Origin of the sequence: Kribbella sp. NBC_00889 (assembly GCF_045207705.1) — a bacterium.
GTDB lineage: Bacteria > Actinomycetota > Actinomycetes > Propionibacteriales > Kribbellaceae > Kribbella.
The window spans coordinates 736,423-790,851 of the sequence record NZ_CP108783.1 but is presented as its reverse complement, the minus strand read 5'-3'; the positions used below and the strand labels follow the sequence as shown (position 1 = coordinate 790,851).

Sequence of the window (54,429 nt, the reverse complement as noted above, 5' to 3'; positions counted from 1 at the left end):
AGACGACGGCGGCCATGCCGATGATCGACAGCACCGCACCGGCCGGGTCGACGTCCCGGGCCGGTCCGCGCGACTCGGGGATCAGAGCGACGGTGCCGATGATCGCCAGGATCGCGATCGGCACGTTCAGCAGGAAGATCGAGCCCCACCAGAAGTGGTTCAGCAGCACGCCGCCGACAGTCGGACCGGCGACCACACCGACCATCGCGACCATCGACCAGCCGGCCATCGCCTTGCGCTGCTCCTCCGGCGGGAACACCGTGAACAGCAGCGACAGCGTGCTCGGCATCAACAGTGCCCCGCCGACACCCATCAGCCCGCGGCAGGCGATCAGCTGCCACGGCGTCTCGGCCAGCGTGGCCAGGACCGACGCCGCGCCGAACAGTGCGAGGCCGAGCAGCAGCATCTTCCGCCGGCCGAACCGGTCGGACAGGCTGCCCGCGGTCAGCAGCAGGCCGGCGAACGCCAGGATGTAGGCGTCGATCACCCATTGGATGTCCGCCGGTGTCGCCTCGAGATCCCGCATCAGCGAGGGGATCGCCAGGTTGAGCACGGTGTTGTCGACGACGAGCACCAGCAGGCACAAGCAGAGGATCATCAGGATCCACCAACGTCGCGGATGACCGGTCGCGGTGGACTCGAACGGTGTACTAGTCACTCGCACACTGTACGACAAGCTCGTACGGTGTGCGAGTCCTGCGTAGGATGGCCACATGAAGGAGCCGATCTGGACCCGGGAACGCAAGGCACCGCCGCGCGAGACGCTCAGCCGGGAGCAGATCGTGAAGACCGCCATGGCGATCCTGGACTCCGAAGGCGTGACCGGGCTGAGCATGCGCAAGCTGGCCGCCAGGCTCGATGCCGGCGCGACCAGCCTGTACTGGCACGTGCCGACCAAGGACGACCTGGTCGACCTGCTCATCGACGAGGTGTGGGGCGAGATCGACGTCCCCGAGCCGGAGCTGGCCGGGTGGCGGAGCGGGGCGCTGCTGTTCGGGCACAGCCTGCGGTCCGCGGTGCTGCGGCACCCGTGGCTGCCCGAGGTGATGTACACCCGGCCGAGCCTCGGACCGAACGCGATGTCGCTCGGGTCCCGCGGCCTGGTGCTGTTCGAGGCGGGCGGCTTCGCCGACCACGAGATCGACCTGGCGATGAGCAGCGTGATGTCGTACGTCCTCGGCACGGTCAACGCCGAGGTCGCCACCCGCGAGATGGTCCGCAAGTCCGGCAGGTCCGAGGAGACCTGGGTCAGCGAGATGCTGGAACAGGCCCAGACGGTGGCCAGTGAGTATCCGGAGATGCAGAAGTCGGTCCGCCGCCGGACCTCGCTCGGTCTCGACTCCAGCCTCACCGAGAACTTCGTCTTCGGCCTCGACGCTCTCCTCGACGGCCTCGCGACCCGCGTCACGAAGTAGCGGTACGCCGCTGGGCGCGGGCCGACGCGTAGAGGCAGACGGCCGCGGCGGTCGCGAGGTTGAGCGACTCGGCCCGGCCGTAGATCGGGACCTTCACCGAGCGGTCGACGATCGCGTCGAACCCGTCGGGCAGTCCGTGCGCCTCGTTGCCGAACAGCCAGACGGTGGGCTTGGCGAGCGTGCCGTCGTCGATACAGGTGTCCAGGTCGCTGGCGCCGTACCCGTCGGCTGCCAGCACCTGCAGGCCGTGATCGCGCCAGGCTTTGACGGCTTCGTGGATGTCGACGTCGGTGGTGATCGGCACGTGGAAGATGCTGCCGACGCTGGCCCGGACCGCCTTCGGGTTGTGCGGGTCGACGGACTCCGACGACAGTACGACGGCATCCGCTCCGGCTGCGTCCGCCGTACGGATCAAGGTGCCGACGTTGCCGGGGTCACGGACCTGGACGCCGGCCGCGACCAGCTTCGTGGTGGGTCCCAGCTCCAACTGGACGTTCACCAGCGAGCAGACGGCGACCACGCCTTGCGAGGTGACCGTCTCGCTGAGGGCTTCGATGGCGGCCCGGTTGACCTCGAACCACGCGACGCCCGCGGCGCCGGCCAGGTCGCGCAGATCGCGATGCCGGGTGGCGACGTCCGGTTCGGCGTACACCTCGAGGACGAGTTCGCGGTGCTCGAGCGCCTCGCGGACTGCCTGCGGGCCCTCCACCAGGAACCGGCCGGACTTGCGCCGGAACGCACGTGTGGCGAGCCGCCGGGCCTGCTTGATCCGCACGGACTGTGCGGTCAGCAGACCAGGGCTCGCCACTCGAGTGCTACTTGAGAAGGGTGGTGGATCAGGCCGCGGCGTCGCTCTTCGGCGCGTTCACGTCGGCCGGCAGGGCGGCCTTGGCCACCTGCACCAGCGCGGAGAACGCGGCCGGGTCGTTGACGGCCAGGTCGGCGAGGATCTTGCGGTCCACCTCGACCTCGGCCAGCCGCAGGCCCTGGATGAACCGGTTGTAGGTGAGGTCCTCGGCCCGGACCGCAGCGTTGATCCGCTGGATCCACAGCTTGCGGAAGTCGCCCTTGCGCGCCTTGCGGTCACGGTAGGCGTAGACGAGCGAGTGGGTGACCTGCTCCTTGGCCTTGCGGTACAGCCGCGAGCGCTGGCCGCGGTAACCGCTGGCCTGCTCGAGTACGACCCGGCGCTTCTTGTGGGCGTTGACTGCCCGCTTCACGCGTGCCATGAGGTGTTACTCCTTGTATTTCTGCGCCGGAGACGGACTGGGCCCACTCGGCGGGGATGTTCGGGGGGAAGGGCGGTGCTCAGATGCCGAGGAGCTTCTTGGCCTTCTTCGCGTACGACGGTGCGACCTCGACGGTGCCGCTCAGACGGCGCTTGCGCTTGGACGACTTCGCCTCGGCGAGGTGGCGGATACCGGTCTGCTCGCGGCGGATCTTGCCTGAGCCCGTGACCCGGACACGCTTCTTCATCCCCGAGTGGGTCTTCATCTTCGGCATGGCTGTTCTGCTCCTGATTTTCTTTCGTTGACTCGATCTTCGGTGGACGGTGCTCCGGCAGTCCCGACGGGCGGCCGGAGCGTCTCGTCACTCCGGGTCGAGGTTGTCTGCCGGACCCTTCGGCTTCTTCGTGGAACCGGCGGCGCGCTCGGCCTCGTGGGCCTGAACCTGCTCGGCACGCTCGGCGCGCTCCGCTTCGTGCTCGGCGTCACGCTCGGCCTGCTTCTTCGCCTTGTCGGCTTCCACGTCCACGCGCGCCTCGGACTTCTTCTTGTGCGGTCCGAGCACCATGATCATGTTCCGGCCGTCCTGGCGCGGCGAGGACTCGACGAAGCCGAGCTCGCTCACGTCCTCGGCCAGCCGCTGCAGCAGCCGGAAGCCGAGCTCGGGACGGGACTGCTCACGTCCGCGGAACATGATGGTGATCTTGACCTTGTCCCCGGCACGCAGGAACCGGACGACGTGACCCTTCTTGGTCTCGTAGTCGTGCGGGTCGATCTTCGGCCGCAGCTTCATCTCTTTGATGACCGTGTTGGTCTGGTTCCGGCGGGACTCGCGCGCCTTCTGCGCGGTCTCGTACTTGTACTTGCCGAAATCCATCAGCTTGCAGACCGGAGGCCGGGCGGTCGCAGCGACCTCGACCAGGTCGAGGTCTGCCTCCTGTGCCAGCCGAAGTGCGTCCTCGATCCGGACGATGCCTACCTGCTCACCGTTCGGTCCGACCAGTCGCACCTCGGGAACGCGGATGCGCTCGTTGACGCGCAGTTCAATGGTGATGGGTCCTCCTGGGTTGTGCTCGTTTGTGTGCCACCTCGTGATCGCGCCGGGAGCCCGGGAACGACAAAGGGCCCTCGTGCGATCACACGAAGGCCCAATTCCCAGATCGACGACGCCCCAACCCCTCCGGGTGGTACGCCGTACGATTGCTTCGATTCTCCGGATGTCCTCCAGAATCTCTCAGCGTGACCGGGACCCGCCGACTGTTCATCGACTGGGTGGGAGGTGGCCCTCCGCTTAGACTTGAACCTCTGGATCGCCCCGAGTATTCCGCTCAGGGGTCACCATCGGACCAGGTCGGTCGCCGTGTAAGAGTAGCAGCATGACCGACTCAGGTGCCACTTCGCAGTCCGGCCCCACGCCCGACCCGCTGTCGACGGTATCGCGCGACATCGCCGACGTACCCAGCGTGGAGATCATCTCGACCGCTGCCCTCCACCTGATGAGCGCCGCCGCCGTCAACCTCGGCCTCGCCGAAGACCTCCCCGACCACAAGGACCTCGACGAGGCCCGTTCCCTCATCGACGCCCTGGCCGGCCTCCTCGACGCCTCGGCCCCCAGCCTCGGCCACCACCACGCCGCCCCCCTCCGCGACGGCCTCCGCTCCCTGCAACTCGCCTTCAAAGAAGCCAGCTCGATCCCCGACGCCCCCGGCCAAGGCCCCGGCGAGAAGTACACCGGCGAGGTCCGCCCCACCGCCGCCCGGCGCTGACCGCCGGGGCCCCGAACCCCAGGGCCATCACAATCCCCGCCGCCGCGACCACCCCCGCGGCACACCGCTCTGAACCGCGCATTGTGATGGCCCCCAGATCCGCGCGGCGGCATCCGCTCAGACACGCGTGCCGATGCTCAATGTCAGGCGTTCTGCTCGTCGCGCCAGGCGATCCAGCGGCGGATGGTGTCGAGGTCGTAGTCGGGCCCGCTGGTGGAGACCGTGAACAGGCTGACGCCGAGCTCACGGAGGGGCGGACCGACCTGCCACGGGTCGCCGCCGACATGGACGGACCGCTCGATCGTCGACGGGTCGCGGCCGATCTCGGCGCAGTACCGGTCGAGCAGACCGAGCTTTCGCACCAGGTCCTCGCCCTCGGCGAAGGTGTTCCAGATGTCGGCGTGCCGGGCCACGACGCGAAGCATCTTCTGCTCGCCACCACCGGCGATCAGGATCGGCATCCGGCCGATCGGCGGCGGGTTCAGCGTGGCGAGGCGCTTCTCGATCCGCGGCAGGGCCTCGGCGAGTCCGGCCACCCGGCGCCCGGGGGACGGGAACTCGTACCCGTACTCGAGGAACTCGCGTTCCTTGAAGCCGGCACCGATCCCGACCACGACCCGCCCACCGCTGATGTGGTCGACGGTCCTGGCCATGTCCGCCAGCAAGTCGGGATTGCGGTAGGCGTTGCAGCTGACCAGAACCCCGAGGTCGATCCGGGAGGTCTGCTCGGCCCACGCGGCGAGAATCGTCCAGCCTTCGAAGTGCTTGCCCTCGGCCACCTTGCCCAGCGGGAAGAAGTGGTCCCAGGTGAACAGGATGTCCGCGCCCAGGTCCTCGACCTCGGCGGCGGCCCGGCGGATCGCGGCGTACTCGGCGCGCTGCGGTGCCACCTGGGCACCGATACGGACTGGTCTCATGGAAGTACTCCCTCAGATGCGCTACGCCCTACCCAATCGTGCTGAACAAGTTCAGCAGTCCGGTGGGGGCATCGGCGGCGTCGCCTCCGGCCAGGAACCGACATTCTGCACCGGATCCGTACGCCGGAGCCGCCGCCGTACGGATCTCGTGCACAACGTGACCAATCCCGCAGAGCCGGGCGGGCCGGGCGAGCCGGGTCAGCCCTTGACGGCGCCTTCTTCTACGCCCTTGAAGAAGAAGCGTTGGAGGGTTGCGAAGACGATCACGATCGGGATGAAGGCGATCATCGTGCCCGCGGCGATGAGGCGGGGGTTGTTGCTGAAGGTGCCGGACAGGTACTGCAGTCCGACGGTCAGGGTGTACTTGTCCGGGTCGGTGAGCACGATCAGCGGCCAGAGGAAGTCGTCCCACGCGCCGATGAACGCGAAGATCGCCACCACGCTGATGGTTCCGCGCACCGACGGCAGCCCGATGTAGACGAACCGCTGCCACGCGTTCGCGCCGTCCACGATCGCGGCGTGATCGACCTCGATCGGCAGCGACCGGAACGCGTTGTACATCAGCAGCACGTTCAGCGCGCCGATCATGCCGGGCAGCGCGACGCCGAACAGCGTGTTCGCCAGCCCGAACTCCCGCACCGTCACGTACTGCGAGATGATCGTGACCTCACCCGGCAGTACGAGCGTGGCCAGGAACAGCCCGAGCACCAGCTTGCGGCCGCGGAACTGCAGCCGGGACAACGCGAAGCCGGCCAGCGACGCACCGAGGACGTTGCCGCCGACCACGAGTACGGCGACGACCAGCGAGTTCCGGGCGTAGTCCCAGACCGGGATCGTGTCGGTCACGGCCTTGTAGTGGTCGAACGTCGGCTGGGCCGGCAGCAGCTTCGGGATCCGGGTGTAGATGTCTTCCCCGGATCCCTTCAGCGACGTGGACAGCTGCCACAGGAACGGCCCGATCGTGATCAGCAGCACGAACACGAGCAGCAGGTACCGGACCACTTTCTCCCGCGGCGAGACGGTGTTGAACCCGAAGGATCCGCGACGGCGGCCGGCCGGAGGACCCGAAGACTCCTTGACCACAGGTCGCACCGGATCAGTCACTGTGGTCATGCTTCCGCTCCTCGACGGTTCAGGCGGGCCAGCACCAGCATCGGTACGACGGTGACGAAGAACAGCACGATCGACAGCGCCGACGCGTACCCGAGGTTGCCCTCGAATCCCTGGCTGTACTGCTGGATCAGCATCACGACCGAGTTGTCCCGGCCACCCGGACCGCCCTTGCCACCACTGAGGATGAACAACTCCGAGAACACCCGCAGCGCCGACACCGAGATGAGGATCGAGATCAGGATCATCGTCCCGCGCACCCCCGGGACCGTCACATAGAAGAACCGGCGGACCGGCCCCGCTCCGTCGACCGCGGCCGCCTCGTGCAGCTCGCGCCCGACGTTCCCTAGGGCTGCCAGGTAGATGATCATGTAGTACCCGAGCCCCTTCCAGATCGTCAGACTGATTGCGCTGAGCAACAACAGCCACTGGTCGGACAGGAACGGCAACGGACCGGAGATGACCCCGAGCTTCTCGGCCAGTCCGTTGACCAGACCACGATCGTCCAGGATCCACTGCCAGATCAGCGCCACCACCACGGCCGAGGCCACCACCGGCGTGTAGAAAGCAGTCCGGAAGAACGTGATCCCGGGCAGCTTCTTCTCCACCAGTACGGCGAGCAGCAGCGGGAAGACGGTCAGGAACGGCAGGCACACCACCATGTAGATGACGCTGTTCAGCAACGCCCACCGCAACTGCTCGTCGTGCAGCAGGGTCTCGAAGTTCTTCAGCCCGACGAAGGTGCCGCCGCCGATCGGCCTGGCGTTGGTGAACGACAGGATGACGGTGTTGATCGACGGCCACAGGTTGAACACCAGCAACCACGCGAGTGCTGGAATCACCAGCACCCACGGGGTGAACCAACGGTTGTACCGCATTACTGCGTCAGAAGCTGGTTGGCCTTCGCCACCGCCGCGTCGAGGGCCGCCTGCGACGACATCTTGCCGGCGATCGCGAGCGAGATCTGCTGACCGATGAAGTCGTTGGTCGCGCCGCTGATCACCGGCGGCTGCAGCACCTTCGCCTTGGCCAGCGACTCGAACGCGAGCACCTTGGCGTCGCTCTCCGGCGTACCGTCACTCTTCGAGAAGTACGGGTCGGACGCGGATGCCTTGGTCGACGGGAAGATGTTCACGATCTTGGCGAACGCGGCCTGGTTCTCGGCGTTGGTGACGAAGCGGGCCAGCGCGATCGCGGCCGCCTGGTTCTTGGTCTTGGCCGACACCGAGAGGCCCTGCACGTACAGCGGCGGGGTGTCCAGCGCGGGCGATGGGACGACCTTGCCCTTCAGGGACGGGTTGTCCTTCTGGAAGTCCTGGATCGCGTTGCCGCCGCCGGTGGTCCAGGCGACCTTGCCCTGGGTGAAGAGCTTGGAGTTGCCGAGGTACTCCTGGGTCAGGATGTCGCGGGGCAGGTAGCCGGCCTTGTAGGCGTCGCGGTACTTGTCCAGCAGCGCGGCGGCCTCCGGGGTGTTGAAGACGAACTTCGTGCCGTCGTCGGACAGGATCTTCACGCCGGCGTTGGTGAAGTCACCGATGCCGGGCAGCCGGCTCATCAGGTACTCCTTGCCGCCGGTCTTGTCGTGCATCACCTTGGCGGCCGCGAGCAGTTCGTCGAAGGTCTTCGGCGGGTTCTTCACATCGAGCCCGGCCGCGGCGAACTTGGTCGCGTTCCAGTAGTCGATGTCGGTGTTCAGGTACCACGGGTAGCCGAACGTGCCGTCCATGCCCTGGTACTGGTACGCTTGGACGCCGCCCTCGACGTACTCGTCCTTGATCTTCGGGTCGGCGGCCGCGACGTCGAGCAGCATGTTCTGCTTGGCCAGCGAGAGCGCGAAGTCCGGCGGGAGGTTGGTGACGTCCGGCAACTGCCCGGCCGACGCCTGGCTCAGCACCTTCTTGTCGTAGCCGTCGCCCGGCTGGTCCAGCCAGGTCACCTTGGTGCCCGGGTACTTCGCCTCGAACGCCTTGATCACACCTTCGACGTACGACGTGAACTTCGGCTTCAGGGCCCAGGTCTGGAAACTCACATCGCCGGTCACCTGGGCATTGGCGTCGACGGTCGGCTTGGCGCCGCTACTGCCGGAGTCGCCGGACGAGCCGAGGCCACAACCGGCCAGAGTGAGAGCCGCGGCGGCAAGAGCTGCCACCGGAGCCAGACGACCTCTACGCATGGATTCTCCTGGGTTTGATAAACCGGTATAGCTCCTGCACTATCCGGGATCGTAGAATCCGCTGTCAAGGGAAGAGGGTGACTCGGGACTCTGCGCCGTAGCGAGCAGGTGCTCGGCGGAGTGCAGCGCAAGGCGGAGGATGAGGCGCGGAGTGGGTTTCTCCGTGCCTCATCCTCCAACGCAGCGATGTGCCCGCCGAGCGCCGCGCAGGGCGCAGAGTCCCGAGTCACCCTCGAAAGGGAGGTACCACGTGGCCAGACCGACGATCGCCGACATCGCGATCCGCGCGGGTGTGTCCAAGGGGGCGGTGTCGTTCGCGCTGAACGGGCGGCCGGGGGTCAGCGACGCGACCCGGGAGCGGATCCTGAAGATCGCCGAACAGATGAGCTGGCGGCCGCACAGCGCGGCGCGGGCGCTCGGCGCGTCCCGGGTCGACTCGGTCGGGATGGTGATCGCCCGGCCGGCCCGCACGCTCGGCGTGGAGCCGTTCTTCGCGCACCTGCTGTCCGGCGTGCAGTCCGGCCTGTCCGCGGAGTCGATCTCGCTGCAGTTGCTGATCGTCGAGGACACCGCGACCGAGATCGAGGTGTACCGCCGGTGGTCCTCGGAGCACCGGGTCGACGGCGTGATCCTGGTCGACCTGAAGGTCAAGGACCCGCGGATCGACGAGCTGAAGGCGCTCGAGCTGCCGGCCGTGGTGATCGGCGGACGCGGCGGCAAGGGCGCGCTCGCCTCGGTCTGGGCCGACGACCGGGACGCGATGCTGTCGATCGTGGAGTACCTGGCCGCCCTCGGCCATCGCCGGATCGCCCACGTCGCCGGTACGCCGCTCTTCCAGCACACCGTGCGCCGGATCAAGGCCGTCCGGGACGCGGCGCCCCGGCTCGGCCTGGTCGATGCGCCGTCGCTGACCACGGACTTCAGTGACGCCGAAGGCGCGGCGACGACCCGCAAGCTGCTGTCCCAGGCGAGCCGGCCGACCGCGATCGTCTACGACAGCGACGTGATGGCGGTGGCCGGCCTCGGGGTGGCGATGGAGATGGGCGTCTCGGTGCCCGGCGACCTGTCCATCGTGGCCTTCGACGATTCGATCCTGACCCAGTTGATGCATCCGGCCCTGACCGCGCTGTCCCGCGACACCTTCGAGTTCGGCCGGCAGGCGGCCGAGGTACTGCTCGAGGTCATCGCCGACCCCACCCGGATCATCAACCGCCGCACCGCCGACCCGGTCCTCACCGTCCGCGAGTCCACCGCTCCCCCGGCCCGTCTGGTGGGTTGACCCACCAAACGGCGGGTTCACCCACCGCACCACATGGGCGAACCCACACTCCGATGGGTCAACCCACCAGACGGGCGCGGCATGGGCGGTTGCCGCAACACCCTAAACCGATTTAGCATCCTCGGCATGCTCTCGGATCCCGTCACGCCCCGGTTCGGTGCGAACCACGTTCCGTCGGCCGGGTGGTTCTACAGCTGGCTCGACTACGACGGCGACGCGGTACGGCGGGACTTCGCGGATCTGGCCGGGATCGGGCTGGACCATGTCCGGGTGTTCCCGGTCTGGCCGTGGATCCAGCCGAACCGGGCGATCATCCGTGAGCAGGCGATCGAGGATCTCCTGGACACGATCGACGCCGCCGCCGAGCACGGGCTGACCGTGGCGGTCGACCTGATCCAGGGCCACCTGTCCAGCTTCGACTTCCTCCCGTCATGGGTCCTCACCTGGCACAGGACCAGCCTGTTCTCCGATCCCGCGGTCCGCGACGGCCTGACGACGTACGTCGACACCGTCGCCCGCGCGATCGCGACCCGGCCGAACGTCTTCGCGATCACGCTCGGGAACGAGGTCAACAATCTCTGGCCGGACAGCGCGACCACAGCGGAGACCTCGACCGGCTGGGCGCAGGACCTGCTGACCACGCTGAAGAAGGCGGCACCCGACGTACTCGCGCTGCACTCGGTCTTCGACGACGCCTGGTACAAGGCCGACCACCCGTTCCACCCCGTTGATGTCGTGGAGCTGGGTGACCTGAGCACTGTCCACTCGTGGGTTTTCAACGGGGTCTCACGAGTGGACGGTCCCCTCGGGCCGGCCACACTCAGCCACGCGGACTACCTGGTCGAGTTGGCCGCGGCGACCTCGCTCGATCCGCGACGACCCGTGTGGCTGCAGGAGATCGGCGTACCCGGGCCGGACATCCCGGTGGACCTTCAGGCCGAGTTCACCCGGCGGACGGTCGAACTGGTCATCCAGAACCCGGCGCTGTGGGGCGTGACCTGGTGGTCCTCACACGACATCGACCGCAGGCTGCTCGACTTCCCGGAACGCGAGTACGACCTGGGTCTGTTCAGCGTCGACCACCAGCGGAAGCCGGCCGCACAGGCCCTGGCGGACCTGATCGCCGAGGTACGGGCGAACGGCGTACAGGCGCAACCGGCGACCAGCACGCTCACCGCACCGGCCAACCTGCGCACGGAGCCGCACCGTCGTCCGGAAGTTGCCCCCGGCAGCGAATTCCACCGGCAGTGGGTCGCCGCGCGCGCCAACGGTCCGGTCCGGATCGTCCTGCCTTAGGACTCGCGGTTGATCAGGACCTCGATCCCGTCCAGGATCCGGGTCAGCCCGAACTCCAGGTCGTCGTCGAGGCCGTCCTCGTACTCCTGATTGGTGTAGAGCGCGGTCAGCATCGGGTAGCCACCCTCCATCAGCCGCGGGACCAGGAACTCGCCGACCTGCTCGGCCTGGACGGGCGTGTCCACGGCGGCCCCGAGCTGCCGGGCGAGAACGCCGTAGTTGCGGGCGAATCCGTCCAGGAGCATCAAGCAGCCGAGCATGTCGTGCTGACTGAGTCCAGTGCCGTCGAGGGCTTGGAGCATCGCCTCCATCCAGCGCATGACGTTCGGCGTCACGGGCGCGCCGCGGATCGGGATGTCGAGCAGCCAGGGGCGCTCGGCGTACAGATCGACCTGCGCGGTGACCCACGCGGTCGCGGCCTCCCGCCAGCCGGACGGCAGCTCAGGCGGCGGGCCGACAGCCTTGTCCTGGACCAGCACGATCAGCTCGTCCTTCGACCGCACGTAGCGGTACATCGCGTTCGTACTGACGCCGAGCCGGGCCGCGATTCGCTGTAGCGACACCGCCTCGAACCCGTGACTGTCGCCGAACTCGATCCCGGTCGCCACGATCTGCTCGACCGACAACGCCGGCTTCGGCCCGCGCCGCTGCACCGGCTGCACACCCCAGGACAGGGCGAGCCCCGGCGGCAACTCCCCGCGGTCCTCGGTCATGCCCTCCATCTTCGCGCATCACGGCCCCGGCCCAGAGGGGTGCTAGCACCACCCCTGAAACGGGTCCTGAGCACCGGGCGGACAAAACTGTTCAACCCATACGCTGTTTGACGTCCAGACAACCCCGTCAGGACAACCCTCGAAAGGAATCCTCCGATGAACACCATGCTCGAACCGCTGCTGCTGCCGGACCAGGTCGACCTGAGCGAGGACGACCGACGTACGGCCGTCGCCAAGCTCGACCGGGCCGTCCGGAAGACCCCGCCGCAGGCCGGCGACCGGCAGGACCTGTTGCTCGAGGCCCGCACTCGCGGCGACCTCCACCAGGTCTTCGACGGCATCGCCGACGCGCTCCCGCCCCGCGGTCTCACCGTCGCGCTGCGAGCGGTCAGCGCCGTCTGGCTGCTCACCTGCGTCGTACAGTTCGTGATCTGGGTCGTACTGGCGGCCTTCGGTCACTTCGACTGGCCGTGGTGGCTGTGGTCGGACATCGGCCTCGGCCTGGTCGTCGCCGTCGTGTGGTGGACCAACGAGTCCTACTACCGCCAGACCGATGTGCTGGTCACCCGATGAGCGCCCCGGTCCAGCTCACCGACGTCCGCAAGGTGTACGGCACCGGTCCCGGCGCGGTCACCGCGCTGGGCGGTGTCACCTACGGCTTCGAGGCCGGCACCTTCACCGCGGTGATGGGCCCGTCCGGCTCCGGCAAGAGCACGCTGCTGCACTGCGCCGCCGGCCTCGACGCTCCGACGTCCGGCGACGTACATCTGACCGGACGATCTTTGCGCGGCCTGGACGAGACCGCCCTGACCGAGCTGCGGCGCGAGCACGTGGCCTTCGTCTTCCAGTCCTTCAACCTGATGCCGGCCCTCACCGTCCGGCAGAACGTCGTACTGCCGCTCATGCTGGCCGGGAAGTCGCCGGACGAGGCATGGGTGTCCGAGGTGATCCGGCGGGTCGGACTCGGTGACCGCACCCGGCACCGGCCGAGCGAGCTGTCCGGTGGTCAGCAGCAACGGGTCGCGATCGCCCGGGCACTGGCCGGACGCGCCGCGATCACGTTCGCGGACGAGCCGACCGGCGCGCTGGACACGGTCACCGCACTCGACGTCCTCGCACTCCTCCGCGACCAGGCCCGCGCACTCGGGCAGACCGTCGTGATGGTCACCCACGACCCGGTCGCGGCGTCGTACGCCGACCGCGTCGTCTTCCTGGTCGACGGCCGGATCGCCTCGGAGACCGTCCACCCCACCCCAGAGGCCGTCGCCGCGGAGCTCGCCCACCTCAGCGCCGGCCGCTACTCACCGTCGGAGACCTGAATCATGATCCGCCTCGCCATCACCACCCTGCGGTACCGGACCGCTGCCTTCCTCGCCATCCTCGTCGCCGTCTTGCTCGGCGGTGCCCTGCTCAGCGCAGCCGGCGGCCTGCTCGAGACCGGCCTCCGGCTCAACGCCCCGCCCCAGCGCCTCGCCGCCGCGCCCGTCGTCGTCACCGGCGACCCGGCGTACCACCCGCCCAACGGTTCCGGCTCGGCCGCGTTCCCCGAGCGCCACCGCGTCGACGCCGACCTGGCGGACAAGCTCGCCGGTACGCCGGGAGTCCCGCAGGCGATCGCGGATCGCTCGTTCCCGGCCGTGATCACTCCCGGCACGGATGCACTCACCGGACATGGTTGGGCGTCCGCGGCCCTGACGCCGTACCAACTGACCGCGGGTCAGGCGCCGCACACGGGTCAGGTCGTGCTCGATCAACGCCTGGCCGGCACGTCCAAGCCCGGCGACCGGATCAGCGTGACCGTCAACGGCCGGCCACAGACCTTCACCCTGGCCGGAATCGCGGCCGCTCAACGTCAGGTCGACGTACCGTCGGTGTTCTTCGCCGATGCGGACGCGGCCCAACTGGCTCCTGGAGTCGACGCGATCGGCGTGTTCCCTGCAGGTGGGACCTCGGCGCCTGACCTGGCGAAGCGCCTCGAGCTTCCGGACGGCGTACGAGCGTATGCCGGAGACGACCGGGGCGTCGCGGAGTACAGCGGGATCGCGACCAGTCTTCCGCTGATCATCATGTCCGGCGTCTTCGGTGGGATGGTGGCCGTGGTGATGGCACTCGTGATCTCGGCCACGATCGGGCTGTCGGTCCGGCAACGCCGGCGCGAACTCGCACTGCTGCGGGCCAGCGGCGCGACGCCGCGGCAGGTCGGCAAGATGGTGATCGCCGAGACGATGGTGGTCGGGGTGATCGGCCTGGTCCTCGGACTGCTCTGCGGCCGGTTCGCCGGTGACTGGATCTTCGGGATGCTGGCCGATGGCGGGATCGTGCCGTCGCAACTGCGGTTCGACCAGGGCCCGCTGCCGTTCGCGGGTGCGGCTCTGCTGACCTTCGCCGTACTGCGGATCACGGTCGGCTTCGCCGCCGGACGCGCGGCTCGGATCCGGCCGATCCAGGCGCTGGCAGAGGCCGCCGTACCGGAGGTCGCACTGGGACGCGTCCGGTTGATCATCGGCGCGGTGTTCGCGGGAGTGACGGTGTCGATCGCGATGTCCACGCTCTTCATGAGTCCCACCAACGCTGCGGCGATCGGCGGGCCGGCGGGTCTGACCGGATCCATCGCGGTCGCGATCCTTGCACCACTGGTGATCCAGCGGGCACTCGTGCCACGGCTCACCGCGCTGATCGAGAAGCGCGGGACCAGCGGAGTTCTCGCGGTGATCAACCTGCGGGTCCGGGCCGTCCAGTTCGCCGCGATCCTGATCCCGATCACGATCGCCACGACCATTGCTCTCGGCAACATCTACGCGCAGACCACCCAGCAGAAGGCGGCCGTCGAGGCGTACACGGACAACCTGGCCGCGGATGTGGTCGTGACCAGCACGTCCGGTGGGATCCCCGCCTCGCTGACCGACAGTGCGCGGTCTCTGCCCGGTGTCACCGCGGTGTCCGAACTGGTCCGCAGCAAGGGCTGGATCGAGGAGCCGTACGACAGCTCGCACACCAGTGATGCCTGGCCACTGCTCGGTCTGAGCGGACCGGTCTACAAGGGAGAGGTCACGAAGGGTTCGCTCGACGACCTGACCGGCGACACCGTGGCGCTGCCGCCCGGTACGGCGAAGAAGCTGAAGGTCGACGTGGGATCGGAGATCGGGGTGCGGCTGGGCGACGACGCTCTGGTGAAGCTCAAGGTGGTCGCCCTCGCGAAGGGCCCGTCCGGCTACGAGTCGATCCTGCTGCCCGCCGCACTGCTGGCCTCGCACACCACGACCGGACTCCCCAGCCAGCTGCTCCTCAAGACTCACGACAAGGAGGCCACGACGAAGTCGATGGTCCTGTCGGAGTGGCCGGGATCGAGCGTCGGCGGCCGGGATCTGCTGGCCTCCGGGTACGACGCCGGCCTCGGGGTCGACGCCTGGATCGGGTACCTGCTGGCCGGGATCGCCGTCGCCTACACGGCGATCGCGTCGATCAACACGATCGCGGTCGCGGTCCTGGACCGGCGGCGGGAGTTCGGGCTGCAACGGCTGACCGGCTCGACCCGGCGGCAGGTCAGCCGGATGCTGACCCTCGAAGGTCTCGTGATCGCGGCACTCGGTCTCGTCCTCGGGCTCATCGCGGCGGCGTTCACCGTGCTACCGATCGCGGTCGCGACCCGCGGCTGGCCGATCCCGTCCGGTCCGGCCTGGATCCTGCTCGCCTGGGTTGCCGTGATCCTCCTACTGGTGCTGCCGACCACCGCGATCACCGGCCGGATCGCGCTCCGCTCGAAGCCGATGGACGCGCTCAGCTCAGCTGTCGGCTGATTCGATCCATGCGAAGCCGCCGTCTTCCAGGCGTACCACCTGGAGGCCGGCGGCCAAGCGCCGTACGTCGTCGGTCTCGATCACTCCGGTCGCGGGACCGGCGATGTCGAGGACGATCGCGGCGGCCCCTTCCTGGATCGCCGCAGTCGCGACCAGTTGGGCCTGCGCGGGCATCGGCCGGGCGTCCGGGCTCCACCGGGTCAGGCTCTCGGTGCCTGTGAAGGCGAGCAGTGCGTTGCGACCGTCCTGTCCCTGCAGCAGCGCAACCGCCATGTCCGAGGTCTTGTCATGTGCCAGCCCGTTCTCGTCGTACTCGACCTCGCCGAGCATCGCCACCACGGGCACCAGCAGCCGTGCCCTCGTCAGCGCCGCCAGGGTCGCCCCCTGGTCACGCTCCGCGAGCGCGCGAGCCAGCGCGGGGTCGGCCGACCCGTCGTCGTTGTCGAACCCGGTGAAGGCCAGTCGGCGTTTCGGAGGCTGCACCCCGTCATTGTCCCCGCCGGACCTCCACCACTCATCAACCGGGCCCGGACCAGGGTCCGCGACGCCGATTTGAGCGTGCCGAGGGCGGTGGCACCGCAGTTGGTGAGTGCTGGGGGTCCGGAGCGGGGTTTCAGGGTGGTGTCAGGGCTCTTCCCCTCTTGGTTCCGCGCCGGACTGTGCGAGCCTGGGTATGTGCCTGACTTCAACGATCTGACGCTGCTGCCGTTCTGTGTGGGCCTGACCCTGCTCGGCCTGATCGGCTCGTGGACCGCCTGGCGGCGCCGCGGGGCGGCGGCCGGGACGCGTGGAGTGGCCTGGTCCCTGTTGCCGGTGTCGCTCTACCTGACCGGCCTGCTGGAGCTCGTCTGGGACGTGGTCCGGTCGACCGTCAGCTGGGTCACGCACCTGATCTTCTCCCCCACGGTGTGGTCCGGGGTCGCGCTGTTCGGTGTCTCGGTCGTGCTGTACGTCGTCTCCGGCGTGGCCAAGGGCCGGCGTGGCGACACAGTCAAGGCACCCAAGGCCGAGAAGAAGCCCGCCTCGCCCGCGGGTGAGCTGACCGCCACGGGTCCCGCACCCGCGTCGGCCGCTCCCGCCAAAGCTGCCAAGCCGGCCAAGGGGTCGAAGGCGAAGCAGCAGGAATCGTCGGAGTTCGACGAGATCGAGGACATCCTGAAGCGCCATGGAATCAACTGACCACCCCGCTGACCACGGGACCCCCCTGACCATCGACGCTCTGCTGGACAACGTCCAGGCCGCACCACCCCGGCTCGGCCGGACCCGGCTGATCGGCATCGACGGACCGGCCGGCTCCGGCAAGACCGGCCTCGCCGCGAAGATCCAGGCCCGGGCCGAGGCCCGCGGGCTGCGCACCGGCATCATCCACATGGACGACCTGTACGACGGCTGGACCGGAGCCGTCCGCGGGTTCGGCCTGCTCCGCGACCACGTCCTGCAGCGGATCGCCGACGGCCGCGAGGGCCGGTACCGCCGCTACGACTGGGACCTCGGTGCGTACGCCGAACTCCACGTCGTACCGGTCACGGTCGAACTGCTCGTGGTCGAGGGCGTCACCTCGTGCGACCGCGACGCCGACCGCTGGCAGTCGCTGCGGTTGTGGGTCGAGACCTCGAACGAGGTCCGGCTGGACCGTGGCATCGCCCGCGACGGCGAGGCCCTGCGCGACCACTGGCTGGACTGGATGCGCTGGGAGCGCGATCACTTCGCCGACCAGGAGACCCGTTCCCGCGCGCACGTCATCGTCGACGGCGACCCGGCTGTCCCGCACGACCCGGCGCTGGAGATCATCCCGAAGTCGGTGGCACTCCCGCCGCACGACTCGGCGGCCTCCTGACCACGATCAGCCGGGCGCTGGGATGGTGGGTCCACTCACCCACGGGTGCTCGCTCGAGGTACTGCATCCGTAGCTCCGCCATGTAGTCGTCGCCGTGCGCCAGCGCGAGTGCGCGCAGCGGCCCGGCGCGGTGAACCGCATCGAAGTACGTCGCCGCGTCCGGGTGGGTCATCGGGTGGGAGACCATCTCGTCGCGCTCGATCTCCGCGCCGGCGAGCGCCGGGACGAGTTCGTCTTCCCAGGGACGTCCGGCGTTGTCTCCGACGACCGAGTCCAGGAGGGCGAACGGCCCGGTTTCCTCAGCGACATCGGGCCAGTAGACGACGCACAAGCGGCCGCCCGGGCGAAGTGCGTCGTACCACGAGGCGATAGCGGATCGCGGATCCGGCAGTTGCTGCAGGCCGAAGACCGAAACGACGGCTGCACAGAAGCCCAACCAGCGTGGATCGAGAGTCGCGGCGTCACCCTGGACGAGCTCGACGTCGGCGTCCGGCAGCCGGGCTGCGCGTTCGCGCGCCAGCCGCACCATCCCCGCCGACAGGTCGATGCCGACGATCCTCCGCCCGGGAAAGCGTGGGGCGAGCAGGTCGAGCTCGGGGAACGTGCCGCAGCACGGCACGAGGATCGGGCCGTCGGGTACGTCGCCCACCGCGTCGACCGCCGTCCTCACCCAAGGCGCGAAGCGCGGAACGAAGTACACCTCGTAGCCGGCGGCCGCCTCGTCCCAGCCCCGGGCGATCCTCGCGAGGCGGTCGGTCACGGCCCCTCCAGACCGTCCCAGGACCAGCGCGGAATGCTCATGCCTTCGGCCACTTCGTTGGTGGAGTGGTGATACATCGTGTTCCAGGTCGCCCACGCGAAGTAGTCGTGCAGCACCCCGCGCAGACGATCGTCCGCGGCGAGGCCCGCATCGCGCAGCGCCTCGTCGAAGCAGTCGACCGCCCGGCGGTTCATCTCGTCGTGCTCGCCGTTCCCGCTGTGGATCCGGACGACTGACGTCTCGTCGCCGTAGATCCCGGAGTACGACGCCGGCCCGCCCAGCGCCTCGCTCCAGTACGCCGCCAGCCGCTCGGTGTGATCCGGGCGGAACCCGTGACTGAACGCGTGGCTCACGACCTCGTCCGCCATCACTCGCTCATGCCAAGCGTGCGCCAGCCGGAGAATTCCCTCTGTCCCACCCGCAGCCTCGAAGACCGTCGTCATGCCGATGAGTCTTGCACTGCCCGCCGACAGTCGTCGAGACGATCACGGATATGAGTCCGTTCGGGTTCCGACCCGGCCAGCTCGAGCGCCTGCCTGTACGCAATCATTGCCTCCGGCAACCGGTTGAGCCGGTGCAGGAGGTCGGCGCGGGCCAGCGCGTAGGGGTGGTACTTCTGCAAGCGTGGCGCGTCGGACAGCTCGTCGAGGAGGGCCAGACCTGCCTCGGCGCCGTCGCGCATCGCGACCGCGGCGGCGCGGTTGAGCGCGACCACCGGAGACGGGTCGATCGCGATCAGGACGTCGTACAGGGCGACGATCTGCGGCCAGTCCGTGCCGGCGAAGTCACCCGCCTCGTCGTGCAGGGCGGCGATCGCGGCCTGGACGGCGTACGGTCCAGCCGGGCCGCCGGTGAGCGCGGCAACCACCAACTCCCTGCCCTCGGCGATCATCTCGCGATCCCACCGGCTGCGGTCCTGGTCTTCGAGCAGGACGAGTTCGCCGGCGGGGTCGCTGCGCGCGTCCCGGCGGGCGTGAACCAGCAGCATGAGGGCCAGCAGGCCGGTGACCTCGCGCTCGGCCGGAAGCAGACGGTGCAGGATCCGGGCCAGCCGGATCGCCTCCTCGGCCAGGTCAAGCCGTTGCAGGAACGGGCCGGAGCTGGCGGCGTACCCCTCGGTGAACACCGAGTAGATCACCTGCAGCACTCCAGGCAGCCGCTCCGGCAGTTCGTCCGGGCCTGGCACCCGGAACGGGATGCGGGCCTCGCGGATCTTCGTCTTCGCCCGGACGATCCGCTTCGCCATCGTCGCGGTCGGCACGAGGAACGCTCGCGCGACCTCCGGCGTACTCAGCCCGGCGAGGCAGCGCAGCGTCAGCGCACCGCGGTCCTCGGCGGCCAGGGCCGGATGCGCACAGGTGAAGAACAGCTCGAGCCGCTCATCCGGTAGCCCGCCATCCGCTGACGGGACCGGGTCGGCGCGGTCGGCCTCGACCTGCAGTACGGCGAGCTTGGCGGCGTACACCTGGTCGCGCCGCAACCGGTCGACCGCCTTGCGCCGCGCGGTGGTCATCAGCCAGCCGCCGGGGTTCGGCGGGACTCCGTCGACCGGCCACCGCACCAGCGCCGCTTCGATCGCCTCGGAGGTGACCTCCTCGGCCAGGTCGAGGTCGCCGAAGCGCCGGGCGAGCGCCGCCAGCAACCGGCCGCGCTCCTCCCGGAACACCTCCTCGACCTGGTCCATCCTCAGAACTCCGCGACCGGCCGCACCACGACAGATCCGCCGCCCCGCGACCCCGGACACTTCGCGGCCCAGTCCAGCGCCACGTCCAGATCCGGTACGTCGATCACGTAGAACCCACCGAGCACCTCACGGGTCTCGGCGTACGGCCCGTCGGTGACGGTGCGCTGGCCGTCGTTGGCGACCTGGACCCGGGTCGCGGTGACCAGATCGGCCAGCGACTCGGCGGCGACGACGACTCCGGCGTCCTGGATCTGTTTGTCGAACCGCATCCAGTCCTCGGGCTCGCAGCCGACCACTCCGCCGCTCACGTCGAGCTCACCGGCGTTGATCAAGAGCAGATACTTCACAGTGGAACCTCCTGTCAGCCTATGTACAGCATCTCTACGAACGGGCGCGTGACCTATGGACAGGACGCCCCGAGAATTTGTCAGGATGGGTCCCATGAGCGAGCGAAGCGAGTTCAGCAGCAAGCACAGTGTGCCTCGTGTCTCGTCCGCGCCCGGAGCGAAGCGAGGACGTGGATGAGCACACAGGTAGGTCCGTCCGGTGAGCAGTGGACGCTTCGATCCGGCGGGTACGCCGGCACCGTGGTGAGCGTGGGCGGTGGTCTCCGCGGGCTCACGTACGACGGCCGCCAGGTGGTGCTCGGGTACGGCGAGGACGAACCGGCGCACGCCGGGATCGGCCAGCACCTGTTCCCGTGGCCGAACCGGATCACGGACGGGAAGTACACCTTCCAGGGTGCCGATGAGCAGCTCTACCTGACCGAGCCGGCCCGGCAGAACGCGATCCACGGGCTCACCCGCTGGGCCAACTGGGAGCGCGTCGACGACGGCACTGATGAGGCGGTCGTGGAGGCCGGTCACCGGCTGCACGGCCAGCCTGGGTACCCGCACCAGCTCGATCTCCGCCTCGCCTACCGCCTGGCCGATGGACTCACCGTGACCGCCACCGCGACCAACATCGGCGCGAGCGACGCGCCGTACGGGTATGGAACGCATCCGTATCTGAGCGTCGGCCGGGCGATCGACGAGTGCGTGCTCGAGTTCAGTGCCAACGACTGGCTCGAGGTGTCGCCGGAGCAGATGACACCGATCGGGCTGTCACCGGTGCAGGGATCGCCGTACGACTTCCACACCGGGCGGGTGATCGGCGCGCTCGACATCGACAACGCCTTCACCGGGCTCGGCGGCGGCTCGTGGTCGGTGACGCTGACCGATCCGGGCACCGGCAACAAGTCCGTCCTGACCAGCGACACCCCGTGGCTGCAGCTCTACACCGGCGGTGCGATCGGGCGTACGGCGCTCGCCGTCGAACCGATGACCTGCCCGCCGAACGCCTTCATCACCGGGCACGACCTGGTCGTGCTGAAGCCCGGTGAGTCGCACACGACTACGCTCCGGATATCGGTCTAGGCCCGGCGCCGTGCTGCCGGGCCACCGCGGCCAACTCTTTGGCGGCCCGGCTCGCCCGTGGCCCCTCGGCCGCCTGCACCGCGAGGATGCCGATCCGGTTGCTGTCGGCATCGAACAGCTGGAGCCACGCGTCGCCCGGCCGGAACCGGAGCGCCGTCACCTCGGACCAGCGCAGCGTGTAGGACTTGAACACGTTGCGGATGTGCAGCCGGTCCGGGTACGCCGTCACGCGCAGCGTCGTCATCCGGTAGAGGATCCACAGCACCGCACCGAAGAACGCCAGCAACGTCAGCCGCTGGAACCAGCTGAACGACTCCCGGGCGTCACCCGGCAGCCGGACCCAGATCACACCGAACACCGCGATCAGAGACAACCCCATCACGCCGGCCATCAGCGCCACGATCCGCGGATGGAACGTGAACAGCCGATCGGCGGCGGCCATGTCAGATCCCGGGTCAGATCCGGCAGGCGTGGATGTCCGTGGTGAGGATGGCACGCGCGCCCACCTCCCACAGTTGGTCCATCAGCCGCTGGGCGTCGGCCCGCTGGACCATCACCCGGACGGCGACCCAGCCCTGCCGGTGCAGCGGCGAGACCGTCGGCGACTCCAGACCCGGTGCGACCGCGGTGGCCGCGTCGACCGCCTCGGCCGGGATGTCGTAGTCCATCATCACGTAGTTGCGGGCGATCAGGACGCCCTGCAGGCGGCGTACCAGCTGCTGTATGCCGTTCGGCGGAGTCTCCACGCCGTGCCGCTTGATCAGCACCGCCTCGGACTTGAGGATCGGGTCGCCGAAGACCTCGAGTCCGGCCTGGCGGAGCGTCGTACCCGTCTCGACGACGTCGGCGATCACGTCCGCGACGCCCAACTGGACGGCCGACTCGACCGCGCCGTCGAGGCGGACCACGGCGGCGTCGACGCCGTTCTCGGCCAGGTGGTCGTGCAGCACCCCGGCATACGACGTGGCGATCCGCTTACCGGCCAGGTCCTTCACCGAGTCGGCCGCACCGGGCGGACCGGCGAACCGGAAGGTGGAGCTGCCGAAGCCGAGCTCCATGATCACCTCGGCGTCGGCGTGCGAGTCGAGCACCAGGTCACGGCCGGAGATGCCGACGTCCAGCGTGCCCTCGCCGACGTACACGGCGATGTCGCGGGGACGCAGGTAGTAGAACTCGACCTCGTTGGCCGCGTCGGTGAGCGAGAGCTCCTTGGCGGTCCGGCGCTGCCTGTAGCCGGCCTCGGTCAGGATCTCGGTGGCGGCTTCGCTCAGCGAGCCCTTGTTCGGTACTGCGACGCGCAGCATGGCACTGCCCTTTCTGAAGTGAACCGGTGACTGTCGGAGGGGTTCCTACAGATGTCGGTACACGTCGTCGAGGTCCAGGCCGAGCGCGTGCATCATCACCTGGGTGTGGTAGAGCAGCTGGGACAGCTCCTCCGCGGCCCGCTCCTTGCCCTCGTGCTCGGCAGCCATCCAGGACTCGGCCGCCTCCTCGACCAGCTTCTTGCCGATCGAGTGCACGCCGGCATCCAGCGCCGCCACGGTCCCGGATCCCTCCGGCCGCGTCCGCGCCTTCTCACCCAGCTCGGCAAACAGCTCCTCGAAACTCTTCATCGCGCGCCCAGCCTAGAGGGCCGCTCCCACTCCCCGCCCCTCAGGTCCGCTAGCCGGACTCCGCGAGGGCGGCCGAAGGGCGGCGCGGCGGTGAGTGCGCATCGACGTACCAGTCATGCCGCTCGGACAGGAGTTGTTTGATCATCGCGTAGTCGACGCTGTCTTCTGACGTGCGCTGGTGGTACGGCGGTGGGTAGAAGGCGTCGCCGATGAGTACGACGCCGGAGTCGATGGCCACCAGGGAGTCCGGGGCGTGGTTGCCTCCGACATGGCGCAGTACGACGCCCGTCGGGAGGGTGAGGGTGGCATCGAAGGTCTGGTCGGGGACGACGATGCGGAAGTCGGTCCAGTCGGGGACGGCGAGGGCGCGGGCCCGGAAGCTGGGGCCGAGCTTCGGGTTGGCCTTGACCTGGTCATGCAAGTACCGGTGGCTCCATGGGCGTTCGGCTTCCGCGGTCAGGATCGGCACCGCGGACGAGTGGGCGACCACTGTGACGTCCGGCCAGGCGCATGCGCCCCACGTGTGGTCCCAGTGGTGGTGCGTGTAGACCAACCACCGTGGCGCGGGCAGACCGGCGGCTGCGATCGCCGCCCGGATCTCGCGGGCATGCTCCGGGCTGTTGCCTGCATCGATCAGGACGCTGCCCCGATCGTCGGCGATCACCGCGACCGACGGGCGGATCGCGTCCGGGTCGGGATCGTGCGGGTACAGCCAGACCCGGCCGTTCAGGTGTTCGAGCACCTGGCCGACGATAGCCGCATGCAAACTCCCCGGAGACTCCGCGACCTCGGCGTGGTCGTCGGCACGCTGCCGACCGGCCCGCGCAATGCGATCACCGACGTACCCGGCGTCCGCGTCGGCCAGACCACGATCGCCACCGATGACCTGAACACCGGCGTCACCGCGATCGTGCCGGACGGGTACGCCGACGGGCACCCCGCGGCTGTGGCGGTGGGCAACGGGTACGGCAAGCTCGTCGGGAGCACCCAGGTGGATGAGCTGGGCCGGATCGAGACGCCGATCCTGCTCACCGGAACGCTGAGTGTGTTCCGGGTCGCCGACGCGCTCGTCACCTGGCTGATCGAGCGCGACCCGAAGGCGACCAGCCTCAACCCGGTCGTCGGCGAGACCAACGACGCCTTCCTCTCCGACATCCGTCGCCGCCCGATCACCCCCGAGCACGTCCACGCCGCCCTGGACTCGGCCTCCACCGACCTCCCTGCCGAAGGCTGCGTGGGAGCCGGCACCGGCACCACAGCCCTCGGCTTCAAAGCGGGCATCGGTACGTCGTCCCGCACCGTGGAGCAGGGTTCGGTAGGGGCGATCGTCCAGTCGAACTTCTCCGGACTGCTGACGGTGCTGGGCAGACCGGTTCCGGCTGTGCCGGTGGATGCCGACGGCAACTCGTGCATGATCGTCGTCGCCACCGACCTCCCGCTGGACGCCCGCCAACTGGGCCGGCTGGCCCGCCGCGCGGTCTTCGCTCTCGCCCGCGTCGGCTCCGACTACGCCCCCGGCAGCGGCGACTACGCGATCGCCTTCACCACCAACCCCGCCCCCGGCTACCGGGACAAGGACCTCCGCGCCCCGTTCCAAGCCGTCACCGAGTCGGTCGAGGAAGCCCTCCTCAACTCCCTCACCATGGCCCGCACCACCAAAGGCCACCGCGGCAACACCGCCCAAGCCGTCCCCCACGACCTGATCCAGGCGGCTGTGGGGCTCGGCGCCCGCGGAGACCTCGGACACCATGTGGGGACCCCGGACAGGAAATAACCTGTTCGAGGACCCCGGTTCCTGTCCGCGGTCCCTACCTCGCACCGCGACCGGCCCCGGGGTCGTGGGTCAGGTGTGTACGACGATGGCCGGCGTCGGGTGGTTCATGGGGGCTCGGTGGCTGAGGGTGGCTCCGATCAGCGAGCCGAAGGCGAGTAGCGCGGCGACGGTGCGGATCAGGTGGGCCACTTGCCAGTGGTCGCGGACGGTTGCCCAGTCGGCCGGTGGATTCTGCACCGACCACGACGCCTGGTCCGCGTTGATCGGCAGGTTCATCGCCAGCGTCGTCGCGAACACGAGCGCCAGCAACGCGACCGCCACCAGCACTACTCGTCGATCGTTGCCCCGGGCCCGGATCGCCAGCACCACCGTGGTCACGATCGCCGGAATCAACGTCACCGACGCGAGTGTGTCCAGGGAGTCCAGTTCCACCATCCGTACCTGCGTGTAGACCGAGGCATCGAAACCACGCAACGAGTTCTCGAGCACCAGCACACCCAGCAGGAAGCCGGCGAAGAGCCCGCTGAACAGCAGACTCGCGCCACGGATCAACCGGGACATCAGTACGCCACGCCGACGGGCTGGTTGAGGGTTGTCGGGTCGTCGAGGACGGCGAGCATCAGGTGGGCGACGTCGGCTCGGGAGATGAAGTAGCCGCGAGTGACCGAGCCGCCGACGACTGTGCGGTAGGTGCCGGTCAGAGGTTTGTTGTTCAGCTTGGGCGGGCGGACGAGCGTCCAGTCCGTGCCGCTGCTCATGATGTCGGCCTCCATCACGCGGAGGTCGGCGTACACGTCGGCCGCGAAGGCGTTGATCATCGGGTGGACGACGCGCCGGTTCAGGAAGCTCTCGTCCGGTGGCATCGGCCCGAGTGGCGCCGCGCTCACCGCGACGAAACGGCGTACCGGGGCGGCTGCCATCGCGGCGAGCATCGACCGCGTGCTGCTCGACGCGACCGCTCCGGACTTGCGTCCACGGGGGCCGACTCCGGAGATGACCGCCTCGCTCCCGTCCACCGCGTCCCGCAACGGACCGGCCTCGTCCAGGCCCGGCACGCGGACCACCTCCAGCGACGAGTGTTCCAATTCGAACGGCGACGACTGCCGAACCACCGCCGTCACCTTGTGCCCCGCGTCGAGCGCCTGACGTACGACGTGACCGCCGATCCCACCCGTCGCCCCGAACACTGTGATCCTCATCCGACTCCTCCTGCGCTACCGTGATGTTCTCTGTAACTCATATAGTACGGAAATCATAATATATGGAACAGACATCATCAGGTGACGCGCGCCACGATCCACGCGACCGTCGCCGCGCCGGGAACGAGATCAAGGCCGCGCTGCGCGACCTCCGCATCCAGCTCGCCCTGCTGAACCACCAGGTCGGCGGCAAGCTGGCGCTGAAGGACGTCGACCTCGACTGCCTCGACGTACTGGCTCGCAGCGGCCCGCTGACGCCGAGCGCACTGGCACGGCAGGCGGGTCTGCACCCGGCGACGCTGACCGGGATCCTGGACCGGCTGGAACGCGGCGGCTGGATCACTCGCGACCGGGCCCGCGGCGATCGCCGCAGCATCACCATCCGGGTCCTGCCCGATCGGGGCGTCGAGGTCTTCCGGCTCTACCAGCCGATGATCAGCGCGATGGACGAGCTGCTCGACGGCTACTCCTCCGACGAGCTCGATGTGATCGCCGGTTTCCTGCGCCGCAGTACCGAGGCCGGCCGGACCTCCACCGAGAAGCTGGCCGGTCAGGACTGATAGACGCCGAGCAAGGTGTGGGCGAGAGCCGCCAGCTCGGCCCGCAGCTCCGGCGGCTCGAGCACCTCTACCGCGTCCCCGAACCGGCAGAACGCGGCGGCAGCGTTGGGGATCGACTCGATCGGCACAGTGACGGTCACGCTGCCGTCCTCGGCCGGCTCGGCGGCCGCAACCGCCTTCACCAGCAGGGGAAACGACACGTCGTGCATCTTCGCGGCGAGCCGGGCCGAGACCCGTACGACCGTCTGCCCGGTGAACCGAACCTGGTCGAACTGGTCCAGGTGCTCCTGCCAGAATCCCGCCAGGTCGAACCCCTCCGACCGTTCGAACTCCTCCTCGGTCGGCGTCAGCTCGAGGATGCTCGACACCCGATACGTCCGCATCCCGTTGGCCGTCGCGGACACGACGTACCAGCTGCCGTTCTTCAGCACGAGGCCGTACGGCTCGAGCACGCGCTCGACCTCGCGCGGCGCCTCCCAACGCCGGTAGAGCACCCTGATCCGCCGGTCGTGCAACACGGCATCGGCCACCTGCGCTAGGTACGGCGATGTCTCGGCGTCCTGGTACCACGCGGGCAGATCCAGGTGGAAGCGGTTCTTCAGCCGCCCAGCCCGGTCCCGCTGGTCGGGTGCCAGCGCGGCCAGCAGCTTCAGTTCGGCGGCGCTCGTCTGCTCGGTCAGCCCGAGGGCCGCGGCCGCGCCGGGCAGGCCGACCAGGAAGAGCGCGGCGGCCTCCTGCTCGTTCAGTCCGGTCAGCCGGGTCCGGTACCCCTGGACCAGGCGATAACCACCCGCCCGCCCTTGATCGGCGTACACGGGCACGCCGGCCGCCGCGAGCGCGTCGACGTCGCGGTAGATGGTCCGGAGCGAGACCTCCAGCTCGTCGGCGAGCTCACGCGCGGTCAGCTGCCTGCGGGTCTGCAGCAACAGCAGGATCGACAGCAGCCGGCTCGAACGCATGCCCTGAGGTTAGCCTTTTAGGCTGCCATGGTTTGTCAGGTTTCACGGCCACGCTGGCTGCATGACGACTTGGACCAAGGTGACCGGCGACTTCGACTTCCTGAACGGGTACTTCGACGTCCGGCACCGCACCCTGAAACAGGCCTTCGCCGGTTGCGACGAATGGCAGGAGTACGACGGGACGACCACGGCGCACACGTACTTCGACGGCGCCATCAGCATCGACGAGATGCGCTTCCCGGCCAAGGGGTCGTACGGGCTCTCGGTCCGGCTGTTCGACCCGGTCGCGAAGGAGTGGAGCATCTGGTGGGTCGACAGCCGGACGATGCGGCTGTATCCGCCCGTGCGCGGCGGCTGGTCGGAGGACGGGTCGAACTGCCGGCTGATCGGTGACGACGAACTGGATGGCAAGCCGATCCTGTGCAGCTACGAGTGGTCGGACATCACCGAGACCACGGCGCATTGGGAGCAGGCCTACTCCAACGACGGCGGGAAGACCTGGGAAACCAACTGGATCATGGACTTCACCCGACGCGACACGCCCCCGCCGCCGCTCGACGTACCCAAGCTGACCGGCGACTTCGACTTCCTGGTCGGCCGGTGGGACATGCACAACCGACGCCGCAAGCCGGCGCTCGGGGAGCCGGCCGAGTGGTACGAGATGCAGTCGGAGATGGAAGTCACGACGTACTTCGACGGTGCCGTGAGCTTCGACGAGGGCTGGTTCCCGACCGAGGGCTTCCGCGGCGCGACACTACGGATCTACAACCCGTCGGCGAAGACCTGGGCGATCCACTGGATCAACAGCCTCCGGGGCCAACTGGAGACACCGGTCATCGGAGCGTTCGGCCCCGACGGCACCGGCATCTTCGAAGGCCCGGACGTGTGGGACGGCCAGCCCATCGACGTCCGCTTCACCTGGACCCCCGGAGTCGACAAGGCCGCCTGGGAACAGTCCTTCTCAACCGACGCCGGCCAAACCTGGATCCCCAACTGGAAGATGAACCACACCAGAATCCGGTAGGCAGCGTGCAGATCAACAGGTAGTACACCTGCGAGACGCCGTACACAGCACGCATCTCACGCTCAGGTGTACTACTACCCGCTGAGCACCTCCTGTCCTTCTGCACTACAGCTCGCGCCGGCCGCGCGATTGCCGCCCCGGGGCGGCACCGGCGGCTGCCGACGCGACCGGGGCAACCGCCGGTGACTGATTCCGGGTCGATCAGTCCCTGATGTCGAGCCACTCGTCGCTGTAGTAGTAGTCGAGGCCGTCGTCGGTCCAGCTCACTTCGGTGTAGATCTTGTTGATGCCGCCGACGAGGTTGGGGTCGCCGCTGACCAAGCTGAAGGGTGTCGTGTGCACGCCGCTGGCAGTGCGCGTGTCGGTGTCGACATAGGTCAATCCCGCGTAGGACCTGAAGATGGCCGTCGCGCTGCCGCCGTAGGTGTTGACCACGTTGCCGGTGATGGTCGCCGTCCGGTTACCCCAGACGATGTCGCCCTCGACATAGACCTTGCAGATCGTGCCCCAGTAGATACAGACCTTGAAGTGATCCGGCGCATACTGGGCGGCTGCCTCAGCGGGGACGGCGGCCCCACCTGCAGCGACAGCTGCTGCCACGGCCGCCGTGGTCGCCGCTCGACGTAGAAGATTCCTCACAGTGCTCTCCTTGGTGGTCTCAATGAAGACATGCCCTCGTGCCGGCTGTTATGAGACAGATCGGCGGCTGCGAATAGGGACGCAGCCGCCGTCGATAGCCGGTCCGGTCGTTCAGTCCCTGATGTCGACCCACGTCTCGGAGTCGATGAAGTGCAGGCCGTCGGGGGTATACGTCAGCGTGGTGTAGATCTTGTTGATCCCGCCGACAAGGTTCGGGTCGCCGCTGACGAAGCTGTAGGGCGTCGTGTGTACGCCGCTGGCAGTGCGCGTGTCGGTGTCGACATACGTTGTTCCCGCGTAGCCCTCGAAGGTGGCGGTCGCTGAGTTTCCGACCTGGTTCACCACGTTCCCGGTGACGGTTGCGGTCCGATTCCCCCAGACGATGTCACCCTCGACATACATCTTGCAGAGCCCGTTGAAGTACAGACAGACCTTGAAGTGGTCCGGTGCGTATTGGACGGTTGCCTCAGCGGGGATGGCGGCCCCGCCTGCAGCGATAGCGGCTCCCACGGCCGCCGTGGTCGCCACTCGACGTAGAAGCTTCCTCACAGGTGCTCTCCCAGGTCTCGATGAAGAAGTGCACGCGAAGTCTTCACCGGCAGCACCCTGAGAAACCAGGAAATTGCAGCAAGTGACATTTCAGGTTTAGCGCTCAGGATCCATGACCCGCGCGGCAGGCCGAGTGGGTGCGTAGCAGGCGTGGGGAAGAACCAACTACAGCTCGCGGATGGCGAGGAGGGTGGAGAGGGCTGCTTGGGTGGCTTCGTAGCCTTTGTCTTCTCGGCTGTCGGGGAGGCCGGCCCGGTCCAGTGCCTGTGGGTCGTTGTCGCAGGTCAGTACGCCGAAGCCGACCGGGATGCCCGTGGTCACGCCGACCTGCATCAACCCCTCGGTCGCGGCCTGGCAGACATACTCGAAGTGCGGGGTGTCACCGCGGATCACCACACCCAGAGCGATCACGGCGTCGTACCCGTTCTTTGCCGCATGCAGGGACGCGACCGGCAGCTCGAACGATCCCGGCACCCGCACCACGGTGTAGTCGGTCACGCCGGCATCGTCGAGCGCGCGGACCGCGCCGGCGACCAGGGCGTCGGTGACCTTCGGGTGCCATTGGGCGGCGACGACCGCCACCCGGGCGCCCTCCACCCGGGGGATCTCGATCGAGGGTGCTCCACTGCCCGACATCAGCCGGCTCCGTTCTCTTCGGTCAGCAGTCCGCCGGGCAGGTGGTGGCCCATCCGGTCGCGTTTGGTGCGCAGATACCGCAGGTTGTGCTCGGTCGGGTCGATGGAGATGCCGCGGCGCTCGACCACGTCGATGCCGTAGCCCTGCACGCCCGCCAGCTTGTCCGGGTTGTTGGTCAGCAGCCGGACTTCCTTGACGCCGAGATCAGCCAGGATCTGCGCGCCGGTGCCGTAGTCGCGTGCGTCCGCGGGCAGCCCGAGGTCCAGGTTCGCGTCGACCGTGTCCCGGCCCGCGTCCTGCAACTCGTACGCCTGCAGCTTGTGCAGCAGCCCGATCCCACGCCCCTCATGCCCGCGCTGGTACACCACGACGCCACCCTCGGCCGCGACCTGCCGCATCGCCTCGTCCAACTGCGGACCGCAGTCACACCGCAGCGAGCCGAACACATCACCCGTCAGGCACTCCGAGTGCAGCCGCACCAGTGTCGGCCCGTCGCCGATCTCACCGCGCACCAACGCCAGCTGCTCAGACCCGTCCACCGTGTTCCGGTAGCCATGGGCAACAAAATCCCCGTACCTGGTCGGCAGCGTAGTGGTCGCCACCCGCTGGATCTGGGTCTCGTTCAGCCGCCGGTACCGGATCAGGTCGTCGATCGACACCAGCACGAGCCCGTGCTCGTCGGCGAACGTGCGCAGCTGTGGGCCGCGCTTCATCGTGCCGTCGTCGTTCACCAGCTCCGAGATCACCGCCGCCGGGGTCAGCCCGGCCAACCGGGCCAGGTCGATCGAGGCCTCTGTGTGCCCCGGCCGGACCAGTACGCCGCCATCGCGGCCACGCAGCGGGAACACGTGTCCCGGCTGGACCAGGTCGTACGGCTCGGACGCGGAGTCGGTCAGCACCCGGATCGTCCGGGCCCGGTCCGCGGCCGAGATCCCGGTGCTGATGCCGTCGCGGGCATCGACCGAGATCGTGTACGCCGTCCGCATCCGCTCACGGTTGTGCGGGGTCATCAGTGGGATGCCGAGCCGGTCGAGTTCCTCGCCCTCCATCGGCACGCAGACCACGCCGGAGCTGTACCGGATCAGGAACGCCAGCAGCTCCGGCGTCGCCTTCGACGCGGCGAAGATCAGATCGCCTTCGTTCTCACGGTCCTCGTCGTCGACGACGATCACCGGACGGCCGGCGCGGACCTCCTCGATCGCATGCTCGATCGTGTCGAGCTTCAGCACGGTGCCCATGTCAGCCCACCACCACAGGTTCTGGAGTCACAGCGCGCTCCTTGTTCTGGATCTTCCACCAGGACGCGAATCCGACGATGCAGAAAAGCCCGTAGACGACGTACATGGTGGCCGACGGATAGAACTTCGACTGCACCAGCAGCGGTACGCCGACCACGTCGACGGCGATCCAGATCAGCCAGAACTCGACGAAGCCACGCGCCATCCCGTACGTCGCCAGGATCGAACCGGTCAGGATCCACGCGTCCCACTGCGGTCCCCACGAGCCCAGCTCGCGCAGGACGACGTACGCGATCGCGTAGAGGACGACGCCGATGCCGAGCAGCTCCATCCGCTCCCGGGCGGTGGCCCAGCGCGGCTGGACTCCCGTCGCGGCGCCTTGGTGACGGGTCTGGTACCAGCGGTACCAGCCGTAGAGGCTGACCAGGGCGAAGAACACCTGGCGGCCGGCCTGGCCCCACAGGTCCTTGTCCTGCGGCGTGTCGAACACGCCGCCGACGAAGACCGTGAACAGCAGAACGTTGCCGACGATGCCGACCGGCCAGGCCGAGACCATCCGGCGCATGCCGAACAGGGCGCTGGCCAGGCCGAAGCCGTTGCCGACGATCTCCCGGATCAGTACCGGGGAGCCGGCGATCGTCACCTGCTCGTGCAGCAGCCAGTCGAGCGGGTTCACTTGGTGCCTCCAGCAAGTAGTCGTTCCACGTACTTCGCGATCACGTCGACTTCGAGGTTGACCGTGTCGCCGACCTTGTTCCGGCCCAGCACGGTCAGCTCGAGCGTGGTCGGGATCAGGCTGATGCCGAACGTGCCGGTGTCGTCGTCCACATCGGTGACGGTCAGCGAAACGCCGTCGACAGCGATCGAGCCCTTCTCGGCGACGTACTTGAGAATCTCCGGCGCGGCCGCGACCCGGACTTCCTCCCAGTGCTCGGCCGGCGTACGACTCGCGATCGTGCCGACCCCGTCGACGTGGCCTTGGACGATGTGGCCGCCGAGCCGGTCGTGCGCGGACACCGCCCGCTCCAGGTTGACCTGCGAACCCTTGGCAGCCTGGCCGAGGCTGGTGCGCTGCAGGGTCTCGCGCATCACGTCGGCGGTGAAGGTGCCCTCGCCGGTCGCGACCACTGTCAGGCAACAGCCGTTGACCGCGATCGAGTCGCCGTGGCCGGCGTCCCCGGTCACCTTGGGGCCGCGGATGGTGAGCCGGGCGGCGTCACCTTCGAGCAGGTCGAGCGCCTCGACGGTGCCGAGTTCCTCGACGATTCCGGTGAACATTCAGTGCGTCCTTTGCGGTTCGAGCGGCGTCAGGATCAACCGGACGTCGTCGCCGAGGCGAGTGACGTCCGCTAGCTTGAACCGCCGCAGGTGGTGGATCGATTCCGCGCCGAGGTCGCCGATCGCGGCGTACCCCGAGCCGAGGACAGCCGGGGCGACGTACGCGACGAGCTGGTCGACGAGTTGCGCGCGCAGGAAGGCGGCGGCCAGGGTCGGCCCGCCCTCGAGCCAGAGGTGCCGGATCTGCCGATCGTCGAGCTGGCGGAGTACCTCGGCCGGATCATGCGTCGGCAGCAGCAGGGTCTCGGCGCGGTCGTTGCGAACTCGCGCGGTCGTCGGGATCTCGCGGTCGCCGACGACGACGCGCAGCGGCTGCCGCCCGGCCGGTACGTCGTTCTCGTCGCGAACGGTCAGCTCCGGGTCGTCGTCCAGCACGGTCTGAGTGCCGACAGCAATCGCGTCGCACTCGGCCCGCTTGCGGTGTACGTCGGCCCGGGCCAGCGGACCGGTGATCCACCGGCTGGTCCCGTCCGGTGCGGCCGACCGCCCGTCCAGGGTGGTCGCGAACTTCCAGGTGACGAACGGCCGCCCGGTCCGGACGCTGTGCAGCCAGACCTGGTTGACCGCCTCAGCCTCGGCTTGCAGTACGCCTTGCTGGACGGTGATGTTCTTGCGCCGGAGCTTCTCGGCGCCTCCGGACGCCTGCCTGTTCGGGTCCGCGACGGCGTACACGACACGGGTGATCCCGGCCGCGATCAGGGCGTCCGCACACGGCCCGGTCCGGCCGGTGTGATTGCAGGGCTCCAGCGTCACGTACGCCGTACCGCCGCGAGCCGCCGGTCCGGCCATCCGGAGGGCCTCGACCTCGGCGTGCGGGCCACCGGCAACGGCATGGAAGCCCTCACCGACCGGATGGCCGTCGGGGCCGGTGATGACACAGCCGACCACCGGGTTGGGATGGGTGGTGCCGATGCCGCGTGCGGCCAGCTCGATCGCACGCCGCATCCAGGCCACATCGATCGGCGAAGCGTTGTTCACTCACGGTCCCTCGTCGTCACGGACGCACTCCGGGGCCATGACAACCGGCGCGGCAATCCCCGCCGTCCAGCCGGTCCTCAGAGGATCGAGGCCACGCGTTCACGCAGGCTCATCACCCACATGCCGCGCCGTCCGAACGCCGGAGCTCTCCCGCCGATCGCGTGCGCCTCCCATCCGGACTTTCACCGTCGGTCCCGGAATTCCACCAGGTCAACCGACCGCCAAACCGCAGCGGCCGGGTCGCGGACTGTCACCGCCGGCTCGGAATTACACCGACCCCGGAGCACGCGAGTGGGTTCACTCGTGCTTCAAGTATGCCCTCCCCACCAACCCGCACCACGACCCAGGTCACATCCCGGTCATTCCCACCCACCGACCGGTCCTTCCCACCACCGATCCTGGGCGGATTCGGGGCGTTCGTGTCCGGCGGGGCGGTCCCCCGGACCCTGTACCTTCTTGCCGGTGGAGGCGTTTGCTGGGCGGTATCGGCTGATCGACCTGATCGGGACCGGCGGGATGGGGTCGGTCTGGCGAGCGTGGGATCTGCGGCGGTCGGGGTACGTCGCCGCCAAAGTCCTCGGGCAGCACGACGCGGCCACCCTCCTGCGCTTCGTCCGGGAACAGTCCGTGCGGATCCAGCACCCCCACGTGGTCGCGCCGCACGGATGGGCGGCTGACGACGACAAGGTCGTGTTCGCGATGGATCTGGTCCGCGGCGGCTCTGTCGCCACCCTCCTCGGCGACCACGGTCCGCTCCCAGCGCCGTACGTCGCCGTACTGCTCGACCAACTCCTGCACGGCCTGTCCGCAGTCCATGCAGCAGGCGTCGTCCATCGCGACCTGAAGCCGGCGAACCTCCTGCTCGACGTGACCGGAACCGGCCGCCCCCACCTGCGCCTGTCCGACTTCGGCGTCGCCGGCCTGATCGGCGAACCACGCATGACCCGCACCAGCACAATCCTCGGCACCCCCGGATACCTCGCCCCCGAACAACTAGCCGGCGCCGACCCCGACCCCCGCCAAGACCTCTACACCGTCGGAGCCGTAGCCCTAGAACTCCTCACCGGCCAACGCCCTACCCCCCTCTCACCCACCACCACACGCACCGCCAACGCCGAATCACCCGCACCCGCCGGACCCCCTATACGCGCCGCACCACACGCAGCCGCCGGGCCACACGCAGCCGCCGGGCCACACGCAGCCGGCGCCAAGCGGCTAGCAACCGTCGCTGCGCCACTCGCTGAGTTCATCCGGCGTTGCATGGCACCCGATCCGTCCGAACGCCCCGAGTCCGCCCACGCCGCCGCTCGCCTCCTCGCCGAATCCGGCCTCCTCCCACCCGCCGGGGAGACTCCGTGGGCCAACCACCCGGACTCCCCCGAGGTCTTCGACCAACTCCCACCTCTCCCACCCGCCTGGACCCCCACCGGCCCAGCCCCGCAGTCCCCACCACCTCGCCCCGTCCTGCAACCGATCCAGGCACCGCCAACTCCTCGACCCCAGCCAGCTCCTTCACCTGAGCCGGCTCCTCCACCCCAGCCAACCCGCGCGTCCCAGCCCGCACAGGCAACTCAACCGGCACGCGTGGCGATCGCCCCCATTGCACCCACCGCCCAACCACCCGCCGCCACAGCACCCACCGGCCAAGCACCCGCCGCATCAGCCGCCGCGGCTCAGCAATCCGCTGCACCACACCCCGACCCCCAGCCGACCCACGCAACTCAACAGACCAGGGTGGCAACCGCCGACCCGCTGCCGACCGCGGAGAAGTCGAAGGCATCAGGCAAGAGCAGAGGACTGGCGTGGGTAGCAGCAGGCTGCTTCGCAGGCGCCGCAGCCCTCCTAGGCAGCGCCGCCTGGCTCCTCCTGCACTAACCGCAAACCCGCGGCCCAGTGCAGGAGCAGGCTCCGCGCATGTGCCAGCCGTACGGTGCGCCCACCTCGCCGGCCACTGCCCACCATGGTCCGATCGTCGACCCGGAGAGAAGCCGAGGGTGCTTCGGACGCGCAGAGCACCGGTGACCAGCAGTGCAGCGGCCCAACGGACCCGTCGGGCGGCGGTGGAACTCGTTGGGCTGCTGGACCGCTCGGTGCCCTCTGTTGGGCTGGTTGCTGGAGCCCGGGCCACCAGTCGCGGCCCGGGCTCTGCGCGTTTGCCTGAGTGGTTCGGCGGTCAGCGCACCTGCTCCTGCCCAGCTGGTGGTGGCCCGGGCTCTGCGTCTTTGGTGGTTAGTGGGGTGGGTGTTGGCCGCCTTGGCTGGGGTGCTGCGGCGGGGCCTGGTTTGGGTACTGCGGGGGCTGGTTGGGGTGTTGGGGCCAGGGCTGCGGGGCTGGGTGGGCGGTGGCGGGCTTCGGGCGTAGGCGTAGGACGGTGAAGGTGCCGATGATCAGGAGGAGGAGACCGCCTCCGCCGAGGCCTGCGATCAGGGCGGTGGGCGTGCCGTCGTCGGAGTTGTCGCGGGTCTGGACCGGACCGCCTGCCTCGTTCTTGTCGCCGGAGTCTGCCGGTTGGGAGGGCGTATTGGTCGGGGACGGTGTTACGGACTCCCCTGAGACCGGGGTTGCGCCGTCTACGTACTCCGGTTTGCCGGTGCCCGCCGTACCGACTACCCCGACTGTCAGGGTGAGGGGAATGGTGAAGGCCTTGTCGTTGTCTTTGCGGCTCAGCGATACGGCGATGTAGTACTCACCGGGCATCGAGGTACCGGTGTCCTGGTTGTTGGCTCCGTTGCGGTTGAGGTAGCGGATCTCTTTGGTTGTGACGGCCTTGACCAGGCCCCGCTTGGTGAGGACACCGCGGGTGTAGGAGCCGCCCGGCACGTTCTTGGCGAAGACTGCGTAGACGTCCTCGCCGATCGGCGAGATGAGCGCGGTGTCGAGGTAACGGATCCCGTCGAGCGCCTCGGCCTGGGCTCCGGCCATCTCGGGCACCGTGATCTGCGCCTGAATCCGCTGTCCCCAGTCGGCCTTCACCTTGTAGAGCTGCAGCTCCCCCGGCATCAGCGTCGTCTTGTAGCTACCCGGCTCGAGCAGCGATGCATCCGGGAAGCTCGAACCGGGAACGATCTCGCGCGGGGTCGACCCGGGCATCGGAGCCCAGACCGGGTCGGTAGCCGGCGCCGGCAGGCTGGTGGTCGAGTCCACCGGCGGCTCCTCGTCGATCCGCAGCTCGTACGGCACGCCCTTGAGCTCCCGGAAGTCCTTGCCCGGATTCACGGTGAGCACCATCTGATCGGACCCCGAGCACTCCTCGTTCTGCTTCTCGTACTTCGACCAGCTTGCGGCCGTCCCCGTCGCAAGCCCCTGGTCGCCGTCGAACCCTCTGGGGTAGCTCCATCCACACTGCTCACCGCTGGGCGTGTTGAGCCGCACCTCGGTCTGGATGACGAGGCTGCCGCCGGCCGGCCGGCGGAAGCTGACACCGGCACGGAGGGTCGAGCCGGTGATGGTCCGCTTGATCAGATAGTGCTTCGCCGTGTCGTCCACCCCGAACGTGTCCGAGTAGTGGCCCGGGGCAAGGACCGGGGCGCCCTCCTGCTGGGGCGCACCATGGACCGGTGTGCCTGAGATGCGGAACGGGCGGAAGGCGCGGGTGGACAGGCGATCCAGGCCGGTCTCGAGATCGATGGTCGAGTCGGCGTCGTAGTAGTCGCCGCGGCCCTCACGGGCGACGCACTGCAGCTGGGTGCGGGCTTTGCCGCCGACACGGAACCCGACCACGTCGATCTTCAGATCGATGCCCTGCTTGGCGATCGAGCGCGCCACCTCGCACGGCTCCGGAGCACAGGTCGCCTCACCGTCGGAAACCAGCACGATCGTGCGCTGGCCGGTCGGACCGAGATCCTTCGCGGCTTGCTGCAGCGCGTACGCGATCGGCGTCTCGCCGTACGGCTTGTACTTGGCGATCGCGGCCTGCAGCTCGGGCCGGTTGCCGGTGCCGATCGGGACGGTCAGCTGGGTATCGGTGCAGGCGCCTGGCTGGGTGCGCTTGAACACGGTCGCGCCGTAGACGCGCAGACCGACCTGCGCGTCCTCGGGGAGCTTGCTCACCACCTGGGTCAGCGCGGTGCGGGCCGCGACGATCTTCGTCTTGCCGTCGCCGGCCGGCTCCTTCATCGACCCGGACGAGTCGAGCACCATCACGAGCTTGCCGGTGTCACCCGGCTCGGGGTCGGCCGAGGCTGTCCCGGTGGTCAGTCCGGCCAGGACTGCGGTCAAGGTGATGGCGAGGAGCGCCCACACCGCGGGGCGGCGGTGTCCCTGCAGAGCCGTCATCGTTTCCTCCAGTGAGATTCGCTGCCGCAAACCTTGACAGTTTGCGATCGCAAATGTCAAGACGACGCGTCCCACGCCTGGATATCCACAACTGCAAACAGATGCGCTGGCAATTTGCCTTCGCAACTGCGAAGATGTTTGCAGTCGGTCACGGACGACGGCCGGGTAAGGGGATCACACTGATGGACCAGACAGCGCACAACCTCCAGCAGCAGATCGAGCTGTACGGCGAGACGCTCGGTGAAACCGTCCGCCGAGTCGCCCCGCCACTCGGCCTGACCCAGAGCGCGCTCGCGCAGGTGATCGGGCTGTCGGCGCCGATGTTGTCACAGCTGATGAGCGCGCAGCGGGTGAAGATCGGCAATCCTGCGGTGGTGTCGCGCCTTCGCGCCGTGTCCGAGCTCGCCGATCTGGCCATTGCCAATGAGCTCGGACCCCACGACATTCCCCACGCACTGGACCGGATCCGCGCCTCGACGGGCGCCTACACCGACGCCACCACCACACCACTGCGGCGATCACCCAGCCCCCCATCGGGGCAGACCACGAGCTCGACGCCACTCTTCGCGACACCCCCTGGGCTGGCCGCGGACGCGCCGACGGGACAGTCCTGGCCATCAGGAGTCGCCCCCACCGATGCGCCCACGAATGCGCCACCGAGCGCCCGGGCCGTTGTACGGGAGATCCAGGATCTGTTCCGTGCGGTCGCGTCCGCCGAGGAGATCCAACGAGCCGCCGATGCGGCCGCGGCGGAGTCACCGGCGATCGCCGAGTTACTGCTCGCCTACGGGACCGGCCGGACCGCCGATGCGGTCGCGCACTATGAGAAACACCACGGTTGACCAGTCGGCATCGACGCCCGCGCAAGCGAATCAGGCGTTGATATAGCACAAGCCGAGTAGACATCTCGGTCTGTCTCACTGGGTGTCGGTGTGGAATGCCGGGCACCCAGGCGATGTTCTGTTGCCGCGGCAGGGTGGTTTGCCCTGCATTCGTTGACGTTTGTGAGGAGACAGTCGTGCGCGCCATCAGCGCCCTTCACCGGATCGCCGCAGTAGCCACCGCCGTCACGCTGGCGGCCGCGATGGTTGCCTGCGGCAGCAATGACGACCCGGCCGCGAGCGGACCGGACCTCGGGCTGATCAAGTCCGGGACGTTGCGGATCGGGACGCTGACCGACGCGCCGCCGAACGTGTACGTGAAGGACGGCAAGTTCACCGGGTTCGACAACGACCTGATCACCGCGGTCGCGGCGAAGCTCAACCTGAAGCCGGAGTTCGTCGGCACCGACTTCTCCGCCCTGCTGTCGCAGGTGAACGGCGGCCAGTTCGACCTCGGCAGCTCGTCCATCACCGTGACCGAGGCGCGCAAGAAGACAGTTGCCTTCAGCAATGGGTACGACTTCGGGTATCTCGGCCTGAACACCACCAAGACCTCCGGCATCACGACGTTCGGCCAGCTCGAGGGCAAGCGGGTCGTCGTGGTCCAAGGCACCGTCCAGGACGACTACGCCACCGGGAAGAACCTGGACCCGGTCCGCGTGCCGAACTACAACGCCGCGCTCGGCCTGCTCAAGGCCGGTACGGCGGACGCGTGGGTGTCGCCTGCCGAGATCGGCGAGAAGATGGCCAAGGAGCAGGGCGGCGGCACGGTGATCCTGGCGGCCAAGGAACTCAGTGACGCGCCGATGGCGTTCGCCGTGGCCAAGAGCAACGACAAGCTACGGGACGCGGTGAACAAGGCGCTCGACGAGGTGATCGCCGACGGAACCTGGACCAAGCTCGTCGATCAGTACTACCCGGGTCGCGCCGTACCGGCGACCTTCAAGCCGGGTAGCGGCAGCGTCACGCCCGCGGCGAGCAAGACCGCCGCAGCCGGCTGATGGACGTCTGGTCCACGCTCGGCGACACCTTCCTCGACTGGGAGTCGATGAAGGCAGTCCTGCCTGAGATGCTCACAGTAGGCTTGGTCAACACGCTCATCCTGGCGGCCGCCTCGGTCGTGCTGGGCACCGTGCTCGGCATGGTCGTGGCGGTCCTGGCCCTGTCCCGGAAGCGTTGGCTGCGCTGGCCGGCGAAGATCTACACCGACATCTTCCGCGGCCTGCCGGCGATCCTGACCATCCTGCTGATCGGCCAGGGCCTGTCCCCGGTCACCCGGCACTGGTGGGGTCCGAACCCGTATCCGCTCGGCATCCTCGCGCTCTCCCTCATCGCCGCCGCGTACATCGGCGAGATCTTCCGCTCCGGCATCCAGAGCGTGGAGAAGGGCCAGCTCGAAGCGGCGCGGGCACTCGGTTTCAGCTACCGGGACGGGATGCGGCTGATCGTGATCCCGCAGGGCGTGCGCCGGGTCCTCCCCGCGCTGGTCAATCAGTTCATCGCACTGGTGAAGGAGTCGAGCCTGGTCTACTTCCTCGGTCTGCTCGCCAGCCAGCGGGAGCTGTTCCGGATCGGGCAGGACGCGGCCGCGACCAACGGCAACCAGTCGCCGTTGCTGCTGGCCGGCATCTTCTACCTGATCATCACGGTCCCGCTGACCCACTTGGTGAACTACTTCGACAAGCGTCTGCGAGAGGGCCGCCCAGCCGAGTCGGAGGACGTCGTACTGGAGGAGCTGGCCCATGCAAACCGTTGAGATCACCACAGCCGCCAGCCTCGAGGTGTCCGGCGTCAAGCTCGCCTTCGGCACCAACAAGGTCCTGCGCGGCGTAGATCTGCGGGTGCCGGCCGGGCGTACGGCGTGCGTGATCGGGCCCTCGGGCTCCGGGAAGTCGACGTTGCTCCGAGCGATCAACCGGCTACTCGAACCCGACGCCGGCGACATCCGGCTGGCCGGCGAGTCGGTGCTCAGCGGCAACCCGGACGAGTTGCGGCGCCGGATCGGGATGGTGTTCCAGCACTTCAACCTGTTCCCGCACAAGTCGGTGCTGGAGAACATCACCCTCCCGCTGCGCAAGATCAAGAAGCTCGACCCCGACCAGGCACGGGCCGCGGCGCTGGGACAACTCGAGCTCGTCGGACTGAGCCACAAGGCCGCGGCGCGACCGGGCAACCTGTCCGGCGGTCAGCAGCAGCGGGTCGCCATCGCCCGCGCGCTGGCAATGGAGCCCGAGGTCATGCTGTTCGACGAGGCCACCTCGGCCCTCGATCCGGAGCTGGTCAAGGGCGTGCTCGCCCTGATGGCCGACCTCGCCCAGACCGGGATGACGATGGTCGTCGTGACCCACGAGATGGGGTTCGCCCGGGAGGTCGCCGACCAGGTCGCGTTCATGGACCACGGAGTCGTGGTGGAGTCCGGCGTACCTGAGCAGGTCTTCACCGCGGCGGAGTCACCGCGGCTGCGGCAGTTCCTCTCGCAGGTGCTCTAGCGACAGGAAGCAACGCCGGCGTGTCCGCTATGCGTAGTTTGTTGACGCGGCAGCGGCGTGGATCCCGGCGCCGAGCGTGATCCCACGGATCGTGGACGGGTGAGGTAGTGAGGCCCGCCCGCCCACGTCCGGGAGGACGCATGGATGTTCGCTTGACGCGCACCGGCCATCGGCTCATCGGTCTGGCGATGATGATGGTGGTCAGTGCGGTGATCGGCACCGTCGTCGTCGCAGCCGCCCGCAACCCGAGCCAGCAACCACAGAGCGCAGCGCCCTCGCCACCGTCCGCAGCGCCAACCAAGGCGGCCCTCCCCACCAAGTACGTCGTACTGACGTTCGACGATGGACCAGATGCGGCGTACACCCCCAAGATCCTCGACATCCTGGCGAAGTACGAGGCCAAGGCGACGTTCTTCGAGATCGGCAAGAACGTCACGAAGCATCCGGAACTGTCCAAACGCATCCACGACGCCGGGCACAGCGTGCAGAATCACACCTGGACACACGCCGACCTGCGGCACCTGTCCGCCACCGCGTTCCGGCAGCAGGTCACGTCGACCGACCAGGCCATCCAGGCCGCGATCGGCAGTACGCCGGCCTGCCTGCGACCGCCGTACGGCGGGATGGACCCCACCGTGCGGCAACGAGCCAAGGCGCTCGGCAAGGACCTCGTGGTGTGGACCGTCGACTCGCGGGACTGGACCAAGCCCGGTACGACGGCGATCGTCCAACGCGTGCTGAAGAACGTCCACAGCGGATCGGTGATCCTGATGCACGACGGCGGTGGGAACCGCACTCAGACCGTGGCCGCGCTCCCCACCATCCTGAAATCCCTCAAAGCCAAGGGCTACGGCTTCCGCACACTGACCTGCTAGGCCGTCAGACAGGCCCTAGTCGAGCGAGGCGACCAGGGGGACGACGTCGGCGATGGATTCGGCGATGCGGGTCGGGCGGTAGGGGAAGCGCTCGACTTCGTGTTCGCCGGTGGAGCCGGACAGGACCAGGACGGTGCGGAGGCCGGCTTCGAGGCCGCTGATGATGTCGGTGTCCATCCGATCACCGATCATCACAGTGGTCTCGGAGTGCGCCTCGATCCGGTTCAGCGCGCTGCGCATCATCAGCGGATTGGGCTTGCCGACGAAGTACGGCGCGATTCCGGTGGCGCGGGTGATCAGCGCGGCCACCGACCCGGTCGCGGGCAGCGGCCCCTCGGTGGACGGCCCGGTCGGATCAGGGTTGGTCGCGATGAACCGGGCACCGTCGGAGATCAGCCGGATCGCCTTGGTGATCGCTTCGAAGGAGTACGTGCGCGTCTCACCCAGTACGACGTAGTCCGGCGCGCGCTCGGTCAGCACGTACCCGACCTCGTGCAGCGCCGTGGTCAGCCCCGCCTCGCCGATCACGTACGCCGTACCGCCCGGGCGCTGGTCGTCGAGGAACTGGGCGGTGGCCAGCGCGCTGGTCCAGATCGCGGTCTCGGGGACGTCAATGCCTCCGGCAAGCAGGCGGGCGCGCAGGTCGCGGGGTGTGAAGATCGAGTTGTTGGTCAGCACCAGGAACTTCTTCCCGGACGCCTGCAACGACGCGATGAACTCACCGGCTCCAGGGATGGCGCGCTCCTCGTGCACCAGCACGCCGTCCATGTCCGTCAGCCAACTCTCCACCGGCTTGTGCTCGGTCATGGGGCAATCGTAGGTGCGGCGATCCGTTCACCGCCGGAATGTCGGTGGGTGGAGCAAGAATGCCGTTCATGGAGTTGTCCGGGTACCGCGAGCTGTGGCGCACGCGCGGCGTGATCACGTTGCTGGCGTCGTCGCTGCTGGCACGGTTGCCCATGCTCGCCACGTTGGTTCCGGTCGCATTCCTCGCGAAGGACGCGGGCGGCTCGTTCCGCTGGGCCGGATTCGTGGCAGGTGCGTACTCGGTGGGCATGGCGATCGCCGGTCCACTCTGGTCCCGGACGGCCGATCGCCGCGGGTCACGTGGGGTGTTGCTCGTTACCGGCATGGCCTGGAGCGTGGCGCTCGCCCTGCTCGCCGCCCTACCGTCCGGGTTGTATCGGCTGATGCCGCTACTGACTCTGCTCGCCGGTGCGCTCGTGCCACCGGTCATGCAGACGCTGCGTGCCAGCTGGCCGCGCGTCGTCGAGGGACCGGCGCTGCGAACGGCGTACTCGGTGGACGCGACCGCGCAGGAGCTGCTGTTCATGGTGGGCCCGATGCTCGGGGCAACGGCTGTGAGCGTCGCCAGCCCGCGGCTCGGGGTGCTGCTCGCGGCCTTGATGTCGGCGATCTTCATCTGGTGGTACGCGCTCCGACAACCCGCGCCGCTCGCCCGCGACGATCAGAGCGCGCCGCCGTTGACCGCACGCCAACTGCTGTGGCATCGATACCGGTTGCCGCTGATCCTCGCGTTCGGTCTGTGGGTGATGGCCTTCAACGGCATCTCCCTCGGCATCGTCGCGTTCGCGGACGAGCACGGCGAGCGGTTGATCGCGGGCGTCCTGGAGGCCGTCTGGGCTTTCGGCAGCCTCGTGGGTGGCGCTGTCGCGGGTGCCTTGCCAGGCCGGCGTACGTCGTACTTGTGGCGCCGGGCTGCCCTGGTCGCCGCGGGGATGCTGCTGTGCGTGTTCGCGACCTGGTCACCGCTGTCGCTCGGGGTGGCACTGGCGTTGTCCGGGCTGACGCTCGCGCCGGCGATCGGAGCCTTGTACGAGCGTCTGGGCGCACTGACACCGGACACCGTGCGGACCGAGGTGTTCGGCTGGATGGGCAGCGCGGCCATGGGCGGCGCTGCGATCGGGGCGGCGCTGTCGGGCGCGGTCGTCGAGAGCTTCGGGGTGCGCTACGTCTGGCTGCTCGCCGCCGTCTTCGCTGCGATCTCCTTGGTGCTGTTGCTCCGCATTCCGCCGCAACACCAGCCCGAGCCGGCTCTAGCGACCGGTGGCCTGCTGGGCGAGACCGCGTAGCTGCTCGACCATCGCGTTCGGGTCGTCGGCGGCGTAGACAGCGGATCCGGCGACGAAGACGTCGGCTCCGGCCTCGGCGCAACGCTCGATCGTGTCGGCCGAGACGCCACCGTCGATCTCGATCCACAGGTCGAGACCGTGCTTGTCGAGCAACTGGCGGGTCCGGCGGATCTTCGGGACGCACACGTCGAGGAACTTCTGCCCGCCGAAGCCCGGCTCGACCGTCATGATCAGGATCATGTCGAGCTCGGACAGCAGGTCCTCGTACGGCTCGATCGGCGTGGCCGGCCGGAGCGCCATCGCGGCCCGCGCACCCTTGGCGCGGATCTCGCGGGCGGTCCGGATCGGTGCGCGACACGCCTCGACGTGGAAGGTGACGCTGGCCGCCCCCGCCTCGACGTATCCGGGGGCCCAGCGGTCCGGGTCCTCGATCATCAGGTGGCAGTCGAGCGGCGTACTGGTCGCCTTGGCCAGGGACTCGACCACCGGCATGCCGATCGTCAGGTTCGGCACGAAGTGGTTGTCCATCACGTCGACGTGCAGCCAGTCGGCGTTCGACACGGCCGTCGCCTCGTCGGCCAGCCGGGCGAAGTCGGCGGACAGGATGCTCGGCGCGATCTGAATCCCCATGGCGTCAATCTACCGACGTGCCTCGACCCATTCGACGACCCGGTCCACCGACTCGACCGCCTCGACGCCGGCGGTGAGTGCCGGCCGACGGAGGACGACGACGGGGATGCCGAGCAGTTGGGCCGCGGTCAGCTTTGCCGCGGTCTGCGGCCCGCCGCTGTCCTTGGTGACCAGGACGTCGATGCGATGGTCGCGCATCAACATCAGCTCTCCGTCCACGTCGTACGGGCCGCGGGCGAGGATGAGCGTGCACCAGGTCGGTCGTGGCTCCGGCGGGTCGACACAGCGGGCGAGCATCCAGACGCCGCTGTGCTCGAAGGCGTCCAGTCCCTGACGCCCGATGGTGAGGAGCGCCCGAGCACCCAGCGTCGGCAGGAGCTCGGCTGCAGCGAGCGTGCTGTCGGCCCAGTGCCAACGGTCGCCAGGCGTCCACCCGGGACGGCGAAGAACGAGAAGCGGTACGCCGACCTCCCGGGCGGCGCTGACGGCGTGCTCGGTCATCGTGGCGGCGAACGGGTGGGTCGCGTCGACCACGGCGTCGACCGGATTGTTGTGGAGCCACCTCACCAGACCCGCCGCGCCGCCGAAGCCGCCTTGGCGGACAGCACCAACAGGCAACCGGGCTTCGGCGGTCCGGCCGGCCAACGAAGAGACCACGTCGACCCCAGCGGACACCAGGGTCTGCGCGAGTTCACGTGCCTCGCCGGTGCCGCCGAGCAGCAGAACCTTCATCGGGTCCGCGTCGCCGAATACAGGTGGCTGTCGCGGAACGCCGTCGCCGCCAGTACCTTCCCGACGATGATGACCGCAGTACGACGGATGTCCGCGGCGCGCACCTGGTCCGCGATGTCGGCGAGCGTGCCGCGCAGGACGACCTCGTCGTCGCGGGACGCCCGGGCCACTACGGCGACCGGGCAGTCGGCGCCGTAGCTGGGTTCGAGTTCGTCGACCACGCGATCGATCTGCTGGACGGCCAGGTGCAGCACGAGCGTGGATCGGCTCGCACCGAGGGTGGCCAGATCCTCTCCGGCCGGCATCGCGGACGCCCGGCCGCCGATGCGCGTCAGGATGACGGTCTGCCCGACCTCCGGCACGGTCAACTCACGACCGAGGGTGGCCGCGGCCGCCGCATAGGCAGGAACTCCGGGCGTCACGTCGTACGGGATGTCGCGGGCGTCGAGGCGGCGCATCTGCTCGGCCATGGCGCTGAAGACGGACGGGTCGCCGGAGTGCAGGCGAGATACGTCGAGACCGTCGGCGTGGGCGGCGCTGAGTTCGGCGATGATCTCGTCGAGGTTGAGCGAGGCGGTGTCGACCTTCCGGGCGCCGGGCGGGCAGTGGTTCAGGAGCTCGACCGGGACGAGAGCACCGGCGTACAGGCAGACCGGCGACGAGGCGATCAGGTCGCGGCCGCGGACCGTGATCAGATCGGCGGCGCCCGGGCCGGCCCCAATGAAATGGACGGTCACTCGGGCACGCTCCAGACGGTCACTCGGGCACGCTCCAGACGGTCACTCGGGCACGCTCCGGACGGTCACTTGGTCACGCTCCAGATCGTCACGGGCATGGCGGGCCGCCAGCCGGTCATGGTTCCGATCGCCGAGGCGCGTTGTACGTCGAGCCGGACCAGGTCGCCACCGAGCTCGCCGTACCACTGCGCGATCAGGGCCTCGGTCTCCAGCGTCACGCCGTTCAGCACGAGGCGGCCGCCAGGCCGGAGCGCATTCCAGCAGGCGTCGATCAGGCCCGGTGCCGTCGCTCCCCCGCCGATGAAGATCGCGTCCGGCGTCTCCAACCCGTCCAGGGCCGCGGGCGCGGGGCCGACCACTGTGGTGACAAGCGCGCCGAGGTTCGCAACGTTGCGATCGAGGCGCTTGGCCCGCTCGGGATCGCGTTCGATCGCGATCGCCCGGCAGGCCGGATGGTGGCGCGACCACTCGATCGCGATGCTTCCCGCACCGCCGCCCACGTCCCACAGCAACTGACCTGGCACCGGTGCGAGCCGCGACAACGTCACCGCCCGCACCTCGCGCTTCGTCAACTGTCCGTCGCTCTCGTACGCCTCATCCGGCAGCCCGGGCACCGTCGGCAGCAGCGCCGCGTCAGCACCGGCCTGGCACAGCACACCGATCACGTTGAGCGCGTCAACGTCGTACGACCACTCCGAGGCGGTCGCAGTCCGGACCCGCTCCGACGGTCCTCCGAGCTGCTCGAGCACAGTCAGCTCGCTCGCGCCATAGCCTCGCTCGGCAAGCAGTGCGGCGACCTCAGCCGGCGTGTGAGCACCCCAGCTCAGCACCAGCAGCCGACGCCCCGGCTGGACGTGCGGGTGCACGCGTTCAGTCGGGTGCCCGACCAGACTGACCACCTGTACCTGGTCCTGCGGCCACCCGAGCCGTGCACACGCCAGCGAGACACTCGACGGATGCGGAATCACTCGTACGGCGTCCGCCCCCAGCAGCCGCGTCAGCGTCGTACCGATGCCGTGGAACGTCGGGTCACCGCTAGCCAGCACACAGATCGGCCGGCCCGCGTACTGCGACAGCAGCCCGGGCAACGCCTCGGACAACGGTGACGGCCACTTGACCCGTTCTGCCTCGACAGTCGGCACGAGAGCCAGTTGCCGGGCGCTCCCCATCAGCACGTCGGCCGCCAGCACGGCCGACTGAGCCGCCGGGGACAACCCGTCCCACCCGTCGGCGCCGACACCTACGACGGTGACCTCAGCCGGCATTGCCCAGCACCTTCGTCACGGTGATCTCGATGACCACGCGGCGTGGGTTCACGCGCGGTTCCCGGTACCGCTTCGCATAGCGGCGTACGGCGTCCTCCACCCGGTCCGGGTCGTCACTGACGACCGCCCGGCCCTCGAGCGTGGACCAATGGCGTCCATCCACCTGGGTCACCGCGACCGCGGCTCCCTCAGGGCCTGCCTTCCGGATGGTCCGGGCCTTGTGCGACGTACCGGAGCAGATCACTCGGGCCGTCCCCGTCTCCGGGTCCAGCGTCGCGCCCACCGGTGTCGCATGCACCGTGCCGTCCGCACGGACGGTACTCAGCACGCACAGGTGCCGCTCCGTCCAGAACCCGATCAGTCCCTCAGTCCATCGCACCCCGCGATCGTAGACAGCTGGCGCCGCGAGGTCAGTGATCAGGGGCTCACCGTCAACGCCTTCGGGATGAACAGAGCCTCCCCGGACGTCGACGCGACCATCAGATCCCACGCCCCGGGTGCGGCCTTCGTCAGATCGACGGCCTCCGTCGCCGCGGCGTGGTCCGCCGACACCGACGTCACCACCCCGGCCATCGGGAGCCGACCCCTTGCTGTGAACCGTACGACGTCCGTCGACTCGAGCAACCCACCGTGCACCGTCAGCGTCGCCGTCGTCCCTGCCGCCGCCACCGCCGCCGGCGTGATGCCGCTGAGCCCGAAGACAGCGACCGGAGGCTCGCCTGCCACTGGCACAGCCTCGACCGGTCCGGCCGCGCAGGCGGGAACGAGTGGAAACAGGATCGCGAGCAGAACGACGCAGAGGCCGCGAACCACCCGTTCGGGCGTGCGCAACCATCGTGCGAGCACACTCATCGACCCGTTCCTCCCCAGAATGCCCACCCCGAGCGGGCGGAGAGCTTTAACAGGGAGATGTCCGGAAAGGGAGAACGGTTGCAGCTGGCTGCAGCTCTGACGCTGCCGCTTGACAGGCCGGCCCGCCCGGTGAGGCACCGGGCGGGCCGGAGGCGCTGGACCCCTCAGACCAGCGCAGCCATTGGGACGGTCAGCCCACGTCCCGGCGGCGGAAGGTGGCGAGACCTGCCCCCATGAGCGCTGCTGCGATCGCGGTCAGCCAGATGACCGGAGCGACGGAGAAGTCGCCGCCCGGCAGCCGCGGAGTGTGCCCGTAGGGGCTGAGGTTCATCACCGACTGGGGCAGGTCGAAGATGCTGCCGAACTGCCCGATCAGCAGGAAGATGCCGAACAGCACCCACGCACCGGTGACCAGCTTCGGAGCGAACCCGAACAGTACGACGACCAGTCCGGTGACCAGCCAGATCGCGGGCAACTGCACGGCGGCCGCAGCGAGCATGCGGGGCACCTGACGGCCCATGTTGCCCAGCGAAGCACCACTGGAGATGCCGGACCCGAGTCCTGCGACCAGGATCAGCACAGCGGTACCGAACAGCGCCATCAGCACGTGGCTGCCGACCCACTGAGTGCGGCTGACACCAGTCGCGAGCAACGGCTCGGCCCGGAGCGCGGTCTCCTCCGACCGGAGCCGGAGCGCCGCCTGGATGCCGAACGCCGAGGCGAGCAGACCGACCATCCCCATCTCGGTCGCCAGGAACGCGTCGGTGATGCCGTTGACGCCGCCGAGCTTCTCGACCATTTCCCGGGCACTGTCGGTGGTCACGAACCCGTCCACGTTGCTGGCGATGTTGCCCACCAGCAGCCCGAGCAGCAGGAACGCGAAACCCCAGCCGTACAAGGAACCCCGGTGCAGTCGCCAGGCCAGCGCCAGCGGCGACCGCAGCGATGGCGCAGCGGTGGCCGGACCCGGCCGCGGACGCACCAGGCCTGCACCGACATCGCGGCGCCGGATCAGCGCCATCGCGCCGGCCACCAGCACAGCCATGAACGCCAACGGAACCAGAACGACGACGAAGCGGTCGCCCGCGTACGCACGGATCTGCTGCGACCAGCCGATCGGCGACAACCACGACACCCACTCGGACTTGCCGTCGCTGGACGAGTCGCCGATCGCCCGCAGTACGTACGAGACACCCAGGACGATCCCGGTGAACCCGTTGGCGGTCCGGGCCCCCTCGGTCAGCTGCGCGGTCAGCGCACCCACACCGGCGAAGGACAGACCGGCCGACGCCCACAGCAGCCCGAAGGCCAACGAACCGGATGCCGGCAGGCCGACGCCGATCAACGCCAGCGCGGACAGCGTGCCGATCAGTACGACGGTCCCCGACGACACAATCAGCGCCGCGGCCAGAGCGGCGTACCGGCCGACGACACCGGCGCTGAGCAGCTCGAGCCGGCCGGCCTCCTCCTCCGTCCGGGTGTGCCGGACCACCAGCATCGCAGCGAGCAGCCCCACCAGAGCGGCGCCGAACGCGGTCAGCTTGAACAGCGAGAGCTCCCCGAGCGAGGTCTCGTCGAAGATCCGGCCGTACAGCGAGACCAGGGCGGGCGAGGCGTTCGACGTCCGTGCCGCCTCGATCCGGGACTGGACGTCCGGGTAGAGGTCGATGGAAGCCTGTGCGGACCCGGCCGCCGTGATCACGAACACCACGATCCACACCGGGATCAGGACCCGGTCCCGGCGCAGCGCGAGGCGCACCAGGGTGCCGGTACCGACGAAGTCGCTCATCGCAAGGCCGCCTCGGGCTCGGCCGCGACGTCGTCCTCGTAGTGGCGCAGGAACAGCTCCTCCAGCGTCGGCGGCTGCGCAACCAGGCTCTTGATCCCGCTCGCAGACAGCTGCCGCATCACCGCGTCGAGCTGTGCGGTGTCCACCTCGCAGCGGACCCGGTTGCCCTCGACATTGAGGTCGTGAACGCCGGGCAGCTGGGCCAGGCCGTTCACCGCCCCGGCCAGTTCGGCCTGGATCGACGTACGGGTCAGGTGCCGCAGCTCGGACAGCGTGCCGGTCTCGACCACCTTGCCGCGGCGGATGATGCTGATCCGGTCACACAGGGCCTCGACCTCGGAGAGGATGTGGCTCGACAGCAGCACGGTGCGGTCGTGCTGGCGCTCCTCCTCGATGCACTGCCGGAACACCTCCTCCATCAGCGGGTCCAGGCCGGACGTCGGCTCGTCCAGGATCAGCAGCTCGACGTCCGACGCCAGCGCCGCGACCAGGGCGACCTTCTGCCGGTTGCCCTTGGAGTAGGTACGGCCCTTCTTGGTCGGGTCGAGGTCGAACCGGCGCAGCAGGTCGTCCCGCTTCTTGGAGTCCAGCCCGCCGCGGAGCCGGCCGAGCAGGTCGATCACCTCGCCGCCGGTCAGGTTCGGCCACAGATTGACGTCACCGGGGACGTAGGCCAGCCGCCGGTGCAGCTTCGCCGCGTCGTGCCACGGGTCGCCCCCGAGCAGCGAGACGTCACCCTCGTCACCGCGCAGCAGACCGAGCAGCACCCGGATGGTCGTGGACTTCCCCGCGCCGTTCGGTCCGAGGAATCCGTGCACCTCACCGGTCGCGACGTCCAGGTCGAGACCGTCGAGGGCGTGCGTACTGCCGTACGACTTGTGCAGTCCTGAGACCACGATGGCTGATGTCATGATTCATAACGTACACTTCATTCAGAAGATTGTGAATCTTACTAACGCGTCTCTCACGCGTCAGGTTTTTGGGTCACGTAGAGGGGATGATGGGGCGGTGAGTGCACAACGAGACGACGAAGCCGTCAGGCGGTACGCCGAACAGTTCGGCAACCTGCTGGCCGACACGGGCTGGCCGCGGATGGCGGCCCGGGTCTTCGCCGCCATCCTGTCCAGCGAGGAGGGCCGCTTGACGGCGGCCGAGCTGTCCGACCAACTGCAGGCCAGTCCGGCCGCGGTGTCCGGCGCGGTCAACTACTTGCTCCAGCTCCGCCTGGCCAACCGGGAGCGTGAGCCCGGCAGCAGACGCGACGTCTACGTGGTCCAGGACGACTTCTGGTACCAGAGCATGATGAGCCAGGACCAGGCGCTGGCCCGCTGGTCCGACTCGCTCCACCACGTCCTCGACGCCGCCGGCGAAGGCACCGCGGCCCACCGCCGCGTGCGCGCCTCCCTGGCCTTCATCGATTTCATCGAGGAAGAAGTCAAAGGCCTCAGCGAACGCTGGTTCAAACGCAAAGCCGAGATCGACGCCGACCTGGACGCCCAATACGGCCCCCGCGACCCCTGACCCCACCACCCCCACCCACCATCCCCCCGCGCCCCCCGCGCCGTCCCCCCCGTCCCCGCCGTACCCGAGCCGGGTGCTTGAACAGGAAGTCGGGGGCTCCCACAGGCTATTTCCTGTTCAAGGCCACGGGGTGGTGTGCAGGGTCCCCGGACATGGCTGTCCACAAGTGCGAATCTGTGCGCGGCGGACGGGTGATTCGACGGCATGTTGCCGGTATGAACCCCAAGTTGAGTGTGCTGACCGCCGCCCGCCGCGGCTGGTTCACCCGGACGGACGCGATGGACGCCGGCTACTCCGACAGCGAGCTCAGGCGACGCCTCCGCGCCGGACACTGGACCCGCCTGTCCCGTGACGCGTACGCCGAACCTGCCGCCTGGCCAACCGGCGAGGCCCCGTGGGACAGGGCGAGGCGACTGCACCTGTTGAGGACGCGGGCCGTGGTCGAGCGGATGGGCGGCGCAGCGGTGGTCAGCCATCAGTCCGCGGCCGTGGTGCATGGACTTCCGAGCTGGGGTCTGGATCTGACCAAGGTCCACGTGACCAAGCCGAGCGGGCGCCAACGGTCGGAGGCCATCGCGGAAGTTCACCGTTCACGATTCGAACCGGGCGAGATCACCTTGGTCGACGGCCTCCAGGTTGTCACGGCTGCCCGCGCGATCACCGAAACCGCCTGCGTCTCGTCGTACGAGGTGGGAGTTGTGCTGGGGGATGCGGCTCTTCATCAGCAGCTCGTGACAGCGGAGGCACTGGTGACGATCGCGAACCGGCACAAGTACTGGAGTGGTGCGCCGGCGGCGCGGGCGGCTGCTCGGTTCGCCGACGGGCTGAGCGAGTCGGTCGGGGAGTCGCGACTGCGGGTCCTGATGGCGAACGACGGTCTGCCGGTGCCAAGGCTTCAAGCGGAGATTCACGATGCGACCGGGCGCCTGGTCGGCCGAGTCGACTTTCTGGTGGGTGGTCGGCTGATCGTCGAGTTCGATGGCGCGGAGAAGTACGGCGAGGCGACCGATGCGGTACTCGCGGAGAAGTGGCGTGAGGACCGGCTCCGCGCCTGCGGCTACGGCGTCGTGCGGACGAGCTGGGCCGACCTGGATCAGCCGAAAGCTACCGCCGATCGCATCCGCTGGGCCCTCGGCCAGCTGCCCGGCTTAGGGCCCGCGGACAGGATCCGGTGGCCTTGAACAGGAAACTCCCTGTTCAACGCCACCGGTTCGTGTGTTCGCCAACGGCTACCGCGCTGTGCCAACGCTCGTTGGAGCGCGCCACCGCTACCGGAGGGTGGTGGTGGCTACTGTGTCGAGGGCTCGTTGGAGGAGTGGGTTGACGGTGTGGCGGGACTTCGAGTTGGGCAGGTGGACGGCGTTGCCGTCGACCGGGCCGTTGACCGGGTAGACCGATAGTTCGGCCGGTAGCGGGCTGGTGCCGCAGACCTGGTCCTTGCCGGGCAGTTCGCCGCTGAAAACGAATCTGTCACCGATCGCCTCCGCGCAGGCTGACGCGGAACCGACGTACTGACCGTGCTGGCCCTCGTCGTCGATGGCGACGAAACGCGTCACCTTCGAGGTGTCCTTGTGGGTGCGCAGCGCACCTTCGTACGCCGTCGCCGGGTCGACCTCACCCTGGATCATCAGGATCCGTGGCGAACCGGTCAGGTCGAGCTTGCGGTCCTGCGGCTTGTACGGCCAGAAGGCGCAGAACGGTACGCCGTTCATGTAGCCGAAGAAGGTGTACTTCTCCGCCATCCGGTCGGCCTCGCGCAGGTAGAAGTTCGGGTCCTTGTTCCACGCGGTGTCGTTGCAGCGGACCGTCGTACCGATCGGGCCGAGGTTGACGGTGGTGTCGCCGGAGGACTTGGCCGCGGCCGCTCGGGCGTCGGCCAGGATCGACCGGGTCGAGTCGACCGGCACGGCCGAGTCGGTGCCCGCCGCGGCCGGCGTCACGCCGTACCGGGCCCGGATCGCGGCGAGGCTGTCGAACGCCTGCAGCTCCGGGGAGAGCCGGGCCCACGCCTTGTCCACGTGCCGCAGCTCGATCTCGCCCGACGCCGACGGGTCCTTGACGTACTCGTCGTGCACCAGGATGTCGACCGTCGCCCGGATGAACCGGACGTTGCCGTAGATGGTGCTGTAGATCGTCCCGTCGAGGTTGTCGCCGCGGACGTTGCTGGTGCCGGCCTTGACCAGCTTCACCAGATCGGCGCGGACCTGGTTGTACTTCGCCGTGACCTGTTTCGGTGTGGCCCCGAGTCCCTGGATCTGGTCGGCGTGCCGGGCGATCCACGGGAAGAACTGGGTGTCGCGCCGGCGCTGGCCGGAGAACGGGTCGAAGTTCACGTTGTCCCACTGGGTGTGGGTCCAGTCCATGTTCGAGTCGATCACGAACCGGCCGACCCGTG

The 54,429-nt window shown here is 68.8% G+C and carries 62 protein-coding genes and 1 riboswitch (2 of these 63 cut by a window edge); of the genes, 22 read left to right on the top strand and 40 right to left on the bottom strand.

The features are described from left to right. Positions 1-658, bottom strand: partial view of an MFS transporter gene (locus tag OG817_RS04060; RefSeq protein ID WP_406052255.1) — the 5' end (the start) only. Its footprint begins 866 nt before the window's first position; 658 of the gene's 1,524 nt are visible here — the first part of the coding sequence; it begins with the start codon at positions 656-658; the stop codon falls past the left edge of the window. A gap of 55 nt (positions 659-713) precedes the next feature. Between OG817_RS04060 and OG817_RS04055 the strand changes: the two genes are divergently transcribed. Beyond that, on the top strand, positions 714-1,415 hold the full coding sequence (locus OG817_RS04055) for a TetR/AcrR family transcriptional regulator (RefSeq protein ID WP_396397841.1): 702 nt from the start codon (positions 714-716) through the stop codon (positions 1,413-1,415). On the opposite strand, the gene OG817_RS04050 is transcribed toward OG817_RS04055, so the two are convergent. The 4 genes from OG817_RS04050 to infC form a co-directional block, all read right to left on the bottom strand. Then, positions 1,405-2,223: a TrmH family RNA methyltransferase gene (locus tag OG817_RS04050; protein ID WP_393396594.1), complete on the bottom strand. Its 819-nt coding sequence runs from the start codon at positions 2,221-2,223 to the stop codon at positions 1,405-1,407. The two genes, OG817_RS04055 and OG817_RS04050, sit on opposite strands and share 11 nt — an antisense overlap. A gap of 28 nt (positions 2,224-2,251) precedes the next feature. Next, positions 2,252-2,644: a 50S ribosomal protein L20 gene (gene rplT / locus OG817_RS04045; protein ID WP_131367113.1), complete on the bottom strand. Its 393-nt coding sequence runs from the start codon at positions 2,642-2,644 to the stop codon at positions 2,252-2,254. Between the two features lie 79 nt (positions 2,645-2,723). Beyond that, a complete protein-coding gene (gene rpmI / locus OG817_RS04040; RefSeq protein ID WP_131367115.1) occupies positions 2,724-2,918 on the bottom strand; it encodes a 50S ribosomal protein L35 in 195 nt (64 codons plus the stop codon). A gap of 87 nt (positions 2,919-3,005) precedes the next feature. After that, positions 3,006-3,737 (bottom strand): translation initiation factor IF-3, encoded by a 732-nt coding sequence (gene infC, locus OG817_RS04035; RefSeq protein WP_396397861.1) that lies wholly within the window; start codon positions 3,735-3,737, stop codon positions 3,006-3,008. A 280-nt stretch (positions 3,738-4,017) separates the two neighbouring features. Here infC and OG817_RS04030 point away from each other — a divergent pair, with 280 nt between their 5' ends. After that, positions 4,018-4,407 carry a DUF1844 domain-containing protein gene (locus OG817_RS04030; RefSeq protein ID WP_396397839.1) on the top strand — a complete coding sequence of 130 codons (390 nt, stop codon included), beginning with the start codon at positions 4,018-4,020 and terminating at the stop codon, positions 4,405-4,407. 143 nt (positions 4,408-4,550) lie between these two features. Here OG817_RS04030 and OG817_RS04025 read toward each other — a convergent pair whose 3' ends face one another. The 4 genes from OG817_RS04025 to OG817_RS04010 all read right to left on the bottom strand — a co-directional run bounded on the left by OG817_RS04025 (position 4,551) and on the right by OG817_RS04010 (position 8,607). Next, positions 4,551-5,324, bottom strand: coding sequence for an LLM class F420-dependent oxidoreductase (locus OG817_RS04025; protein ID WP_406052251.1), 774 nt, complete (start codon positions 5,322-5,324; stop codon positions 4,551-4,553). Positions 5,325-5,522: 198 nt separating this feature from the next. Then, a complete protein-coding gene (locus OG817_RS04020; RefSeq protein WP_393396587.1) occupies positions 5,523-6,437 on the bottom strand; it encodes a carbohydrate ABC transporter permease in 915 nt (304 codons plus the stop codon). Then, positions 6,434-7,312: a carbohydrate ABC transporter permease gene (locus tag OG817_RS04015; RefSeq protein ID WP_131367120.1), complete on the bottom strand. Its 879-nt coding sequence runs from the start codon at positions 7,310-7,312 to the stop codon at positions 6,434-6,436. The genes OG817_RS04020 and OG817_RS04015 overlap by 4 nt, the downstream gene beginning before the upstream one ends. Continuing rightward, positions 7,312-8,607 carry an ABC transporter substrate-binding protein gene (locus OG817_RS04010; RefSeq protein ID WP_406052249.1) on the bottom strand — a complete coding sequence of 432 codons (1,296 nt, stop codon included), beginning with the start codon at positions 8,605-8,607 and terminating at the stop codon, positions 7,312-7,314. The genes OG817_RS04015 and OG817_RS04010 overlap by 1 nt, the downstream gene beginning before the upstream one ends. Positions 8,608-8,857: 250 nt before the next feature. On the opposite strand from OG817_RS04010, the gene OG817_RS04005 reads away from it, so the two are divergent. Both OG817_RS04005 and OG817_RS04000 read left to right on the top strand, forming a co-directional pair. Beyond that, positions 8,858-9,886: a LacI family DNA-binding transcriptional regulator gene (locus OG817_RS04005; protein WP_406052247.1), complete on the top strand. Its 1,029-nt coding sequence runs from the start codon at positions 8,858-8,860 to the stop codon at positions 9,884-9,886. A gap of 126 nt (positions 9,887-10,012) precedes the next feature. Then, positions 10,013-11,182 (top strand): glycosyl hydrolase, encoded by a 1,170-nt coding sequence (locus OG817_RS04000; protein ID WP_406052245.1) that lies wholly within the window; start codon positions 10,013-10,015, stop codon positions 11,180-11,182. Here the strand turns inward: OG817_RS04000 and OG817_RS03995 are convergent. Beyond that, positions 11,179-11,895: a TetR/AcrR family transcriptional regulator gene (locus OG817_RS03995; protein WP_406052243.1), complete on the bottom strand. Its 717-nt coding sequence runs from the start codon at positions 11,893-11,895 to the stop codon at positions 11,179-11,181. The genes OG817_RS04000 and OG817_RS03995 overlap by 4 nt on opposite strands. 156 nt (positions 11,896-12,051) lie before the next feature. Here OG817_RS03995 and OG817_RS03990 point away from each other — a divergent pair, with 156 nt between their 5' ends. The 3 genes from OG817_RS03990 to OG817_RS03980 are packed head-to-tail and all read left to right on the top strand — an operon-like array spanning position 12,052 to position 15,692. Continuing rightward, positions 12,052-12,468: a hypothetical protein gene (locus OG817_RS03990; protein WP_406052241.1), complete on the top strand. Its 417-nt coding sequence runs from the start codon at positions 12,052-12,054 to the stop codon at positions 12,466-12,468. Continuing rightward, positions 12,465-13,214, top strand: coding sequence for an ABC transporter ATP-binding protein (locus OG817_RS03985; RefSeq protein ID WP_406052239.1), 750 nt, complete (start codon positions 12,465-12,467; stop codon positions 13,212-13,214). The genes OG817_RS03990 and OG817_RS03985 overlap by 4 nt, the downstream gene beginning before the upstream one ends. A 3-nt stretch (positions 13,215-13,217) precedes the next feature. Beyond that, positions 13,218-15,692 carry an FtsX-like permease family protein gene (locus OG817_RS03980; protein WP_406052237.1) on the top strand — a complete coding sequence of 825 codons (2,475 nt, stop codon included), beginning with the start codon at positions 13,218-13,220 and terminating at the stop codon, positions 15,690-15,692. On the opposite strand, the gene OG817_RS03975 is transcribed toward OG817_RS03980, so the two are convergent. Continuing rightward, complete coding sequence (locus OG817_RS03975; protein WP_406052235.1) at positions 15,678-16,175, bottom strand: SseB family protein; 498 nt, start codon at positions 16,173-16,175, stop codon at positions 15,678-15,680. The genes OG817_RS03980 and OG817_RS03975 overlap by 15 nt on opposite strands. A 192-nt stretch (positions 16,176-16,367) precedes the next feature. Between OG817_RS03975 and OG817_RS03970 the strand changes: the two genes are divergently transcribed. Beyond that, a complete protein-coding gene (locus OG817_RS03970; RefSeq protein ID WP_360444204.1) occupies positions 16,368-16,871 on the top strand; it encodes a hypothetical protein in 504 nt (167 codons plus the stop codon). After that, positions 16,858-17,529 carry a uridine kinase gene (locus OG817_RS03965; RefSeq protein ID WP_406052233.1) on the top strand — a complete coding sequence of 224 codons (672 nt, stop codon included), beginning with the start codon at positions 16,858-16,860 and terminating at the stop codon, positions 17,527-17,529. The genes OG817_RS03970 and OG817_RS03965 overlap by 14 nt, the downstream gene beginning before the upstream one ends. Here OG817_RS03965 and OG817_RS03960 read toward each other — a convergent pair. The 4 genes from OG817_RS03960 to OG817_RS03945 are packed head-to-tail and all read right to left on the bottom strand — an operon-like array spanning position 17,480 to position 20,320. After that, on the bottom strand, positions 17,480-18,289 hold the full coding sequence (locus tag OG817_RS03960) for a class I SAM-dependent methyltransferase (RefSeq protein WP_396397828.1): 810 nt from the start codon (positions 18,287-18,289) through the stop codon (positions 17,480-17,482). The genes OG817_RS03965 and OG817_RS03960 overlap by 50 nt on opposite strands. Continuing rightward, positions 18,286-18,732 carry a group II truncated hemoglobin gene (locus tag OG817_RS03955; protein WP_406052231.1) on the bottom strand — a complete coding sequence of 149 codons (447 nt, stop codon included), beginning with the start codon at positions 18,730-18,732 and terminating at the stop codon, positions 18,286-18,288. Before OG817_RS03955 ends, OG817_RS03960 begins: the two co-directional genes overlap by 4 nt. Further along, positions 18,729-19,973, bottom strand: coding sequence for an RNA polymerase sigma factor (locus OG817_RS03950; protein WP_396397826.1), 1,245 nt, complete (start codon positions 19,971-19,973; stop codon positions 18,729-18,731). Before OG817_RS03950 ends, OG817_RS03955 begins: the two co-directional genes overlap by 4 nt. 2 nt (positions 19,974-19,975) lie before the next feature. Then, positions 19,976-20,320, bottom strand: coding sequence for a YciI family protein (locus tag OG817_RS03945; protein WP_396397825.1), 345 nt, complete (start codon positions 20,318-20,320; stop codon positions 19,976-19,978). A 174-nt stretch (positions 20,321-20,494) separates the two neighbouring features. On the opposite strand from OG817_RS03945, the gene OG817_RS03940 reads away from it, so the two are divergent. Continuing rightward, on the top strand, positions 20,495-21,388 hold the full coding sequence (locus OG817_RS03940; RefSeq protein ID WP_406052228.1) for an aldose 1-epimerase family protein: 894 nt from the start codon (positions 20,495-20,497) through the stop codon (positions 21,386-21,388). Here the strand turns inward: OG817_RS03940 and OG817_RS03935 are convergent. Genes OG817_RS03935 through OG817_RS03920 form a run of 4 tightly spaced genes read right to left on the bottom strand, consistent with a single transcriptional unit; the run spans position 21,366 to position 23,743 of the window. Next, on the bottom strand, positions 21,366-21,830 hold the full coding sequence (locus OG817_RS03935; RefSeq protein WP_396397823.1) for a PH domain-containing protein: 465 nt from the start codon (positions 21,828-21,830) through the stop codon (positions 21,366-21,368). The two genes, OG817_RS03940 and OG817_RS03935, sit on opposite strands and share 23 nt — an antisense overlap. A gap of 13 nt (positions 21,831-21,843) precedes the next feature. Next, positions 21,844-22,692 (bottom strand): ATP phosphoribosyltransferase, encoded by an 849-nt coding sequence (hisG, locus tag OG817_RS03930; protein WP_406052226.1) that lies wholly within the window; start codon positions 22,690-22,692, stop codon positions 21,844-21,846. A gap of 45 nt (positions 22,693-22,737) precedes the next feature. Continuing rightward, entirely contained in the window at positions 22,738-23,001 is a 264-nt protein-coding gene (locus OG817_RS03925; protein WP_131516128.1) for a phosphoribosyl-ATP diphosphatase, read from the bottom strand. A gap of 49 nt (positions 23,002-23,050) precedes the next feature. Further along, positions 23,051-23,743 carry an MBL fold metallo-hydrolase gene (locus OG817_RS03920; RefSeq protein ID WP_406052223.1) on the bottom strand — a complete coding sequence of 231 codons (693 nt, stop codon included), beginning with the start codon at positions 23,741-23,743 and terminating at the stop codon, positions 23,051-23,053. Positions 23,744-23,761: 18 nt separating this feature from the next. On the opposite strand from OG817_RS03920, the gene OG817_RS03915 reads away from it, so the two are divergent. Next, positions 23,762-24,775 (top strand): P1 family peptidase, encoded by a 1,014-nt coding sequence (locus tag OG817_RS03915; protein ID WP_406052221.1) that lies wholly within the window; start codon positions 23,762-23,764, stop codon positions 24,773-24,775. A gap of 69 nt (positions 24,776-24,844) precedes the next feature. On the opposite strand, the gene OG817_RS03910 is transcribed toward OG817_RS03915, so the two are convergent. Further along, positions 24,845-25,336, bottom strand: coding sequence for an anthrone oxygenase family protein (locus OG817_RS03910; RefSeq protein WP_406052219.1), 492 nt, complete (start codon positions 25,334-25,336; stop codon positions 24,845-24,847). Then, on the bottom strand, positions 25,336-25,974 hold the full coding sequence (locus OG817_RS03905; protein ID WP_406052217.1) for an NAD(P)-dependent oxidoreductase: 639 nt from the start codon (positions 25,972-25,974) through the stop codon (positions 25,336-25,338). The genes OG817_RS03910 and OG817_RS03905 overlap by 1 nt, the downstream gene beginning before the upstream one ends. Before the next feature lie 62 nt (positions 25,975-26,036). Between OG817_RS03905 and OG817_RS03900 the strand changes: the two genes are divergently transcribed. Next, a complete protein-coding gene (locus OG817_RS03900; protein ID WP_406052215.1) occupies positions 26,037-26,534 on the top strand; it encodes a MarR family transcriptional regulator in 498 nt (165 codons plus the stop codon). On the opposite strand, the gene OG817_RS03895 is transcribed toward OG817_RS03900, so the two are convergent. Then, the gene (locus OG817_RS03895) at positions 26,525-27,493 is read right to left on the bottom strand and encodes a helix-turn-helix transcriptional regulator (protein WP_406052213.1); all 969 of its coding nucleotides are present in this window, start codon (positions 27,491-27,493) and stop codon (positions 26,525-26,527) included. The two genes, OG817_RS03900 and OG817_RS03895, sit on opposite strands and share 10 nt — an antisense overlap. Before the next feature lie 61 nt (positions 27,494-27,554). On the opposite strand from OG817_RS03895, the gene OG817_RS03890 reads away from it, so the two are divergent. Then, positions 27,555-28,517, top strand: coding sequence for a hypothetical protein (locus tag OG817_RS03890; RefSeq protein WP_406052211.1), 963 nt, complete (start codon positions 27,555-27,557; stop codon positions 28,515-28,517). 201 nt (positions 28,518-28,718) lie between these two features. On the opposite strand, the gene OG817_RS03885 is transcribed toward OG817_RS03890, so the two are convergent. The 7 genes from OG817_RS03885 to ribD form a co-directional block, all read right to left on the bottom strand. Continuing rightward, complete coding sequence (locus OG817_RS03885; RefSeq protein ID WP_406052209.1) at positions 28,719-29,156, bottom strand: hypothetical protein; 438 nt, start codon at positions 29,154-29,156, stop codon at positions 28,719-28,721. Positions 29,157-29,267: 111 nt separating this feature from the next. Continuing rightward, complete coding sequence (locus OG817_RS03880) at positions 29,268-29,705, bottom strand: hypothetical protein (RefSeq protein WP_406052207.1); 438 nt, start codon at positions 29,703-29,705, stop codon at positions 29,268-29,270. A gap of 165 nt (positions 29,706-29,870) precedes the next feature. Continuing rightward, positions 29,871-30,341, bottom strand: coding sequence for a 6,7-dimethyl-8-ribityllumazine synthase (ribH, locus tag OG817_RS03875; protein ID WP_396397813.1), 471 nt, complete (start codon positions 30,339-30,341; stop codon positions 29,871-29,873). Continuing rightward, entirely contained in the window at positions 30,341-31,579 is a 1,239-nt protein-coding gene (locus OG817_RS03870; RefSeq protein WP_396397812.1) for a bifunctional 3,4-dihydroxy-2-butanone-4-phosphate synthase/GTP cyclohydrolase II, read from the bottom strand. The genes ribH and OG817_RS03870 overlap by 1 nt, the downstream gene beginning before the upstream one ends. A gap of 1 nt (position 31,580) precedes the next feature. Continuing rightward, positions 31,581-32,255: a nicotinamide riboside transporter PnuC gene (gene pnuC, locus OG817_RS03865; protein ID WP_406052204.1), complete on the bottom strand. Its 675-nt coding sequence runs from the start codon at positions 32,253-32,255 to the stop codon at positions 31,581-31,583. Further along, complete coding sequence (locus OG817_RS03860; RefSeq protein ID WP_406052202.1) at positions 32,252-32,857, bottom strand: riboflavin synthase; 606 nt, start codon at positions 32,855-32,857, stop codon at positions 32,252-32,254. The genes pnuC and OG817_RS03860 overlap by 4 nt, the downstream gene beginning before the upstream one ends. Further along, a complete protein-coding gene (ribD, locus tag OG817_RS03855; RefSeq protein ID WP_406052200.1) occupies positions 32,858-33,895 on the bottom strand; it encodes a bifunctional diaminohydroxyphosphoribosylaminopyrimidine deaminase/5-amino-6-(5-phosphoribosylamino)uracil reductase RibD in 1,038 nt (345 codons plus the stop codon). It lies immediately after the preceding gene. A gap of 157 nt (positions 33,896-34,052) precedes the next feature. Then, a riboswitch (FMN riboswitch) is annotated at positions 34,053-34,186 on the bottom strand. Positions 34,187-34,411: 225 nt separating this feature from the next. Between ribD and OG817_RS03850 the strand changes: the two genes are divergently transcribed. After that, positions 34,412-35,770, top strand: a complete 1,359-nt coding sequence (locus tag OG817_RS03850) for a serine/threonine-protein kinase (protein ID WP_406057660.1) — start codon at positions 34,412-34,414, stop codon at positions 35,768-35,770. Positions 35,771-36,124: 354 nt separating this feature from the next. On the opposite strand, the gene OG817_RS03845 is transcribed toward OG817_RS03850, so the two are convergent. Next, positions 36,125-38,170 carry a VWA domain-containing protein gene (locus tag OG817_RS03845; protein ID WP_406052198.1) on the bottom strand — a complete coding sequence of 682 codons (2,046 nt, stop codon included), beginning with the start codon at positions 38,168-38,170 and terminating at the stop codon, positions 36,125-36,127. A 182-nt stretch (positions 38,171-38,352) separates the two neighbouring features. On the opposite strand from OG817_RS03845, the gene OG817_RS03840 reads away from it, so the two are divergent. From OG817_RS03840 to OG817_RS03820, 5 genes are all read left to right on the top strand, one after another. Continuing rightward, entirely contained in the window at positions 38,353-39,012 is a 660-nt protein-coding gene (locus OG817_RS03840; protein ID WP_406052196.1) for a helix-turn-helix domain-containing protein, read from the top strand. 176 nt (positions 39,013-39,188) lie between these two features. Beyond that, the gene (locus OG817_RS03835) at positions 39,189-40,052 is read left to right on the top strand and encodes a substrate-binding periplasmic protein (RefSeq protein WP_406052194.1); all 864 of its coding nucleotides are present in this window, start codon (positions 39,189-39,191) and stop codon (positions 40,050-40,052) included. Then, positions 40,052-40,807 carry an amino acid ABC transporter permease gene (locus tag OG817_RS03830; protein WP_406052192.1) on the top strand — a complete coding sequence of 252 codons (756 nt, stop codon included), beginning with the start codon at positions 40,052-40,054 and terminating at the stop codon, positions 40,805-40,807. The genes OG817_RS03835 and OG817_RS03830 overlap by 1 nt, the downstream gene beginning before the upstream one ends. Continuing rightward, positions 40,794-41,540 (top strand): amino acid ABC transporter ATP-binding protein, encoded by a 747-nt coding sequence (locus OG817_RS03825; RefSeq protein ID WP_406052190.1) that lies wholly within the window; start codon positions 40,794-40,796, stop codon positions 41,538-41,540. The genes OG817_RS03830 and OG817_RS03825 overlap by 14 nt, the downstream gene beginning before the upstream one ends. A gap of 140 nt (positions 41,541-41,680) precedes the next feature. Continuing rightward, the gene (locus tag OG817_RS03820; RefSeq protein WP_406052187.1) at positions 41,681-42,415 is read left to right on the top strand and encodes a polysaccharide deacetylase family protein; all 735 of its coding nucleotides are present in this window, start codon (positions 41,681-41,683) and stop codon (positions 42,413-42,415) included. A 15-nt stretch (positions 42,416-42,430) separates the two neighbouring features. Here the strand turns inward: OG817_RS03820 and OG817_RS03815 are convergent, their stop codons facing one another. Then, positions 42,431-43,222: an HAD-IIA family hydrolase gene (locus tag OG817_RS03815; RefSeq protein ID WP_406052185.1), complete on the bottom strand. Its 792-nt coding sequence runs from the start codon at positions 43,220-43,222 to the stop codon at positions 42,431-42,433. Positions 43,223-43,290: 68 nt separating this feature from the next. Between OG817_RS03815 and OG817_RS03810 the strand changes: the two genes are divergently transcribed. Next, the gene (locus tag OG817_RS03810) at positions 43,291-44,508 is read left to right on the top strand and encodes an MFS transporter (protein WP_406052183.1); all 1,218 of its coding nucleotides are present in this window, start codon (positions 43,291-43,293) and stop codon (positions 44,506-44,508) included. Here OG817_RS03810 and rpe read toward each other — a convergent pair. The 8 genes from rpe to OG817_RS03770 all read right to left on the bottom strand — a co-directional run bounded on the left by rpe (position 44,473) and on the right by OG817_RS03770 (position 51,424). After that, positions 44,473-45,138 carry a ribulose-phosphate 3-epimerase gene (rpe, locus tag OG817_RS03805; protein WP_396396495.1) on the bottom strand — a complete coding sequence of 222 codons (666 nt, stop codon included), beginning with the start codon at positions 45,136-45,138 and terminating at the stop codon, positions 44,473-44,475. The two genes, OG817_RS03810 and rpe, sit on opposite strands and share 36 nt — an antisense overlap. 9 nt (positions 45,139-45,147) lie before the next feature. Continuing rightward, entirely contained in the window at positions 45,148-45,870 is a 723-nt protein-coding gene (locus tag OG817_RS03800; RefSeq protein ID WP_406052181.1) for a cobalt-precorrin-6A reductase, read from the bottom strand. Continuing rightward, on the bottom strand, positions 45,867-46,607 hold the full coding sequence (cobM, locus tag OG817_RS03795; RefSeq protein ID WP_406052179.1) for a precorrin-4 C(11)-methyltransferase: 741 nt from the start codon (positions 46,605-46,607) through the stop codon (positions 45,867-45,869). The genes OG817_RS03800 and cobM overlap by 4 nt, the downstream gene beginning before the upstream one ends. Before the next feature lie 65 nt (positions 46,608-46,672). Next, positions 46,673-47,872: a precorrin-6y C5,15-methyltransferase (decarboxylating) subunit CbiE gene (cbiE, locus tag OG817_RS03790; RefSeq protein WP_406052177.1), complete on the bottom strand. Its 1,200-nt coding sequence runs from the start codon at positions 47,870-47,872 to the stop codon at positions 46,673-46,675. Continuing rightward, positions 47,862-48,251, bottom strand: a complete 390-nt coding sequence (locus tag OG817_RS03785) for a pyridoxamine 5'-phosphate oxidase family protein (protein WP_406052175.1) — start codon at positions 48,249-48,251, stop codon at positions 47,862-47,864. The genes cbiE and OG817_RS03785 overlap by 11 nt, the downstream gene beginning before the upstream one ends. 38 nt (positions 48,252-48,289) lie before the next feature. Further along, the gene (locus tag OG817_RS03780) at positions 48,290-48,724 is read right to left on the bottom strand and encodes a hypothetical protein (protein WP_406052173.1); all 435 of its coding nucleotides are present in this window, start codon (positions 48,722-48,724) and stop codon (positions 48,290-48,292) included. Between the two features lie 190 nt (positions 48,725-48,914). After that, positions 48,915-50,513, bottom strand: coding sequence for an ABC transporter permease (locus tag OG817_RS03775; RefSeq protein ID WP_406052171.1), 1,599 nt, complete (start codon positions 50,511-50,513; stop codon positions 48,915-48,917). Then, positions 50,510-51,424 carry an ATP-binding cassette domain-containing protein gene (locus OG817_RS03770; RefSeq protein ID WP_396396509.1) on the bottom strand — a complete coding sequence of 305 codons (915 nt, stop codon included), beginning with the start codon at positions 51,422-51,424 and terminating at the stop codon, positions 50,510-50,512. The genes OG817_RS03775 and OG817_RS03770 overlap by 4 nt, the downstream gene beginning before the upstream one ends. Positions 51,425-51,521: 97 nt before the next feature. Between OG817_RS03770 and OG817_RS03765 the strand changes: the two genes are divergently transcribed. Both OG817_RS03765 and OG817_RS03760 read left to right on the top strand, forming a co-directional pair. Continuing rightward, positions 51,522-52,034, top strand: a complete 513-nt coding sequence (locus tag OG817_RS03765) for a GbsR/MarR family transcriptional regulator (RefSeq protein WP_396396511.1) — start codon at positions 51,522-51,524, stop codon at positions 52,032-52,034. 215 nt (positions 52,035-52,249) lie between these two features. Further along, positions 52,250-53,215 (top strand): type IV toxin-antitoxin system AbiEi family antitoxin domain-containing protein, encoded by a 966-nt coding sequence (locus OG817_RS03760; protein ID WP_406052169.1) that lies wholly within the window; start codon positions 52,250-52,252, stop codon positions 53,213-53,215. Positions 53,216-53,302: 87 nt separating this feature from the next. On the opposite strand, the gene OG817_RS03755 is transcribed toward OG817_RS03760, so the two are convergent. Then, positions 53,303-54,429, bottom strand: partial view of an alpha/beta fold hydrolase gene (locus OG817_RS03755; protein WP_406052167.1) — the 3' portion only. It continues 733 nt past the right edge of the window; the window shows 1,127 of its 1,860 coding nt (coding positions 734-1,860); its start codon lies beyond the right edge, outside the window — the gene reads right to left on this strand; it ends in the stop codon at positions 53,303-53,305.

Bases quoted from the DNA above. Each gene is read 5' to 3' on its own strand.
- OG817_RS04055 (WP_396397841.1), top strand. From the start codon at position 714: ATGAAGGAGCCGATCTGGACCCGGGAACGCAAGGCACCGCCGCGCGAG.
- rplT (WP_131367113.1), bottom strand. From the start codon at position 2,644: ATGGCACGCGTGAAGCGGGCAGTCAACGCCCACAAGAAGCGCCGGGTC.
- rpmI (WP_131367115.1), bottom strand. From the start codon at position 2,918: ATGCCGAAGATGAAGACCCACTCGGGGATGAAGAAGCGTGTCCGGGTC.
- OG817_RS04030 (WP_396397839.1), top strand. From the start codon at position 4,018: ATGACCGACTCAGGTGCCACTTCGCAGTCCGGCCCCACGCCCGACCCG.
- OG817_RS04025 (WP_406052251.1), bottom strand. From the start codon at position 5,324: ATGAGACCAGTCCGTATCGGTGCCCAGGTGGCACCGCAGCGCGCCGAG.
- OG817_RS04020 (WP_393396587.1), bottom strand. From the start codon at position 6,437: ATGACCACAGTGACTGATCCGGTGCGACCTGTGGTCAAGGAGTCTTCG.
- OG817_RS04015 (WP_131367120.1), bottom strand. From the start codon at position 7,312: ATGCGGTACAACCGTTGGTTCACCCCGTGGGTGCTGGTGATTCCAGCA.
- OG817_RS04010 (WP_406052249.1), bottom strand. From the start codon at position 8,607: ATGCGTAGAGGTCGTCTGGCTCCGGTGGCAGCTCTTGCCGCCGCGGCT.
- OG817_RS04000 (WP_406052245.1), top strand. From the start codon at position 10,013: ATGCTCTCGGATCCCGTCACGCCCCGGTTCGGTGCGAACCACGTTCCG.
- OG817_RS03995 (WP_406052243.1), bottom strand. From the start codon at position 11,895: ATGACCGAGGACCGCGGGGAGTTGCCGCCGGGGCTCGCCCTGTCCTGG.
- OG817_RS03990 (WP_406052241.1), top strand. From the start codon at position 12,052: ATGAACACCATGCTCGAACCGCTGCTGCTGCCGGACCAGGTCGACCTG.
- OG817_RS03985 (WP_406052239.1), top strand. From the start codon at position 12,465: ATGAGCGCCCCGGTCCAGCTCACCGACGTCCGCAAGGTGTACGGCACC.
- OG817_RS03980 (WP_406052237.1), top strand. From the start codon at position 13,218: ATGATCCGCCTCGCCATCACCACCCTGCGGTACCGGACCGCTGCCTTC.
- OG817_RS03965 (WP_406052233.1), top strand. From the start codon at position 16,858: ATGGAATCAACTGACCACCCCGCTGACCACGGGACCCCCCTGACCATC.
- OG817_RS03955 (WP_406052231.1), bottom strand. From the start codon at position 18,732: ATGACGACGGTCTTCGAGGCTGCGGGTGGGACAGAGGGAATTCTCCGG.
- OG817_RS03950 (WP_396397826.1), bottom strand. From the start codon at position 19,973: ATGGACCAGGTCGAGGAGGTGTTCCGGGAGGAGCGCGGCCGGTTGCTG.
- OG817_RS03940 (WP_406052228.1), top strand. From the start codon at position 20,495: ATGAGCACACAGGTAGGTCCGTCCGGTGAGCAGTGGACGCTTCGATCC.
- OG817_RS03935 (WP_396397823.1), bottom strand. From the start codon at position 21,830: ATGGCCGCCGCCGATCGGCTGTTCACGTTCCATCCGCGGATCGTGGCG.
- hisG (WP_406052226.1), bottom strand. From the start codon at position 22,692: ATGCTGCGCGTCGCAGTACCGAACAAGGGCTCGCTGAGCGAAGCCGCC.
- OG817_RS03925 (WP_131516128.1), bottom strand. From the start codon at position 23,001: ATGAAGAGTTTCGAGGAGCTGTTTGCCGAGCTGGGTGAGAAGGCGCGG.
- OG817_RS03915 (WP_406052221.1), top strand. From the start codon at position 23,762: ATGCAAACTCCCCGGAGACTCCGCGACCTCGGCGTGGTCGTCGGCACG.
- OG817_RS03910 (WP_406052219.1), bottom strand. From the start codon at position 25,336: ATGTCCCGGTTGATCCGTGGCGCGAGTCTGCTGTTCAGCGGGCTCTTC.
- OG817_RS03905 (WP_406052217.1), bottom strand. From the start codon at position 25,974: ATGAGGATCACAGTGTTCGGGGCGACGGGTGGGATCGGCGGTCACGTC.
- OG817_RS03900 (WP_406052215.1), top strand. From the start codon at position 26,037: ATGGAACAGACATCATCAGGTGACGCGCGCCACGATCCACGCGACCGT.
- OG817_RS03895 (WP_406052213.1), bottom strand. From the start codon at position 27,493: ATGCGTTCGAGCCGGCTGCTGTCGATCCTGCTGTTGCTGCAGACCCGC.
- OG817_RS03890 (WP_406052211.1), top strand. From the start codon at position 27,555: ATGACGACTTGGACCAAGGTGACCGGCGACTTCGACTTCCTGAACGGG.
- ribH (WP_396397813.1), bottom strand. From the start codon at position 30,341: ATGTCGGGCAGTGGAGCACCCTCGATCGAGATCCCCCGGGTGGAGGGC.
- OG817_RS03870 (WP_396397812.1), bottom strand. From the start codon at position 31,579: ATGGGCACCGTGCTGAAGCTCGACACGATCGAGCATGCGATCGAGGAG.
- OG817_RS03860 (WP_406052202.1), bottom strand. From the start codon at position 32,857: ATGTTCACCGGAATCGTCGAGGAACTCGGCACCGTCGAGGCGCTCGAC.
- OG817_RS03850 (WP_406057660.1), top strand. From the start codon at position 34,412: ATGGGGTCGGTCTGGCGAGCGTGGGATCTGCGGCGGTCGGGGTACGTC.
- OG817_RS03845 (WP_406052198.1), bottom strand. From the start codon at position 38,170: ATGACGGCTCTGCAGGGACACCGCCGCCCCGCGGTGTGGGCGCTCCTC.
- OG817_RS03840 (WP_406052196.1), top strand. From the start codon at position 38,353: ATGGACCAGACAGCGCACAACCTCCAGCAGCAGATCGAGCTGTACGGC.
- OG817_RS03830 (WP_406052192.1), top strand. From the start codon at position 40,052: ATGGACGTCTGGTCCACGCTCGGCGACACCTTCCTCGACTGGGAGTCG.
- OG817_RS03825 (WP_406052190.1), top strand. From the start codon at position 40,794: ATGCAAACCGTTGAGATCACCACAGCCGCCAGCCTCGAGGTGTCCGGC.
- OG817_RS03820 (WP_406052187.1), top strand. From the start codon at position 41,681: ATGGATGTTCGCTTGACGCGCACCGGCCATCGGCTCATCGGTCTGGCG.
- OG817_RS03815 (WP_406052185.1), bottom strand. From the start codon at position 43,222: ATGACCGAGCACAAGCCGGTGGAGAGTTGGCTGACGGACATGGACGGC.
- OG817_RS03810 (WP_406052183.1), top strand. From the start codon at position 43,291: ATGGAGTTGTCCGGGTACCGCGAGCTGTGGCGCACGCGCGGCGTGATC.
- rpe (WP_396396495.1), bottom strand. From the start codon at position 45,138: ATGGGGATTCAGATCGCGCCGAGCATCCTGTCCGCCGACTTCGCCCGG.
- OG817_RS03800 (WP_406052181.1), bottom strand. From the start codon at position 45,870: ATGAAGGTTCTGCTGCTCGGCGGCACCGGCGAGGCACGTGAACTCGCG.
- cbiE (WP_406052177.1), bottom strand. From the start codon at position 47,872: ATGCCGGCTGAGGTCACCGTCGTAGGTGTCGGCGCCGACGGGTGGGAC.
- OG817_RS03780 (WP_406052173.1), bottom strand. From the start codon at position 48,724: ATGAGTGTGCTCGCACGATGGTTGCGCACGCCCGAACGGGTGGTTCGC.
- OG817_RS03775 (WP_406052171.1), bottom strand. From the start codon at position 50,513: ATGAGCGACTTCGTCGGTACCGGCACCCTGGTGCGCCTCGCGCTGCGC.
- OG817_RS03770 (WP_396396509.1), bottom strand. From the start codon at position 51,424: ATGACATCAGCCATCGTGGTCTCAGGACTGCACAAGTCGTACGGCAGT.
- OG817_RS03760 (WP_406052169.1), top strand. From the start codon at position 52,250: ATGAACCCCAAGTTGAGTGTGCTGACCGCCGCCCGCCGCGGCTGGTTC.